At 70.8% G+C, this 56,837-nt stretch carries 48 protein-coding genes, 1 tRNA gene, 1 pseudogene and 1 riboswitch (2 of these 51 cut by a window edge); of the genes and pseudogenes, 18 read left to right on the top strand and 32 right to left on the bottom strand.

Annotation, left to right across the window (positions count from 1 at the left end):
• Window positions 1-609 carry the 5' portion of a C40 family peptidase gene (locus ABT369_RS45685; protein ID WP_350622718.1) on the bottom strand. The gene continues 390 nt to the left of window position 1, outside the view, so only the first 609 of its 999 coding nucleotides appear in the window; it begins with the start codon at window positions 607-609; its stop codon lies beyond the left edge, outside the window.
• Window positions 610-620: 11 nt separating this feature from the next.
• Window positions 621-754, bottom strand: a riboswitch (cyclic di-AMP (ydaO/yuaA leader).
• Window positions 755-862: 108 nt separating this feature from the next.
• On the bottom strand, window positions 863-1,567 hold the full coding sequence (locus ABT369_RS45680) for a LamG-like jellyroll fold domain-containing protein (protein ID WP_350622716.1): 705 nt from the start codon (window positions 1,565-1,567) through the stop codon (window positions 863-865).
• 318 nt (window positions 1,568-1,885) lie between these two features.
• On the opposite strand from ABT369_RS45680, the gene ABT369_RS45675 reads away from it, so the two are divergent.
• Window positions 1,886-2,515 carry a class I SAM-dependent methyltransferase gene (locus ABT369_RS45675; RefSeq protein WP_350622714.1) on the top strand — a complete coding sequence of 210 codons (630 nt, stop codon included), beginning with the start codon at window positions 1,886-1,888 and terminating at the stop codon, window positions 2,513-2,515.
• Between the two features lie 24 nt (window positions 2,516-2,539).
• Here the strand turns inward: ABT369_RS45675 and ABT369_RS45670 are convergent, their stop codons facing one another.
• Both ABT369_RS45670 and ABT369_RS45665 read right to left on the bottom strand, forming a co-directional pair.
• Complete coding sequence (locus ABT369_RS45670; protein WP_350622712.1) at window positions 2,540-3,589, bottom strand: hypothetical protein; 1,050 nt, start codon at window positions 3,587-3,589, stop codon at window positions 2,540-2,542.
• Window positions 3,590-3,635: 46 nt separating this feature from the next.
• Complete coding sequence (locus tag ABT369_RS45665; protein ID WP_350622710.1) at window positions 3,636-5,663, bottom strand: YVTN family beta-propeller repeat protein; 2,028 nt, start codon at window positions 5,661-5,663, stop codon at window positions 3,636-3,638.
• 171 nt (window positions 5,664-5,834) lie between these two features.
• Between ABT369_RS45665 and ABT369_RS45660 the strand changes: the two genes are divergently transcribed.
• Genes ABT369_RS45660 through ABT369_RS45650 form a run of 3 tightly spaced genes read left to right on the top strand, consistent with a single transcriptional unit; the run spans window position 5,835 to window position 8,181 of the window.
• Window positions 5,835-6,860: a pectinesterase family protein gene (locus tag ABT369_RS45660; protein ID WP_350622708.1), complete on the top strand. Its 1,026-nt coding sequence runs from the start codon at window positions 5,835-5,837 to the stop codon at window positions 6,858-6,860.
• A gap of 50 nt (window positions 6,861-6,910) precedes the next feature.
• The gene (locus ABT369_RS45655) at window positions 6,911-7,426 is read left to right on the top strand and encodes a SigE family RNA polymerase sigma factor (protein ID WP_350622706.1); all 516 of its coding nucleotides are present in this window, start codon (window positions 6,911-6,913) and stop codon (window positions 7,424-7,426) included.
• A complete protein-coding gene (locus ABT369_RS45650) occupies window positions 7,423-8,181 on the top strand; it encodes a hypothetical protein (protein WP_350622704.1) in 759 nt (252 codons plus the stop codon). The genes ABT369_RS45655 and ABT369_RS45650 overlap by 4 nt, the downstream gene beginning before the upstream one ends.
• Window positions 8,182-8,216: 35 nt before the next feature.
• Here ABT369_RS45650 and ABT369_RS45645 read toward each other — a convergent pair whose 3' ends face one another.
• From ABT369_RS45645 to ABT369_RS45635, 3 genes are read right to left on the bottom strand one after another with little or no spacing between them, the layout of a single operon-like run.
• Window positions 8,217-10,220, bottom strand: a complete 2,004-nt coding sequence (locus ABT369_RS45645; RefSeq protein WP_350622702.1) for a beta-propeller fold lactonase family protein — start codon at window positions 10,218-10,220, stop codon at window positions 8,217-8,219.
• 42 nt (window positions 10,221-10,262) lie between these two features.
• On the bottom strand, window positions 10,263-11,294 hold the full coding sequence (locus ABT369_RS45640; RefSeq protein WP_350622700.1) for a hemolysin family protein: 1,032 nt from the start codon (window positions 11,292-11,294) through the stop codon (window positions 10,263-10,265).
• Window positions 11,287-12,615 (bottom strand): hemolysin family protein, encoded by a 1,329-nt coding sequence (locus ABT369_RS45635; protein WP_350622746.1) that lies wholly within the window; start codon window positions 12,613-12,615, stop codon window positions 11,287-11,289. The genes ABT369_RS45640 and ABT369_RS45635 overlap by 8 nt, the downstream gene beginning before the upstream one ends.
• 210 nt (window positions 12,616-12,825) lie before the next feature.
• Here ABT369_RS45635 and ABT369_RS45630 point away from each other — a divergent pair, with 210 nt between their 5' ends.
• The gene (locus ABT369_RS45630) at window positions 12,826-13,059 is read left to right on the top strand and encodes a hypothetical protein (RefSeq protein ID WP_350622698.1); all 234 of its coding nucleotides are present in this window, start codon (window positions 12,826-12,828) and stop codon (window positions 13,057-13,059) included.
• A gap of 76 nt (window positions 13,060-13,135) precedes the next feature.
• Here ABT369_RS45630 and ABT369_RS45625 read toward each other — a convergent pair whose 3' ends face one another.
• A complete protein-coding gene (locus ABT369_RS45625) occupies window positions 13,136-15,268 on the bottom strand; it encodes a (Fe-S)-binding protein (protein ID WP_350622696.1) in 2,133 nt (710 codons plus the stop codon).
• A gap of 118 nt (window positions 15,269-15,386) precedes the next feature.
• Complete coding sequence (locus ABT369_RS45620; protein WP_350622694.1) at window positions 15,387-15,671, bottom strand: cell division protein CrgA; 285 nt, start codon at window positions 15,669-15,671, stop codon at window positions 15,387-15,389.
• A 130-nt stretch (window positions 15,672-15,801) separates the two neighbouring features.
• Between ABT369_RS45620 and ABT369_RS45615 the strand changes: the two genes are divergently transcribed.
• From ABT369_RS45615 to ABT369_RS45600, 4 genes are read left to right on the top strand one after another with little or no spacing between them, the layout of a single operon-like run.
• Window positions 15,802-16,611 (top strand): DUF881 domain-containing protein, encoded by an 810-nt coding sequence (locus ABT369_RS45615; protein WP_350622744.1) that lies wholly within the window; start codon window positions 15,802-15,804, stop codon window positions 16,609-16,611.
• A 4-nt stretch (window positions 16,612-16,615) separates the two neighbouring features.
• The gene (locus tag ABT369_RS45610; RefSeq protein ID WP_350622692.1) at window positions 16,616-17,617 is read left to right on the top strand and encodes a class E sortase; all 1,002 of its coding nucleotides are present in this window, start codon (window positions 16,616-16,618) and stop codon (window positions 17,615-17,617) included.
• Between the two features lie 4 nt (window positions 17,618-17,621).
• Entirely contained in the window at window positions 17,622-17,888 is a 267-nt protein-coding gene (locus ABT369_RS45605) for a hypothetical protein (RefSeq protein WP_350622690.1), read from the top strand.
• Window positions 17,889-17,895: 7 nt separating this feature from the next.
• A complete protein-coding gene (locus ABT369_RS45600) occupies window positions 17,896-18,540 on the top strand; it encodes an aminodeoxychorismate/anthranilate synthase component II (RefSeq protein WP_350622688.1) in 645 nt (214 codons plus the stop codon).
• 66 nt (window positions 18,541-18,606) lie between these two features.
• Here ABT369_RS45600 and pknB read toward each other — a convergent pair whose 3' ends face one another.
• The 7 genes from pknB to ABT369_RS45565 form a co-directional block, all read right to left on the bottom strand.
• Entirely contained in the window at window positions 18,607-20,331 is a 1,725-nt protein-coding gene (gene pknB, locus ABT369_RS45595; RefSeq protein WP_350622742.1) for a Stk1 family PASTA domain-containing Ser/Thr kinase, read from the bottom strand.
• An 86-nt stretch (window positions 20,332-20,417) separates the two neighbouring features.
• Window positions 20,418-22,118, bottom strand: a complete 1,701-nt coding sequence (locus ABT369_RS45590; RefSeq protein WP_350622740.1) for a serine/threonine-protein kinase — start codon at window positions 22,116-22,118, stop codon at window positions 20,418-20,420.
• 13 nt (window positions 22,119-22,131) lie between these two features.
• Window positions 22,132-23,652, bottom strand: coding sequence for a peptidoglycan D,D-transpeptidase FtsI family protein (locus ABT369_RS45585; RefSeq protein ID WP_350622686.1), 1,521 nt, complete (start codon window positions 23,650-23,652; stop codon window positions 22,132-22,134).
• On the bottom strand, window positions 23,649-25,121 hold the full coding sequence (locus tag ABT369_RS45580) for an FtsW/RodA/SpoVE family cell cycle protein (protein WP_350622738.1): 1,473 nt from the start codon (window positions 25,119-25,121) through the stop codon (window positions 23,649-23,651). The genes ABT369_RS45585 and ABT369_RS45580 overlap by 4 nt, the downstream gene beginning before the upstream one ends.
• A 60-nt stretch (window positions 25,122-25,181) precedes the next feature.
• Window positions 25,182-26,594 carry a protein phosphatase 2C domain-containing protein gene (locus ABT369_RS45575; RefSeq protein WP_350622684.1) on the bottom strand — a complete coding sequence of 471 codons (1,413 nt, stop codon included), beginning with the start codon at window positions 26,592-26,594 and terminating at the stop codon, window positions 25,182-25,184.
• On the bottom strand, window positions 26,591-27,070 hold the full coding sequence (locus ABT369_RS45570; RefSeq protein ID WP_350622682.1) for an FHA domain-containing protein FhaB/FipA: 480 nt from the start codon (window positions 27,068-27,070) through the stop codon (window positions 26,591-26,593). The genes ABT369_RS45575 and ABT369_RS45570 overlap by 4 nt, the downstream gene beginning before the upstream one ends.
• A 41-nt stretch (window positions 27,071-27,111) precedes the next feature.
• Complete coding sequence (locus ABT369_RS45565; protein WP_350622680.1) at window positions 27,112-27,897, bottom strand: FHA domain-containing protein; 786 nt, start codon at window positions 27,895-27,897, stop codon at window positions 27,112-27,114.
• Window positions 27,898-28,064: 167 nt separating this feature from the next.
• Here ABT369_RS45565 and ABT369_RS45560 point away from each other — a divergent pair.
• The 3 genes from ABT369_RS45560 to ABT369_RS45550 all read left to right on the top strand — a co-directional run bounded on the left by ABT369_RS45560 (window position 28,065) and on the right by ABT369_RS45550 (window position 30,285).
• Window positions 28,065-28,147 (top strand) — tRNA-Leu (locus tag ABT369_RS45560).
• A 253-nt stretch (window positions 28,148-28,400) separates the two neighbouring features.
• Entirely contained in the window at window positions 28,401-29,474 is a 1,074-nt protein-coding gene (locus tag ABT369_RS45555) for an NAD-dependent epimerase/dehydratase family protein (protein WP_350622678.1), read from the top strand.
• A 4-nt stretch (window positions 29,475-29,478) separates the two neighbouring features.
• Window positions 29,479-30,285: a WecB/TagA/CpsF family glycosyltransferase gene (locus ABT369_RS45550; protein WP_350622676.1), complete on the top strand. Its 807-nt coding sequence runs from the start codon at window positions 29,479-29,481 to the stop codon at window positions 30,283-30,285.
• 87 nt (window positions 30,286-30,372) lie between these two features.
• Here ABT369_RS45550 and ABT369_RS45545 read toward each other — a convergent pair whose 3' ends face one another.
• From ABT369_RS45545 to ABT369_RS45530, 4 genes are all read right to left on the bottom strand, one after another.
• Entirely contained in the window at window positions 30,373-30,675 is a 303-nt protein-coding gene (locus ABT369_RS45545; protein ID WP_350622674.1) for a hypothetical protein, read from the bottom strand.
• Between the two features lie 392 nt (window positions 30,676-31,067).
• A complete protein-coding gene (locus tag ABT369_RS45540; RefSeq protein ID WP_350622672.1) occupies window positions 31,068-31,577 on the bottom strand; it encodes a hypothetical protein in 510 nt (169 codons plus the stop codon).
• Window positions 31,578-31,808: 231 nt separating this feature from the next.
• Window positions 31,809-32,036, bottom strand: coding sequence for a DUF397 domain-containing protein (locus ABT369_RS45535; RefSeq protein WP_350622670.1), 228 nt, complete (start codon window positions 32,034-32,036; stop codon window positions 31,809-31,811).
• Window positions 32,036-32,836 (bottom strand): helix-turn-helix domain-containing protein, encoded by an 801-nt coding sequence (locus ABT369_RS45530; RefSeq protein ID WP_502891908.1) that lies wholly within the window; start codon window positions 32,834-32,836, stop codon window positions 32,036-32,038. The genes ABT369_RS45535 and ABT369_RS45530 overlap by 1 nt, the downstream gene beginning before the upstream one ends.
• Before the next feature lie 362 nt (window positions 32,837-33,198).
• Between ABT369_RS45530 and ABT369_RS45525 the strand changes: the two genes are divergently transcribed.
• Window positions 33,199-33,471, top strand: coding sequence for a hypothetical protein (locus ABT369_RS45525; protein ID WP_350622668.1), 273 nt, complete (start codon window positions 33,199-33,201; stop codon window positions 33,469-33,471).
• Between the two features lie 42 nt (window positions 33,472-33,513).
• Here the strand turns inward: ABT369_RS45525 and ABT369_RS45520 are convergent, their stop codons facing one another.
• A complete protein-coding gene (locus tag ABT369_RS45520; protein ID WP_350622666.1) occupies window positions 33,514-34,323 on the bottom strand; it encodes a PASTA domain-containing protein in 810 nt (269 codons plus the stop codon).
• 137 nt (window positions 34,324-34,460) lie between these two features.
• Between ABT369_RS45520 and ABT369_RS45515 the strand changes: the two genes are divergently transcribed.
• The 3 genes from ABT369_RS45515 (at window position 34,461) to ABT369_RS45505 (ending at window position 40,516) form a co-directional block, all read left to right on the top strand.
• Window positions 34,461-35,816: a hypothetical protein gene (locus ABT369_RS45515; protein WP_350622664.1), complete on the top strand. Its 1,356-nt coding sequence runs from the start codon at window positions 34,461-34,463 to the stop codon at window positions 35,814-35,816.
• A gap of 39 nt (window positions 35,817-35,855) precedes the next feature.
• Window positions 35,856-37,892, top strand: a complete 2,037-nt coding sequence (locus tag ABT369_RS45510; RefSeq protein ID WP_350622662.1) for an MMPL family transporter — start codon at window positions 35,856-35,858, stop codon at window positions 37,890-37,892.
• A 74-nt stretch (window positions 37,893-37,966) separates the two neighbouring features.
• Window positions 37,967-40,516 carry an ATP-binding protein gene (locus tag ABT369_RS45505; RefSeq protein ID WP_350622660.1) on the top strand — a complete coding sequence of 850 codons (2,550 nt, stop codon included), beginning with the start codon at window positions 37,967-37,969 and terminating at the stop codon, window positions 40,514-40,516.
• Window positions 40,517-40,658: 142 nt separating this feature from the next.
• Here ABT369_RS45505 and ABT369_RS45500 read toward each other — a convergent pair whose 3' ends face one another.
• Entirely contained in the window at window positions 40,659-41,147 is a 489-nt protein-coding gene (locus ABT369_RS45500) for a MarR family winged helix-turn-helix transcriptional regulator (RefSeq protein WP_350622658.1), read from the bottom strand.
• 97 nt (window positions 41,148-41,244) lie between these two features.
• Between ABT369_RS45500 and ABT369_RS45495 the strand changes: the two genes are divergently transcribed.
• Window positions 41,245-41,820: a YceI family protein gene (locus ABT369_RS45495; protein WP_350622656.1), complete on the top strand. Its 576-nt coding sequence runs from the start codon at window positions 41,245-41,247 to the stop codon at window positions 41,818-41,820.
• A 202-nt stretch (window positions 41,821-42,022) separates the two neighbouring features.
• Window positions 42,023-43,495, top strand: a complete 1,473-nt coding sequence (locus tag ABT369_RS45490) for a glutamate-cysteine ligase family protein (RefSeq protein WP_350622654.1) — start codon at window positions 42,023-42,025, stop codon at window positions 43,493-43,495.
• On the opposite strand, the gene ABT369_RS45485 is transcribed toward ABT369_RS45490, so the two are convergent.
• The 10 genes and pseudogenes from ABT369_RS45485 to ABT369_RS45440 all read right to left on the bottom strand — a co-directional run.
• Window positions 43,492-44,649, bottom strand: coding sequence for an acyl-CoA dehydrogenase family protein (locus ABT369_RS45485; RefSeq protein ID WP_350622652.1), 1,158 nt, complete (start codon window positions 44,647-44,649; stop codon window positions 43,492-43,494). The two genes, ABT369_RS45490 and ABT369_RS45485, sit on opposite strands and share 4 nt — an antisense overlap.
• Before the next feature lie 13 nt (window positions 44,650-44,662).
• Window positions 44,663-46,177 (bottom strand): acyl-CoA carboxylase subunit beta, encoded by a 1,515-nt coding sequence (locus tag ABT369_RS45480; RefSeq protein ID WP_350622650.1) that lies wholly within the window; start codon window positions 46,175-46,177, stop codon window positions 44,663-44,665.
• A 189-nt stretch (window positions 46,178-46,366) separates the two neighbouring features.
• Window positions 46,367-47,932 (bottom strand): chaplin family protein, encoded by a 1,566-nt coding sequence (locus ABT369_RS45475; RefSeq protein WP_350622648.1) that lies wholly within the window; start codon window positions 47,930-47,932, stop codon window positions 46,367-46,369.
• Between the two features lie 238 nt (window positions 47,933-48,170).
• Window positions 48,171-49,160, bottom strand: coding sequence for a hypothetical protein (locus ABT369_RS45470; RefSeq protein ID WP_350622646.1), 990 nt, complete (start codon window positions 49,158-49,160; stop codon window positions 48,171-48,173).
• Between the two features lie 122 nt (window positions 49,161-49,282).
• Window positions 49,283-50,170 (bottom strand): hydroxymethylglutaryl-CoA lyase, encoded by an 888-nt coding sequence (locus tag ABT369_RS45465; protein WP_350622644.1) that lies wholly within the window; start codon window positions 50,168-50,170, stop codon window positions 49,283-49,285.
• A complete protein-coding gene (locus ABT369_RS45460) occupies window positions 50,167-51,513 on the bottom strand; it encodes an acetyl-CoA carboxylase biotin carboxylase subunit (RefSeq protein ID WP_350622642.1) in 1,347 nt (448 codons plus the stop codon). The genes ABT369_RS45465 and ABT369_RS45460 overlap by 4 nt, the downstream gene beginning before the upstream one ends.
• A gap of 129 nt (window positions 51,514-51,642) precedes the next feature.
• Entirely contained in the window at window positions 51,643-52,272 is a 630-nt protein-coding gene (locus ABT369_RS45455) for a TetR/AcrR family transcriptional regulator (RefSeq protein ID WP_350622640.1), read from the bottom strand.
• A gap of 524 nt (window positions 52,273-52,796) precedes the next feature.
• Window positions 52,797-53,653, bottom strand: a pseudogene (locus ABT369_RS45450) (transposase family protein).
• Window positions 53,654-53,754: 101 nt separating this feature from the next.
• On the bottom strand, window positions 53,755-56,538 hold the full coding sequence (locus ABT369_RS45445) for a tetratricopeptide repeat protein (RefSeq protein ID WP_350622638.1): 2,784 nt from the start codon (window positions 56,536-56,538) through the stop codon (window positions 53,755-53,757).
• Window positions 56,528-56,837 carry the 3' end of an HSP90 family protein gene (locus ABT369_RS45440; protein ID WP_350622636.1) on the bottom strand. Its footprint extends 1,466 nt past the window's final position, so only the last 310 of its 1,776 coding nucleotides appear in the window; the start codon falls outside the window, past its right edge — the gene reads right to left on this strand; the stop codon is at window positions 56,528-56,530. Before ABT369_RS45440 ends, ABT369_RS45445 begins: the two co-directional genes overlap by 11 nt.

Raw genomic sequence — 56,837 nt, 5'->3', positions numbered from 1 at the left:
CCCGGTGCCGTTGCCGCTGCCGTAGGCCTGGAGGCGCATGTCCTGCAGGTTCTTGATGTCGGCGTTGATCTGGGTCTCCTGCTGATTGAGCGCGGCCTCCTGCTCGGCCTGCTTCGCGATCAGCTCGTCGAGGGGACCCTTCTGGGCGTCGTACTGCTGCTTGGCGACGAGAACGTCCTTGATCCGGTCCTGCTCGTCCTTGGCCACCATGTTGAGCATCGTCATCTGGTCGATGAACGTGTCCGGCGACCCCGTGGTGAGCATCGCGTCGAGCTTCGAGACGCGCCCGTTCTTGTACTGCATCACGGCGAACGCGCTCACCTTGTCAAAGGCGGCGTCGACCTGTGCCTTCAGCGGGGCGATCTGGTCCTCGAGCTGCTTCTGCTTGGTCTTGTTGGCGGCGAGCTCGAGCTTGAGCTGGTTGTGCTGCTCGATGACGGGCTCGATCGTGTTCCACTTCGCGTCGATCTGCTTCTCGATCTCGCCGGGCGTGGGGTCCGCGTGCGCGAGGCCGGTGACGCCGAGGGCGAGGGACAGACCGCCGAGGGTGGCGACGAGGAGCCGTGCCAGTCGGTTGGGCCGCCGCGTCCACCTCAGATGGGTCTCCACCGAGGAGATACTCCTTCTTCCATGGCCGCCTACCGGGTTAGCTGACGGGTTCGGGCGGGAAGGTCGCCCTACCGCAATCTCGCGGATTCACCCCGGTGGAACACGTGGGTCCCCGGCTCGAAAATCGACTCGGCGGTGCCGCCTGGCGCGCCCGTGGTGGGCGCGGACATCCAGTCGACGCGAATTCACGTTAAGCGCGCCGGGTTCCCATCGACAAGTGAGTGCGCGATTGTTGTCCGATTTGTCCAGAAGGTCAGGCAATTCGAGTGACGAACACATCATCGATTGCCCCCACGAACTGATCGTTGTTCGCGCTGGTCCCCTTGCCACCAATACAGAGCGGATCGTCGTTCACTATCGACAGTGACGACGGAATGGTGGCCCGCCCCGCTTCGGCCCCGTCGACAGACACCGTGAGCAGGGAGTTACTGCGCGAACACGCGATCCGGTGCCACCGCCCGTCGGCAACGGACCGTGCCGCGAGCGCCACGAAAATACTCGACGAACGAGTGCCGACAATCACACAACTGGGCCGCCCGGCCTCGCCGTCGACCTGCAGCTTGAACTGACTGTCACCGACCGAGAACCCCTTTTGGACAACATTGGCGCCCTTAGAAGTCTCATCCGGCTGAACCAGCACACTGGCACCATACGTAATGGGTCCGCGACCGGGATTGAGAAACCCGGCCGGACCACTCTGCAGGATCACCCGTGCACAACTCTCCGCACCGTAATGCTCACACCGAGGCGGAAAACGCACCGCAAGTCCGCCGTCGTGGGCCACGGTGGCGAGCTGCCCGCCCTCGGCCCGCCGCGACCGCAGCGCCAGCCGCCCGGAGGCGTCCGCGACCGGTTCGGCCAGGCCGTTGTCGAACGTGTACCGCACCGTGACGTCCCCGTGCGCCGACGCGCTGGCCGGCACGCTGGACGGCGCCGCCGCGCCCGGCGCGCTGCCCATGCCCGGCGCCTTCGCGGACGGCCCGACCAGCGGCTCGGCCGCACTCCGCCCCGCCGGCGCCGACGCCCACCGCACCGCAAGGCCGGCAACCACGACAAGACACGCAAGCAGGGCACACAGCAACAACCGACGGCGGCGGCGCATAACCGGACATGATGCCCCGAATCGCCACGCCGGCGCGGCCGTTTCGAGCGCCGTTCCCTCCGATGCGTTACAAGATTCATTGCTCCGGTCCGTCGGGGGCACGACCGTTGCTCCCGTCAGACACCGTTCGGCCCTGGCGGGCCTCTCTGCCACGTCCGCGTAGCGTCTTCGCCCATGCCCGACGACGAATGGCGCGAGGAGACCCGAGCTTCCTACAACACCGTCGCCAAGAGCTACGCCGAGTTCGTGACCGGCGCCTTGACCAGCGACCCGTACCTGGCCGCCACCCTGAACCTGTTCGCGGACCTGCTGCCGCCGGGCGCCCGGGTGGCCGACGTCGGCTGCGGCCCCGGCCACGTGACCGCCCACCTGGCGGAGTTGGGCGCGGACGCCTTCGGCATCGACCTGTCCCCGGCCATGATCGACCTGGCCCGCGAGACCTACCCCCAGCTCACATTCGAGGTAGGCGACATGACGAAGCTGACCCTGCCCCCGGTCGCCGGCATCCTGTCCTTCTGGTCGCTGATCCACATCCCCGACGAGTCGATCCCGCCAACCCTGGCCGGCTTCCACCGAGCCCTGAACCCGGGCGGCGTCCTGCTGCTCGGCTTCCACGCGGGCGACGGCACCCGCCTGAAGACCGAGGGCTACGGCGGCCACCCGATGCGAGTTCACGTCCACCGCCGCCAACCGGCCCGGATGACCGAGTGGCTGACGGAGGCCGGCTTCGCGGTGGAGACAACGCTGCTGCTGGACCAGCACACCAAGTCCCCGGGCGCGGCCATCTTCGCCCGCAAACCCTGAACGAGCGTGTCAACAAGAACCGCCCTAGGCCCGGCGCGGGAAGCCCATGGTGACGCGCTCCGGGCCACCCAGTCCGGCCGAGAGAGCGTCGGCGAGCGGCCAGGCCCCCGTGTTCCGCTGGGTCGCCACCTGCGCCAGGTCGTCCATGACGGTGATCCAGCGCCGGCCGTTCATCGCGACCGCCACCTGGTCCGCCGACCGCGAGCCGCTCGTGTCGCGCACCGCGGACTCGATCGGCCCGTGCGGCGGCTCGTACCCGTTGACGCGCTCCACGGCCGGCCCGAGCACCGCCAGGATCTCGCGCCACGTTTCGGCGGGCAGGGTGACCTGGTAGGTGTGGTACTCGTCGAGCCGCAGGTCCGCCCGCGCGACGGTGAACTCGCACCACCGCGACCAGCCAGCGGCCGCGACCTGCGGAGGCGTGGCGCGAACCCGCCAGCGGTACGACACACCGTGCTCGAGCGGCGCGACCCGCTCGAGTGGCAGCGCCGTGGTGTGCTCCGGCCAGTTGCCGTCGCCGCCGAGCTGCTCGCCCTCCTGCGGGATGGGGCCGTCGAGGCCCTGGAGCTGGAACGCGGTGTCGACATGCGGCACGCCGGGCGCGGCCGGAAGCGTCGCGGACAGCACCGGATAGACGGTCGGCACGACGGGCCGGTTCGCTCCGGTCGTACCGCCGCGGTCGTCGGACTGCAGTCCGACGGCGAGCACCACGCCGGCGTACACGGGGTCCTTCGGGTCCGCCGCCGGCGCGGCCGCCGCGCGATCGCGCTCCTCCTGCGGGTAGTCGCAGGTCTCCTTACCAGTGAGGACGTTGGCGATCCGGGCCTGACACTCGGCGAGCGTGATCCCGGCGGGCCGCCACGCCGCCTCGGCCGGGGACCCGTCGGTGGGCCGGACCGCGATGGCGGTACCGAGCGCCAGGACCAGGACGCCCGCCGCGCCGATGGCCATCCGGGTCAGCGTTCGTGACGCCTCGGACTCGATCGGCGCGGACGGGAGCACAGGGGTCGCGGCCGGCTGGGCGGGCACGTGTGCCCAGCCGGCGTAGTCGGGCGGCAGGTCCGGAACCGTCACGGCCCCGTCCATCGGCGCCGGCGCCACGAACCTGAGTACCGCGGCGTCAGAACATCAACCAGAACTGCTCCCAATCGCCCATCGCTGTGCGGTTGGCGATCAGCGGCTGGTTGCCGCCCGCCTCCGCGGTGACGTACTTGCCGTTGGCGCCCGCGAGCAGCGACTCCGAGGCCACGTTGTACCAAAACGGCAGGCGGTCGAGTTTGAAGCGCTCCCAGTCGCCGACGACGGTGCGGTTGGCGATCAGCGGCTGGTTGCCGCCCGCCTCCGCCGCGACGAAGCGGAAGTTGGCGTGCGAGAACAGCGCCAGCCAGCCATCGCCGGCGTCGATGACGTCGAAGGTCTCCCAGGAGCCGATCGCGTTGCGGTTGGCGATGAGCGGCTGAGGGCCGTGCGGGTCCGTCGTGACGTAGCGGTTGTTGACCGCGGCGCGCAGGACGGTGTTCGCGCTGTTCTGGTAGTTCGCCAGCTGGTAGAAGCGTTCCCAGGGGCCGAGCGCGGCGCGGTCGGCGGTGAGCGGGGCGGCGCCGTCGTTGCTGCTGAGGTACTTGCCGGTTCGCCGGGACCGCAGCGCGAAGGCGCCGTGGTCGATGGTCACCAGCTCGAACGCGTCGGCGACGGTGCCGTTGGCCGTCAGCCGTCCGGTGCCCGGGTCGACCGTCACGAACTTGCCGTTGGCGAGCGAGCGCAGGCCCACGTCGCCGCCGACGTCGACCAGGTCGAACCGCTCCCAGGTGCCGCCCACGCCGGGGCGGTTGGCGACGAGCGGCTGGTTGCCGCCGTTTTCCGCCGTGACGTACCGCATGTTGCTCGCCAGCAGCGAGATCGGCTTGATCTTCGGGAAGGCCGAGACCTGCCGGCTGGTGGTGCTGGTCGCCCCGTAGTTGTCGGTGATGGTGAGCGTCACGGTGTAGGTGCCGCCACGCTGGTACGAGTGGCCGCTGTTCGGCCCGTAGACGGTCTCGACGATGCCGTCGCCGAAGTCCCAGGTGTACTTGCCGAAGCCCCCGGTGCCGGGCAGCGAGGCCGACGTGTCGCTGTTGAAGCCGCCGAGTTCGACGACCGGCTTGACGGTGAAGCTCGCGACGGGCGCGACCGGCTCCACGGTGCCGACCGCGAGGCCGATCCCGAAGCCGCCTCCCCAGCCGACGAACGAGGACGCCACGGTGTCGGTGGCCGTGTCGATCTTTGCCACCGTCCCGTCGGTACCGGAGACATAGGCGCGCTTGCCGTCCGGCGTGACGACGACCGCGACCGGAGCGAAGCCGAGCGGAATGGTCGCGGCGACCGCGTTGGTGGTCGTGTCGATCACCGAGACGGTGCGGTCGGTCGCGTTGGTGACGTAGGCCCGCGCGCCGTCCGGGGTGGTGGCCACGTACAGCGGACCGCGACCCGCGGCGACGGTGGCGACCGCGTTCGTCGCGGTGTTGATGACCGAAACCGTGTTGCCGCCACGGTTGGCGACGTAGGCGTACCTGCCGTCCGGCGTGATGGCCACGCCGGCCGGGTTCTGGCCGGCGGTGACGACCCTGGTGAGCGTGTTGGTCGCGGCGTCCAGCACGTCCACTCCGTCGGCCGTCGTGACGTACAGGCGCCGGCCGTCCGGGGTCACGGCTACGTCCTCCGGGCCGCGGCCGACAAGGGCGGTGGCCACCACGGTGAGGGTCGTGAGGTCGATGACGGAGAGCGTGTTGGCGCCGTGGTTGGTGACGTAGGCGTGCCGGCGGTCCGCGGCGATCGCGACGCCGCGCGGGGCCGTGCCGACGGGGATCCGGCGCTGGATGGTGCCCCGGTTCGGGCTGAGGACGACTACCTCGTTGTGGTCGGAGTCGACGATGAGGGCGAGCCCGGCGTCGGGTGCGACGGCGACCTCGCCGGACGCGCTACCGGCCTCGGCCTCGTTGACGCGCTTACCGAGAGCCGGGTCGACGACGAATGTGGTGGGGCCGTTGGAGGCCGCGATGTAGAGGAGTTCGAGGGGGGTGGCCGCGACGGCGGGGTGAACGCCGGACAGCAGAACGAGGCCGGCGGCCACGAACGTTGTCGTCAGGCCGGCCACGATTCGAGTGCGCACGGCGCGCATTATGCGCGACAGATCGATCTTGCGCAGCCCCGCGAACTCCCCGGGACCGAAAGTTTCATCGCCGGGAGGCTGCCACTCGGTGCAACCCAGGAAAGCGCTTGCCCGACCGGCGGCCGAGGGCCAAAGATTGACAGCTCTAGATTCGATGCCCTGGGAGGACAGATGCGTACAGGGAGAATCATGCTCGTCGCCGCCGGTGTCGTGGCGGCGAGCGGGACGCCGGCGTTCGCGGCCACGACCGTCACCGTGGCCGCCGACGGCTCCGGCAACTACCGCACGGTCCAGGCCGCGATCGACGCCGCCCCCGCCAACAGCAGCAGCACCTACACGGTGAACATCAAGCCCGGCACGTACCGCGGCACGGTGAGCATCCCGTCCAACAAGCCGAACATCAGCCTGGTCGGCACCGGGTCCGCCGCCACCGCCGTGGTCATCGTCGAGGGGCACGCGGCCGGGCTCACCAAGGCGGACGGCAGCACCTACGGCACGGCCGGCAGCGCCACCGTCACCATCGCGGCCGCCAACACCACCGTGTCGAACCTGACCATGTCCAACGACTTCGACGAGGCCGCACACAACCTCAGCGCCGAGCAGGCGGTGGCGGTCAACACCTACGGCGACCGCGTGCAGTTCAGCAACGTGCGGATCCTCGGCAACCAGGACACGCTGCTCGTCAACACCTCAGGAACAGCAGTGCGCCGGCTGTACGTGCGCAACTCCTACGTCGAGGGCGACGTCGACTTCATCTTCGGCGCCGGCACGATGGTCTTCCAGAACGGCGAGGTCCGCTCGCTGACCCGCGGCTCGTCGTCGAACAACGGCTACATCACCGCCGCCGCGACGAACGTCAACAACAAGTACGGCTACCTGTTCTGGGGCACCCACCTGACCAGCAACGCGCCGGCCAAGACGGTCTACCTGGGCCGGCCCTGGCACCCGGGCGGCGACGTGAACGCGATCGCGCAGGTGCTGTACCGCGGCGTCATCATGGACGCCCACATCCGCGACGACCCGTGGACGGACATGTCCGGCTTCTCGTGGCGCAACGCGCGCTTCACGGAGTACAGCAGCACCGGAGCCGGCGCCGTGGTCAACAGCAACCGCCCGCAGATGAGCGCCTCGACCGCGGCCCAGTACACCCCGACCGCGTACCTCGCCGGATCCGACGGCTGGAATCCGATCCACTAGCAACGCCGAACCGCTGTCAACCCCGGGCAGGATGGTGGCGTGTCAGCAGTATGAACGACGTCAGGGCCGGTGAGGCCGGGTACGTCGCCTTCGTGGAGGCGGCCTGGCCCCGGTATCTCAGGGTCGCCCGCCTGCTCACCGGGGACCCGCACCGCGCCGAAGAGCTGCTGCAGGACTGCCTCGTCAAGCTGTACCCGCGCTGGCGGCGCGTAGCGCGAAAAGGCGACCCGCACGCGTACCTCCGCCGCATGCTCGTCAACGGAAACGTGAGCCTGTGGCGGCGCGCGCGGCGGGAGCGCCTGGTCGCCGAGCCGCCCGACGGCGCCGATCCGCGCGCCGCGCAAGGGGATCCCGATCGCGCCCTGCAGCGGGCCCTCGCCGTGTTGCCCAGGCAGCAGCGGGCCGTGGTCGTGCTGCGCTACTACGCCGACCTGTCCGAGAAGGACGTCGCCGCGGCGCTCGGGTGCGCGGTCGGGACCGTCAAGATCCACAATGCTCGAGCCATGGCCCGGCTGCGGGAACTGCTGCCGCAGGCGGAGTACCGGAGTGAAGGGGTGCGGCGATGACCATCGACACCGACGAACTGTCCGCCTCGCTGGCGCGGCTCGCCGATCGGGGACCGGTGGGGGAAGCGCCGGTCGGCGTGGTGCTGCGGCGGGCGCATCGGGCTCGCCGGAAGAACGCCGCCGCCGGGGTGCTCGCCGTGCTGGTTCTGGCCGGAGGGATCGCCTGGGCGGGCCAGGACCGGGGCCGACCGGACCTGAGCCTGGCCGCGGCCGTGAGCGCAACGACCGAGACCAGCTACAGGTTCACGATGACGGTCAAGATCGACGGCGGCCCCGAATCGACCTCGGACGGCGCCTTCGACCCGGCCGGCCCCACCGGCTACCTGCACGGAGCCGTCGGCACGCTCTACATGGACCAGCGCGTCGTCGACGGCGTCTGGTACACCGGCACCAAGCCCGAGGGCCAGGCGATGTTCTGGGTCAAGGAGACGCCCGGGTTCACCGGCTTCGCGCTGCACCAGGGCGCCGAGCTGACAAGCGACCCGGGCGCGCTGCTCAAGTCGTTCAGCACCCTCGGCACGGTCACCCACAGCGGGCGCGGCGGCTCCGTGGACACGCACTCGTTCGAGTTCCGGCAGCCGGGAGACATCGAGCCGACGACCGGAACGATCGAGGTCGGCGTGCGGTCCGGCAAGGTCGAGAAGGTCACCTGGCGGACGCGGGGGGACGACTCGCCCAACTACAAGCCCTGGTACACCGTCACCGTCGTCTTCTCCGACTACGGCACCAGGGTCAAGGTCGACCGGCCGATGTGAGCAGGGGCGCCCGCGGTGCGGGCGCCCCGTTCCGTTCACAGTCCGCTGAACTGCTCCCAGCTCGCGGGCTGGGTGCGGTTGGCGATCAGCGCGGACTTGCCGCCGCTCTCCGCCGTCACAAAGCGGTTGTTCGCGTAGGCCCGCACTGTGATGGTGCTGTTCCAGCCGTACTCCACGTAGAACTTCTCCCACGGGCCGACCGCGGTGCGGTTGGCGACCAGCGGGGCGTTGCCACCGTTCTCCGCGACGACGAAGCGCTGGTTGGCGTGGGAGAACAGGGCGATGTACCCGTCCCCGGCCTCGATCTCGTCGAAGGTCTCCCACAGGCCGGGCGCGTCGCGGTTGGCGATCAGCGGAGACTTCCCGCCGTTCTCCGCCGTCACGTACTTGTAGTTGGTCATCGAGATGAACTGCCGATCCGTCGACCTCGTCGCGTAGAACTGCTCCCATGGGCCGATGGCGGCGCGGTCCGCGGTAAGCGGGCCGGAGCCGTTGTTGCCGCTGACGTACCGGTTGTTGGACACCGACAGCAGGCTGAACTTCCCGTCCCCGCCCGTGATGACCTTGAACCGGGACGCGTCGGCGATCGCCGCGGCGTTCGCGGTCAGCTTGCCGGCCGCGTCGACGGTGAGGTACTTGCCGTTGACCGTGGCCCGGAACACCACCGCGCCGCCGCCCACGTCGACCTGCGCGAGCGCCTCCCACGGACCGGCCGTCGTCCGGTTGCCGACCAGCGGCTGCGCGCCGGCGCCCTCGGCCGAGACGTACCGCAGGTTGCTGGCCGACAGCATCGCGAACCAGCGGGTCACGGGCTGCAGCGTGATCTGCTGGCTCGTGGTCGCCTTCATCCCCAGCTCGTCGGTCACCGTCAGGGTCACGGTGTAGGTCCCGCCGTGCGCGTACTCGTGGAAGTTCGGCGCGTTGATGCCGGTGTTGCCGTCGCCCCAGTCGATGCTCTGGCCGATGTAGATGCCGAAGCCGTGCTTCGAACCCGAGGTGTCCCAGAAGACGCGGTTCGACTCCGGCTGCGTCGTGAGCACGAGGCTCGCGGTCGGCGGGGCCGGGTGGACGGTCGCGATCGCGAGGCCGACCGGGTTGAAGCCGAGGTCGTCCTCGGTCGCCTTGGCGGTGTTGGTGGCCGTGTCGATCACGACCAGGTTGTGGTCGTTGCCGGTGACGATGGCGCGGGTCCCGTCGGGCGTGATGGCAACCGATTTCGGGGCGCCGAACCCGGTGACCGTCTCGGTGACCGTGTTCGTCGCCGTCGAGATCACCCGCACGGTCCGGTCGCCGGGCACATACGCCCGGGTGCCGTCCGGCGTGATGGCGATGTCGCGGGCGCCGTCGTTCGTCGGGATGGTCGCGGTCACCGTGTTCGTCTCGGTGTCGATCGCCGACACCGAGCCGGTGCCGGCCGAGTTGGCCACGTAGACCCGGCGGCCGTCGGGCGTCACCGCGATGTGCTGCGGCTGCCCGGGAACGGAGACGGTCGCGGTGACCGTGTTCGACGCGGTGTCGACGACCTTCAGCGAGGCGCCGGATTCGTCGGCGACGTAGGCCCGGCGGCCGTCCGGGGAGACGGCCACGTCGGACGGTTGGGAGCCGACCTGGACAGTCGCGACGACCGCGTTGGTGCGCGCGTCGATCACCGACAGTTTCGTGGTGCTGGTGACATAGACGCGGGCGCCGTCCGGTGAGACCGCGATGCTCATCGGCCCCGGGCCGACCTCGACGTTGGCGGTGGTCGTGCTGGTCGCGGTGTCCACCACGGCGACGGTGCTGCCGCTGAAGCCGGCGATGTAGGCCCGCGCACCGTCGGGGCTGACGGTCACGCCGGTCGGCTTCGCGCCGACGCCGTCGAGGTAGGTGAGGAACTCGTAGGTGTTCGCGTCGAGGGCGACCAGGTAGCCGTCGTCCGGGTCTGTTGCGTAGATGACCTGCCGGGTCGCCGCCGCCGCGGCGGCCGGGCTCGCGATGGCGATGAGGGTGGTCGCACCGACCGCAAGCGCGGTGATCCCGGCTAAGAGAGGTTTGTGCACGGACGGATTATGGCCGCGCGTTCCGTTCGGCGCTGCCCCGTTTCAGGCGGGCTGGGGCTCGCTCACGACCGGCTCGCCGACCACGGCCGTGAGCACGTCGTCGAGCGTCACCACGCCGAGCGGGGTCCGGCCGTCGCTGACCAGGACGATGTGCTGGCGCTCGCGGCGCATGGCCAGCAGGAGCTCGGCCAGCGTCCGGGTCGGCGGGACGATCCCCAGCGGGCGGATCAGGTCGGCGGGGATCGGCGCGCGGCGCTGCGGGCCGACGAAGCCCAGCACGTCCTTCACGTGGACGAAGCCCAGCACGCGGCGGCTGGCCCGCTCGACCACGGGGAAGCGCGAGCGGTTGGTGCGGGTGGCCAGGACCTCCAGCGAGGCCGGGGAGACGTCCTCGGCGATCGTGGTGATCTCGGACCAGGGGCGCAGGGCGTCGCGGGCCGTGCGCCGGGACAGGGCCAGGGCGCCGGTGATGCGGGCGTGTTCCTCGGGGGCCAGCAGGCCCTCCGTGGTCGCTTGGGCGGCCAGGCCGGCCAGCTCCTCGGCCGTGAACACCGTCTTCACCGAGCCCGTGGCCTCGATGCGCCACAGCGACAGGATCGTGCGCGACGCCCACTTCATGGCGACGAGGACGGGCTTGGTGGCCATGCAGAAGGCGTACATCGGCGGGCCGAGCCACAGCACCGCGCGCTCGGGCGAGGCCAGGGTCAGGTTCTTCGGCACCATCTCGCCGACCACGGTGTGCGCGAACACCACGGCCGCGAGGGCGATCGCGAAGGCGACCGGGTGCACCAGCTTCTCGGGCAGGTGGATGGCCTCGAACGGGCCCTGCAGGCCGTGGGCCAGCGCGGGCTCGGCCAGGGCGCCGAGACCCAGGGTGCAGATCGTGACGCCGAGCTGGGCGCCGGCGATCATCAGCGGGATCTCGTTCATGGCGCGCATGGCCGTGCGGGCGCGGCGCGACGTGGCCGCCATCGGCTCGATGACGGTGCGGCGGGAGGCGATGAGCGAGAACTCGCCGGCGACGAAGAAGCCGTTGCCGAGCAGCAGCAGGACGGTGACGACCAGCTCAATCATCTTCGGCCACCTCCGGACGCACCACGCGGACCTGCTCGATGCGGCGGCGGTCGACCTCGACCACGGTGAACTCCCAGCCGTCCTCGTTCCAGGTCTCGCCGACGGCCGGGATGTGGCCCAGCCGCGCCATCAGGAAGCCCGCAAGCGTCTCGTACGGCCCCGGCGGCACGTGGAACCCGGTGAGCTCGGCCAGCTCGTCCTCGCGGAGCACCCCGTCGACGAGGACGGTGCGCTCGGCGCCGGGGGCGGTCAGGTCGGGCATGCCGTGCACGGTGGCCGGCTCCTCCTGGACGTCGTGCTCGTCGGCGATCTCCCCGACCAGCTCCTCGACGAGGTCCTCGACGGTCACGACGCCGTCGGTCCCGCCGTACTCATCCACGACGATCGCCACATCGGAGTTGCCCTTGCGCAGCGCCGCGAGGACGCCGTCGAGATCGAGGCTCTCCGGCACGAACAGCGGCTCCCGGGCGACCGCGCTGACCCGGGTGGTGGGGCGGCGCACGGGCGGCACGCCGAGCGCGTCGGTGACCGTGACGACCCCGGTGACCTGGTCGAGGGTCTGCTCGTAGATCGGGAAGCGGCTGTAGCCGGTCTGCACCGAGGTGGCCAGCAGGTCGGCGACGGTGGCGTCGGCGCGCAGCGAGACCACGTCGACCCGCGGGGTCATCGCCTCCGCGGCGCGCTTGTCGCCGAAGCGGATCGTGCGCTGCAGCAGCACCGCGGTCTCCTTCGGCAGCGCGCCGGCCTGGGCGGAGATCGCGGCGAGCAGGCCGAGCTCCTCCGGTGAGCGGGCGCTGGCCAGCTCCTCCTGGGGCTCGACGCCGAAGCGGCGCACGACCCAGTTGGCGGTGCCGTTGAGCAGGGTGATCAGCCACGAGAAGAACTTGGAGAAGCCGCGCTGCGGCCCGGCCGTCGCCAGCGCCAGCGGCATGGGCTTGGCCAGGGCGGCGTTCTTGGGGACGAGCTCGCCGAAGAGCATGGAGAGCAGGGTGGCGACGATCAGGCCGCAGACGTGCGCGGCGGTGTCGGTCACCGAGCCGAAGATCGGGTGGAGCACGGGCTCGAACAGATGGGAGATCGCGGGCTCGGCGAGGTAGCCGGTGAGCAGACCCGCGAGAGTGATCCCGAGCTGTGCGCCGGAGAGCTGGAACGACAGCTCGCGCAGGGCCAGGCGGACGGTGCGGGCCTTGCGATCGCCCGCGTTGGCCCGCTGCTCGATCTCCGCGCGGTCCACGGTGACGAGCGAGAACTCGGCGGCGACGAAGCCCGCGTTCGCGGCAGTGAGCAGCGCGAACGCCAGCAGAGGCAACAGTGTGGTCAACACGCTCGCGCGACGATCCCTTCAGGAGTGCCCCGATTGTTCCACGTGAACCCAAGCACTGCCGAGGGCGCCCACGGGTCCGTGTCAAACGAGCCACTTGAAGATCGAGATACGTAGATCACCTTCCCTCTTTCGAGGGCTTTGCCACGCGCTGAACAGCACCGATGCTGATGCCAGCGGGGGTCTGGGCAAGCATCGAGGGGGACTTTGATGAGTGCGGCGTTGATCGGCGCCTGTGTTGCGCTCGCGGCCGGCATCGCGGTGGGCAACGCGGCCGCGAAGACGAAGCGGGCACGGCTGGACTACGTGCGGACGAAGGCGCTCGTTCCCGGGGCCCGCAAGGCGGCGCTCGCCGAGGGGCTCAAGGGACTGCGCGTCGTGGCCACGGCGGCCGCGGTGCTCATCGCGCTGGGTCTGGCCATGAACGTGATCGGCCAGCGCTGATGCGGTCTTGCCACCACGGACGCCGGGATTCCTGACGGGAGCAACGGTCGTGCCCCCGACGGACCGGAGCCATGGCTTATTGCTTTTGAACCGCCTTGAGCAGCACGGACGCCACGTCGACGACCTCGATCTCCTCCGGCGCGGCCCCGGCGGCCTTCTTGCCGGTGACGCCGTCGCCGAGCATGGTCAGGCAGAACGGGCAGGCCACCGCGACGGTCTTGGCGCCGGTCGACAGCGCCTCCTCGACCCGCTCCACGTTGATCCGCTTGCCGATCCGCTCCTCCATCCACATGCGCGCGCCGCCGGCGCCGCAACAGAACGAGCGCTCGGCGAACCGGTCCATCTCGACCAGGCCCTTGTTGTCGTCCGCCGGGCCGGCGACGGCGCCGAGCACCTCGCGCGGCGGGGCGAAGACGCGGTTGTGCCGGCCGAGGTAGCACGGGTCGTGGTAGGTGACCGCGCCGTCCAGCGGCTGCACCGGCGTGAGCTTGCCGGCCGCGACGAGCTGGGCGAGCAGCTGCGTGTGGTGGATGACCTCGTAGTCGCCGCCGAGCTGGCCGTATTCGTTGGACAGCGTGTTGAAGCAGTGCGGGCAGGTCGCCACGATCTTCTTCACGCCGGCCTCGTTGAGGGTCTCGACGTTCTGCTGGGCGAGCATCTGGAAGACGAACTCGTTGCCGATGCGGCGGGCCGGGTCGCCGGTGCAGGTCTCGCCCTGGCCGAGGATGGCGAACTTGACGCCGGCCTCGTGCAGCAGGGTGGCCACGGCCCGCGTGGTCTTCTTGGCCCGGTCCTCGAAGGCGCCCGCGCAGCCGACCCAGAACAGGTACTCGTAGTCGCCCTCGTTCAGCTCGGCGACGTTGGGGACCTCGAAGCCCAGCCCCTTCGTCCAGTCGTCGCGGGTGGACTGGGCCGCGCCCCAGGGGTTGCCCTTGTTCTCGAGGTTGCGCAGCATGACGCCGGCCTCGGTCGGGAAGTTCGACTCGATGAGCACCTGGTAGCGGCGCATGTCGACGATGTGGTCCACGTGCTCGATGTCCACCGGGCACTGCTCGACGCACGCGCCGCACGTGGTGCACGACCACAGCACGTCCGGGTCGATGATGCCGTTCTCCTCGGCGGTGCCGATCAGCGGGCGCGCCTGCTCCGCCAGCGCGAGCGCGTTGACCTGGGAGTGGTCGTCGCCGGCGAGCAGGTAGGGCGCCTTGGCGTACGCGTGGTCGCGCAGGTTGAGGATCAGCAGCTTCGGCGAGAGCGGCTTGCCGGTGTTCCAGGCCGGGCACTGCGACTGGCACCGCCCGCACTCGGTGCAGGTGGTGAAGTCGAGCATGCCCTTCCAGCTGAACTGCTCGACGGTCGCGACGCCGAACTGGTCCTTCTCCGGGTCGGCCTCCTCGAAGTCCAGCGGCTTGCCCTCGCTGGTCATCGGGCGCAGCGCGCCGAGGCCGGAGCCCTTCCGGCCCGGGGCGCGCTTGAAGAAGATGTTGAAGAAGGCGAGGAAGCGGTGCCAGGCCACGCCCATGGTCACGTTGCTGGCGATGACGATGACCCAGGCCATCGAGATGATGATCTTCACCATGGCGATCAGGCTCACCGCGGCCGGCCAGGCGGGCAGGACCGATCCGAGCGCGTGGCTGACGGGCGCGGCCCAGGTCGGCCACTCGAGCTCGTCGTTGGCGGCCTTGAAGCCGCGGATGAAGAAGCCGCAGAGCAGAACGCCGAGGATCGTGTACTCGACGTAGTACGCCTGCCACATGGTCGAGCCGGTGAAGCGGGACCGCCGGTTGGGGTTGCCCGGCAGGTTGCGCAGCCGGATGCCCATCAGCACCAGAATGCCGATGAACCCGAAGACGCCGATCCACTCGGTGACCAGGCCGTAGATGTTCCAGGCGCCGATCAGCGGCAGGCCCAGGCCGGGCTTGACGACCTCGAAGTAGGCCTCGATCACCAGCAGCGAGAGCGCGATGAACGCGATCATCACGAACCAGTGCGCGGCGCCGACGACGGTCCAGCGCAGCATGCGCGTGTGGCCGAGCGTCTCGGCGAGCATGTTGCGCAGCCGCAGGCCCTTGTCGCCGCTGCGGGTCGGGTCAGGCTGACCGAGCCGGATGACGGCGAGCATGCGCCGGACGGTCCGCACGACAAGGATCGCCGCGACGATGGTGATCGCCGCGGCGACACAGGTCGTCACGATCTGCACTGCACCCATGCCGAAGCCTCCCACGATCCGGGCCGAAGATCTTCAAGAAGGACCTTAGCCCCTCGTGTTACCAATCGGTAACGTGAAGTTTGTCGCAGCGGCCCGGAAACGCGAGAAGATCAGCAGGTCAACGCCACTTTGAGAAGACCGCGAGCGACGCGACGAGGAAGCCGAAACCGATGGCCAGGTTCCAGTACTTCAGATCGGCGAGCGTCGACAGCCAGTTGACGTCGAAGAACCCTTGCGTCAGGTAGTAGGACACCAGCCAGGCGATGCCGATCACCACGAACGCGACGGCGAGCGCGGGCACCCACACCGGGCTCGGACGGCGCTTGGCGGCCACAGTCTCCTGCGGTCGCAGCTCCGCCGGAGCGGTGTAGACCTTCTTCTTACGAACTGTCGACTTCGGCACGGCGCTCTCCTGGAGGGGTCGTCTGGCCAACACTATCCACGTGACGCCGCCACCTCCGCCAGCGTCGGCCTGAATAATGTTCTGTGACTAGCGTAGTCAAGTCGGCACGCGCGTGCGGGGAGGGGTCGTGGTGGAGTACACATCAGGCGGCTCCTCGTGGACCCACGCACTGCGCCGGCTCGGTCGCGCTATGCTGCCACGCCGGCCGCAGAAGCGGGGTTTTGCCTGGTCAGTGCTGACGCCGGTGGTGCTCGTGGTGGCCGGGATGCTCTTCTCCCTCAGCGCCGCGACCGCCCACGGCACCGACCTTCGCGACGACCGGCGGCCGGAATTGACGAACCTCATCGCCGAGCGAAAAAAATCCATCGCCGACGCCCGGGACCGGGCCGCCCGGCTGCGCTCCGAGATCGACCGGCAGCAGCAGAGTCAGGCCGGCGCCGACGGACAGGTCGACGAGCAGCGCAAGCGCGGCGACGCCGAGCAGGCCGCCGCCGGGCTGACCGCCATGCACGGGCCCGGGCTGGTGGTCCGGCTCGACGACGCCCCGCGCCGCGCCGACGGCACCCGCCCGGCCGGCGCAACCCCCGATGACCTGGTCGTTCACCAGCAGGACGTACAGGCGGTGGTCAATGCGCTGTGGGCCGGCGGCGCCGAGGCGATGACGCTGATGGGCGTCCGAGTGATCGCAACGAGCGCGGTACGCTGCGTGGGTAACACGCTGCTGCTCGACGGACGGGTCTACTCCCCGCCCTTCGAGGTCGCCGCCATCGGCGATCAGGCCGCCATGCGACGCGCGCTCGAAGGCTCCGAGGGGGTCCGGTTGTTCAGCGAGGCTGCCGATTCCTTCGGGCTCGGCTACCAGGTCAGGGTGGAGGCGGACATCCGCACCCCGGCCTACGACGGCTCGACCGCCCTCCGCGCGGCGCAGGCCGGGTCCTGACGCGATGGAGCACTCGCCCCGTCACCGCGCGCTCGACCAGGACGACATCGCCACCACCGTGATCCCGCGGCTGCCGCCCAAGGACGACGCGACCGCGGTAATTCCGAAAGTCGCCCCGGACGCGACCGAAACTGTCTATATTCCAAAACTCAGCGAGACCGAAGCGGCCGCCCCCGCCGCCGAGGACGAGAAACTTCCACCGACTCCCACCCCCGAGGACGAGGACCAGCCCGCCGCACCCGCGGCATCCAAGGGCGCCGTGGTCGTTCCACTGCGCCCGGTCCGCACCGAGGAAGGGTACCGGAGCGTGTACTCCGAATATACGAGGACCACGTTCGGCTCGGTGGCACGCGCCATCAGCCGCGGCACGGGCGAGGTGCTGATCACCTTCGGCTTGATCGTGCTGCTGTTCGCCGGCTACGAGGTCTGGGGCAAATCCGCGATCGTCGACGCCCATCAGGACGAGCTGAACCGCCAGCTCGAGCAGCAGTGGGCCCAGCAACCCACCGTCGGGCCCAGCGCCGGCCCGTCGCCGCAGGTGGTGAAGCCGGCCAACGGCGCCGTCATCGCCTCCGTGCACATCCCGCGGCTCAACAAGAAGTGGGCGGTCGTGCAGGGCGTGACCCCGGCCGACATCCGCTACGCGCCCGGGCACTACCCGGACACGGCCCTCCCCGGGCAGGTCGGCAACTTCTCGATGGCCGGTCACCGCACGCCGGCCATCTGGTGGGACCTCGACCAGCTCAAGCCCGGCGATTCCGTGGTCATCAAGACCGCCGACACCTGGTACGTCTACAGCGTCACCGGCCACGAGATCGTGCTGCCCACCGCCGTGCAGGTGGTGGCGCCCGTGCCCGACAAGCCGGGCGAGGTGCCGACCAAGGCGATGCTGACCATGACCACCTGCAACCCGAAGTTCAACAACTACCAGCGGCTCGTGGTGCACGCCGAGCTCACCCGGTCCCAGCCCGTCACCGACGGCGATCCCGCCGAGCTGAAGGGCTGAGCGCGTGTACTCCTGGCTGTGGCGCCACATCCCGTTCAAGCAGTGGCAGCTCAAGGCGCTCGTCTCGGCCGTGCTCGCGCTCGGCGTGGGGGCCCTGCTGTGGTATCAGGTCTTCCCCGCGGTCGAGCCGATCCTGCCGTTCGACGACGTGCAGGTCGAGACCAACGACCCGGGCGCGGACATCACGATCGAAAGCCCCGCCCCGTCGCAGGCACCGTCGCCGGCGAAGGCCCCCACCAGCTCCGCCCCCCAGGTGGTCCTGCCCAGCTAGGAGAGCCGTGCGCGTCCTGGTCATCGACAACTACGACTCGTTCGTCTTCAACCTGGTCCAGTATCTCGGCCAATTGGGCGTCGAGTGCGAGGTCCGCCGCAACGACGAGCTCACCGTGGCCGAGGTGGCCGCGGCGAACCCGGCCGGCGTGCTGCTCTCCCCCGGCCCGGGCACCCCGGAGCGGGCCGGCATCTGCATGGACGTCATCACCGAGCTCGCCGGGAAGCTGCCCATCTTCGGCGTGTGCCTCGGCCACCAGGCCTTCGGCGCGGCCTTCGGGGCCACCGTGACCCGCGCGCCGGAGCTCCTGCACGGCAAGACCTCGCTCGTGGAGCACACGGGGCAGGGCGTGCTCGCGGGGCTGCCGAATCCGTTCATCGCGACGCGGTACCACTCCCTCGCCGTGCTCGAGGAGACGCTCCCGCCGGAGATCGAGGTGACCGGGCGGACCGAGTCCGGCGTGGTGATGGCGATGCGCCACCGCGAGCTGCCCATCGAGGGCGTGCAGTTCCACCCCGAGTCGGTGCTGACCCAGGGCGGGCACCAGATGCTCGCCAACTGGCTGGCGGCCTGCGGGCTGCCGGGTGCGCTGGAGCGGGCGCCGGAGCTCGTCGCGGAAGTCGAGGCGCGGCGGGTCGCGGCCTTCGCCTGAGGCGCGAGGTTGTGCACAACCCTGTGGATAACTACCGAGTTATCCACAGGGCACGGACGGTGAGGCTCAGCCCCCGGCGCTCTTGCTCGGGTTCGCCGACGCCGGGGTCGACGGGCTGTTGTCGCCCTGGCCGATCTTGAGCACGATCTTGTCGGTCTTCAGGTACGTCTTGCCGACCGTCTGCTGCACGGAGACCACGAGCCCGACCTTCGAGTCGTCGGTGACGGTGATGCTCTGCGTGGTCACGTTGGTGAAGCCGGCCGCCTGGAGCAGCCCCTGCGCCTCGCCCGGGCTCTTGTCGAGCACGTTGGGCATGATCGCCTGGTTGAACTTCGAGACGTAGACCGTGACCGTCGAGCCCGGCTTGACCTGGGTGCCGGACGCCGGGTCGGAGCTCTGGACCTCGTCCTTGGGCTCGGTGCCGTCGCGATCCTGGATCTGCGGCACCAGCTTCAGGCTCTGCAGCTGCTGGGTGGCCTCGTCCTTGCTCATCCGGGCCAGCGGCGGCACGGTGACCAGCGTCGGTGCGCCACAGATCTCGTAGTCGATCTGTGCGCCCTGCTTGACCTCGGTGCCGGGCGTCGGGTTCTGCAGGGTCACCACGCCGGGCTGGCAGTTCTCCGTCGGGCCGCCGCGCGGGTCGCCGGTCAGGCCGGACTGGCGCAGCACCTCGGCGGCCTCGCCCTGGCTGCGCCCGGTGATCTGGGGCACCCGCACCGGCGGCTCCTGGTTGGCCAGGTAGAGCCCGATCGCCAGGGCGGACACCGCGAGCAGGCCCAGCACCGTCAGCATCACCACGACGCCGGTGGAGCTCTTGCGCTTCTGCCGCTGGTTGGCCCGGGCCGGCTGGCGCGAGGCGGGCGGCGGCCGGTAGGCGGTGGTCTGCTGCTGGGCCATGACCGCGGCCATCTCGTCCTCGGTCATCACCGGGGGCGCGGAGACCGGGCGGCCGGCCGCGGCGCGCATGACGTCCGCGCGCATCTCGCCCGCCGACTGGTAGCGGTTGAGCGGGTTCTTGGCCAGGGCCTTGAGCACGACCGCGTCGATCTCGGGCGTCACGTCGCGGTTGCTCGAGCTCGGCGGCCGCGGGTCCTCCCGGACGTGCTGGTAGGCCACCGACACCGGGTTGTCCCCGACGAACGGCGGGTGGCCGCAGAGCAGCTCGAAGAGCACGCACCCGGTCGCGTAGACGTCGCTGCGGGCGTCGACCGGCTCGCCGCGGGCCTGCTCCGGGGAGAGGTACTGCGCGGTGCCGATCACCGCCGACGTCTGCGTCATCGTCGTGGCCCCGCTGGCCAGCGCCCGGGCGATGCCGAAGTCCATCACCTTGACCTGGCCGGTCTGCGTGAGCATCACGTTGCCCGGCTTGATGTCGCGGTGGATGATGCCGTGCCGGTGGCTGAACTCCAGGGCGGCGCAGATGTCCGCCGTGATCTCCAGCGCCCGCCGCGGCATGAGCCGGCCCTCGGCCGCCAGCACCTCCTTGAGGGTGCGGCCGTTGACGAACTCCATGACGATGTACGGCAGTTCCTCGCCCGCCGGACCGCGCTCCTCGCCGGTGTCGTAGACGGCGACGATCGCGGGGTGGTTGAGGGAGGCGGCGTTCTGCGCCTCCCTCCGGAACCGCAGCTGGAAGGTGGCATCGCGGGCCAGGTCGGTCCGCAGTGTCTTGATCGCGACGTCGCGGCCGAGCCGCAGGTCGCGACCCCGATGGACCTCGGCCATTCCGCCATAGCCGAGCAGCTCCCCGACCTGGTAACGGCCGCCGAGGAGGCGTGGCTGGGCGGTCATGTCGTGTCGTCCTTCGGTCATCGACTATCTACCTTGCCACGTCATGCGACGGGGACACATTCCAGCTGGTACGCGTGTTGCCCGGGTCATCCCCCGACGCACTTGCCATCGATGATGATGCCCGGCGGGTTGCAGGTGGCGCTGGTCTTCGGGCCCGGCCCGTTGGACGGTCCGTTGCCCGGGTCGGCGGTGGTACCGGTCGGCTCGGGGTTGTCGTCGATCGCGCCCTGGTTGACCGTCAGCGTGATCGTCGTGCCCTGCGGAATGGCCGGGCCGCACGGGTCGACCTTGGTGACCGCGTTCGGGAACGCGCCCTTCTTCGGCTCGGCCACGATGTTGACCGTCATACCCTGCCGCTCGAGCTCGCGCTTGACGATGTCCCCGGTGCCGACCGGCTGGCAGCGCACGTTGACCGCCTTGCCGGTGGCCTTGGGCGGGGCAGACGACTGGACAGGCGCCGCCGACGTGGGGTTGCCGCCGACCGGGTTCGTCGGCTCGTCGTCGCTCTTGTTGGCCAGGTAGAGGCCGCCGACGCCGACCAGCACCAGCAGCACGACCGCGGCCACGCCGATCAGGACCATGTTGTTGTTGCGCTTGCCACCGGACGAGGTCCGCGGACCGGGCGGCGGGCCCGGCTGGTAGCCGCCGGTCGAGCCTAGGAAGGTCGCGGTGTCGTTGGACGGCGGCGGGGCCACGCCGGCGGCACCGCGCGCGTTGTGGGCGCCGAGGCCCGCGGCGGCACCGGCGGCCGCGCCCGGCACAGCGCCGGGCATGATCCGGGTGCCGGCCGCGCCCGAGGTGGGCGGGCCCGACATCGGCGAGCCGGACATCGGGTGGTTGCCGTAGCCGGGCGAGACGGGCGACGCGGAGACCGGGCCGCCGGAGACCGGGCCGTGGCCCATCGGCGAGCCGGGCGGGCCCATCGGGGCGCCCATCGGCGGGACCACGGGGCCGGCGGCCGTGCCACCGGAGAGCTGGCCGGAGACGCGGCGGGCGGCCTGGGCGAGTGCCGCGGCGCTCGGCCAGCGGGCGGCCGGGTCCTTGGCCATGGCCCGCTCGACGAGCTGGGCGACCGGCGGCGGGATGTCCGCGGGCAGCGGCGGCGGCATGTCGCGGACGTGCCGCATCGCGATCTCGAGCGGGTTCTCCCCCTCGAACGGTCGCGCACCGGAGAGGCACTGGTAGGCCACGACGCCGAGCGCGTAGACGTCGGAGAGCGGGGTGGCCTGGGCACCCGAGGCCTGCTCGGGCGAGATGTAGGAGGCGGTGCCGAGCACCGAGCCGGCCGCGGTGAGCTGGGCGACGGCGGCCGACCGGGCGATGCCGAAGTCGGTGAGCACAAGCGTGCCGTTGGGGCGCACGAGCAGGTTGCCGGGCTTGACGTCGCGGTGGACGATGCCCTTCTCGTGGGCGGCGTGCAGCGCGTCGGCGGCCTGGGCGATGAGCGCCATGGCGCGAGCCGGGGTCAGCCGGCCGACCCGGGAGAGGGTGCGGGAGAGCGCGTCGCCCTCCACGTACTCCATGATCAGGAAGGCGGTGCCGTTCTCGCTGCCGTAGTCGTAGATGTCCACGACGCCCGGGTGGTTGATGGTCGCCATGGTGCGGGCCTCGCCGCGGAAGCGCTCGGCGAATCCCGGCTCCTCCATCAGGGCGGAGAGCAGCACCTTGATGGCCACCGTCCGGCCGAGCACCTCGTCGGTGCCCCGCCACACGTCGCCCATTCCGCCGCCGGCGATGCGTTCGTCCAGGCGGTATCGGCCGCCGAGGGTGGTGCCGGCGCTCAACATGTCGCGCACCTCATTATCGAATGCCCTTTTCGTCCGCGTATGCCTTCATGATCAGGCCGGCAATCCGAGCCGCCTCGCCGCTGCCACCTTTGCCAGCGTTCTCGAGGAAGACCGCGACCGAGACGATCGGCTTGCCGTCCTTGAGCGCGAAGCCGATGAACCAGCCGTGGTCCTCCGACTCCTCGCCGTTCTCCGCCGTACCGGTCTTACCACCCACGTCCAAGCCCGAGATGCGCGCGCTGCGGCCGGTGCCGTCGTTCGACGTCACGACGCTGAACATCATGTCCTGCAGTTCTTTGGCCACACCGTCGTTGATCGGCGTGCGCAGCAGCTTGGGCTCGGTGTGGTCGGCGATCGACAGGTCGGAGTTCTGCAGACGGTCGACAATGTAGGGGCGCATCTGCTTTCCACCGTTGGCAACCGTCGCCGCAATCATGGCGCCTTGCAGCGGAGACATCTTCACCTCGCGCTGTCCGATGCTCGACTGAGCAACGGCGGGCGGGTCGACGCGGTTGTCGGTGCCGGCGGTCATGGGGCCGGTGTGGCTGGCCACGATGCCGCAGTAGTTGCGGTCCTGGTCCTCGATGAGGCGGGGCTCCTGCTCGAACCCGAAGGCCTGGGCCATCGACTTGAGCTTGTCGGCACCCACCCGCTCGACACCGATGCGGGCGAAGACCGTGTTGCAGGAGACGGTCAGCGCCTGCTTCATCGTGATGCTGTCGGGGCAGATGCCTTCGTGGGAGTTCTTGATGCGGAACGTGGAGGTCTCCGGCGGCTGGTAGAACTCGCCACCCTGCACGGTCGAGTCGGGCGTGAGGGAGGAGTCGGCGCTCATCGCCGCCGCCGAAGTGATGACCTTGAAGGTCGAGCCGGGCGGGTAGACCTCCGAGGTCGCCCGGTTGAGCAGCGGCTTGTTCGGGTCGTTGTTGAGCGTCTTGTAGTTCGCCGAGGCCGCGTTGATGTCGTGGGTGCTGAGCAGGTTGGGGTCGTAGCTGGGCAGCGAGACCTCGGCCAGGATGGCGCCGGTGGTCGGGTCGAGCGCGATGGCCGCGCCCTTCTTGATGCCGAGCTTGTTGGTCCCCAGCGCCTGGTACGCCGTGTCCTGCGTGGCCTTGGACAGGGTCAGCAGGACGTTGCCGCCGGCCGGCTCCTTGCCGGTGAACATCCCGGCGATCCGGTCGCCCACCTGCTTGTCCGAGGTGCCGATCAGGAAGTCGTTGTTGAGCTTCTCGAGCTTGGTCGAGCCCAGGTTGACCGGCTTGTAGCCGAGGACGGAGGCGTACTCCTCCTTGAGCGGGTACGTCCGCAGGAACTTCAGCGAGTCCCCGGTCGCCAGCGAGTCGGCCAGCACGTTGCCCTTGGCGTCGACGATCTTGCCGCGGGGCCGCTCGTACTCGGTCGCCTGCACGCGCGCGTTGCGCGGGTTGGTGCGGTAGTCGTCGGCCTTGACCACCTGGCGGTAGTTCAGGTTCAGGAACAGCATGGCGAACAGCACCATGACCACGACCCCGACCCGGCGCAGCGGGGCGTTCATCGCACGACCTCCGTGGGCATCTCTTTGATCTGAACCGGCGCGCCGCCGCCACCGCCGGGCGCCGTGCCGCCGAGCCCGGCCGAGGGGGCACCCCCGGCGGGCCGGCGCGACGCGTCGGAGATGCGCAGCAGCAGGCCGACCAGCAGCCAGTTGGCCACCAGCGACGAGCCACCCGCCGAGAGGAACGGCGTGGTCTGCCCGGTCAGCGGGATGAGCTGGCTGATGCCACCCACGATGACGAACACCTGCAACCCCAGCGTGAACGCGAGGCCGCCGGCGAACAGCTTGCCGAAGGAGTCGCGGACGTTGATCGCCGCGCGCAGGCCCCGCTCGACCAGCAGCAGGTAGGTCACCAGCAGCGCGGTCAGCCCGAAGAGCCCGATCTCCTCGCCGAGGCCGGAGAAGATGAAGTCCGTCCAGACCTCGGGCACCTTGGTCGGCTGCCCGGCGCCGGGGCCGGTGCCGGTGAGCCCGCCGGTGCCCAGCCCGAGCAGCGACTGGACCAGCTGGTAGCCCTTGTTGTCCGCGTCCGCGAACGGGTCGAGCCAGGTGGTCGCGCGCTCGGAGAAGTTCAGGAAGGGGCCGCCGACGGTCTTGCCGAGGAAGTACGCCAGGAACGCGCCGCCGAGGAAGAGCCCGAGGCCGATGATCAGCCAGGACACCCGCTCGGTGGCGACGTAGAGCGTCACGACGAAGAGGCCGAAGTACATGAGCGAGGTGCCGAGGTCCTTCTCGAAGACGAGGACCATCAGCGACATCAGCCACACGAGCACGACCGGCCCGAGGTCGCGGCCGCGGGGGAAGTCGATTCCGAGGAACCGCTTGCTCGCCAGGGAGAGCACCTCGCGCTTGCGCACCAGGTAGTAGGCGAAGAAGACCAGCAGCGCGATCTTGGCGAACTCGCCCGGCTGGATCGTGAAGCCGGGCAGCTTGATCCAGAGCTTGGCGCCGTGGATCGCCGAGTACCTCGCGGGCAGCACCGCCGGGATGAGCACGAGCACGATGCCGGCGAGGCCGAGCGTGTAGGCGTACCGCGACAGCGAGCGGTGGTCGCGCACGATCGCCAGGAGCGCGACCGCACCCACCACGGCCGCGGCCGTCCAGCCGAGCTGGCGGAAGCCGTCGCCGCCGAAGACGTTGAGCTCCGGCCGGTCGACCGCCTTGGTGGTGGCCAAGTCGAGCCGGCGCAGGAAGGCGACGCCGATGCCGTTGATGAGCGCCACTGCGGGCAGGATCGTCGGATCGGCATACGGCGCCAGGAACCGCACCGCCATGTGCGCGGCGAAGAAGATCGCCGCGATGATCGCGGTCTGGACCCAGAAGTCGCCCGTGACCTTGCCGATCGCGTTGCCCTCGACGACCGCCGCATAGATCGTGAGGATGGCGATCACGAAGAGCAGCAGTCCCAGCTCGACGTTGCGCCGGGTCGCGGGGCGGGAGGGCGCCGAGACGCCCGCTCCGCCGCCCATGGGCGGCGGAGCCGGGATGGCGGTGGCGGTCACGACTTTCTTCCTTTTCGCCTCAGCACGTCAGCAACTGGCGCCGGGGGTCGTTGTCGGCGTGGCGGACGGGTCGCCGGTCGGCGACGGCGGGACGGCGGGATCCCCGGCGGGAGCGCTGACACCGCCGCTCGCGGTCGAGGTGGCCGACACGGAAAGAGACGCCGAGGTGGAGTCGGAAGGTTGCGCCGTCGGGCAGGCCTGCTTGCGGTTGGGGTTGGCCGGGTCCTCGAGCTGGGCCAGCTTGTCCTGGGCCTGCGCGAGAGTGTCGACCGTGATGCCCTGCTTGACGGTGCCCTGGGCGGCCGGCGTGAGGTCGTCGAGGGTGAGCGTCGGGCTCTCCATGTAGACCTCGGAGAGGTCGAGCCAGGCGACCTTGCCGGGCACGCCCTTGAAGATCGCGATCCGGCCGGCATCCGTGGCACCGACGTAGTAGCGCGACTGGGTCACGCTCCAGCCGTACCAGAGCCCTCCGCCGAGCAGGCCCAGCAGCACCACGAGGAGGATCGCGGTGCGCACCGGGTGCCGGCGGGAGCGCTGCTCCCCGTCCTCGCGGACGTTGGCCACGGCGTTGGCGCGCTGGTCGGCCTCGTCGTCCGGCACCGGCGGGCGGGGCGCGGCGAGCGCGGCCCCCCGAGCCGAGGACATGGACTGGTCGGCCGAGGTCGCCATGCCCCGGTCCTGAGCCGCCGCGCCGCCCACGATCGGCCGCGCCTCGACGATGTCCTCGTCGGTGACGTCGGCGACGATCACGGTGATGTTGTCGGGCCCGCCGCCGCGCAGGGCCAGCTCGATGAGCCGGCCGGCGCACTGGTTGGGATCGACGTACTCGCGCAGCGTGGACTCGATGGTCTCCGCGCTCACCACGCCCGACAGGCCGTCGCTGCAAAGCAGGTAACGGTCGCCGGGCTTGACCTGGCGGACCGAGTACTCGGGGTCCGCGTCGCGGCCGTCGAGCGCTCGGGTCAGAAGCGAACGCTGGGGATGGCTGTTGGCCTCCTCCAGGCTGATGCGGCCCTCGTCGACGAGCATCTGGACGTAGGTGTCGTCCTTGGTGACCTGGGCGAACTCGCCGTCGCGCACGAGATATGCGCGCGAGTCGCCGATGTGCACCATGCCCATCTTGGAGCCGGAGAACAGCATGGCGGTCAGGGTCGTCCCCATGCCCTCCATGGCCGGGTTCTCCTCGACCGCGTCTCGGATCTGCTGGTTCGCCAGGTCGACGGCGCCCCGAAGGGTGTCGATCATGGCGTTGCCGGGCACATCCTCGTCGAGTGGCGCCATGGTGGCGATGACAATGTTGCTGGCGACGTCACCGGCGGCCATGCCGCCCATGCCGTCGGCCACGGCAAGCAGCCGCGGTCCGGCGTAAACGGAATCCTGGTTCCCGCTCCGGATCAGACCGCGGTCGCTGCGAGCCGCATAGCGCAAGGTGAGGGTCATGGCCGTAACTCGAGTGAAGTGCGGCCGATGCGAATCGGCACGCCGAGGGGGACGGGGGTAGGCGCGCTGACCTTGGTCTTGTCGAGGTAGGTCCCGTTGGTGGAGCCCAGATCCTCGAGATACCACTGGCCGGCGCGTGGTACGAGACGGGCGTGCTTGGACGAGGCGTAGTCGTCGGTGATCACCAGCGTCGAGTCCTCGGCGCGCCCGATCGTGATCGGAGCCTCACCAAGGGTGATGCGGGTGCCTGCCAGCGCGCCTGCGGTGACGAAGAGCTGGTTGGCGGTCTTGCCCCGCCTCACCTTCGCCGGACGGCCGGGAGCCGCCACCGCGCCAACCCCCCGGGGCGCGGCAACGATCCGGCTCGAACGCGAGCCCGCGAACAGGTCCCGGCGGATCACTCCCACGACCGTGAATACGAAGATCCACAGCAGCACGAGCAGCCCGTACCGGGCGACAGTGATGACGAATTCCATCTACGACGCGCTCATTCAGATCCGCCTACGTGAAAGTACGGTCATCCATCCACGCGGTAGGTCAGCGTGGTCGTGCCGAGCTGGATCATGTCACCCGGGTTCAACGCGACAGCCGAGACGCGTTGACCGTTGACCATCGTGCCGTTGGTGGAGCCGAGATCGGTCAGCACGACCTGTGCCCCGTCGAAGTCGAGCCGCGCGTGGCGACGCGAGATGCCGACGTCGGGGAGCCGCATGTTGGCCTGGTCGCCCCGGCCGATCACGGTCGAACCAATCGACAGAGGGTAGCTTCGCCCGTCGCCGGACACCAGTCGAACGTTGCGCGCCGGGCCGCCGGGTCCGCCGGGCGGAGGCCCGTAGCCGCCGCCGGCCTGCTGCTGGTTGTAGCCACCATACGGGTCCGGGGTCGGCGGGGGCGCGACGTCGGCACCGGTGTAGACCTCGGCGGTCACGCGGAACATGCCGGTGTCGAGCCCATCGCCGCGCTCGATCTCGACGATGACGTCGCCGTAGACCGTCCAGCCCTGCTCGCCGATGAACTCGGCCTGCGACTGGGCGAGCTCCTGCGCGAGCGCGGCGGCATACGGCGCCAGCCGGCTGTGGTCGTAGGGGGACAGGTCGATCACGTAGCGATTCGGCACGAGCGTGCGCCCGCCAGCCAGAATCGCCTTGTGGGCTTCCGCCTCCCGTTGCATGGCGTTGAGGATCTCCACGGGGTGGACAACCCCCTTGAAGACCTTGGCGAAGGCCCCCTCGACCAGGCCCTCTAGGCGCTTCTCGAAGCGCTGCAGCACACTCACCGGTTCCTCCTCGGGTTCCGAGGTCATGATGGTATCCGGACGTCGCACGCCCGTATGCAAGCTGACCGGCTGGCCCGTGCTACTCTTCCGTGGCGCCCAGGGAAGCCTAGTGCCTACCCGGTGATTCTGCCGAGTGGGACTTGAGTTATGCTCTGACGCGCCGGACCAACCGAAGCTTGCTTCAGATGGTCCAAGGGGAAGTGGCGGAATGGCAGACGCGCACGGTTCAGGTCCGTGTGCCCGAAAGGGCGTGGGGGTTCAACTCCCCCCTTCCCCACCGCTGAGGCAGCTCCTGCTCATGCAGCGGAGCTGCCTTTCGCCGTTTCAGCGGCGGAATCTTCGCGCTCCCTTCGGTCGCTCCCCATTGGGGGGCTCCCGCCCACCCAAACCCCCGGTCGCTGGTTGCGGTCCGTCTGCTGGTTGCGGTCCCCCCTCGGCCTTCGGCCCTCGGGCTTGCTTCGTCGGGTTCGTGACTTCCGTCGTCCGCGGCTGCGGGGGGCTGGCCCTTGCCACGGGTATGCTGCCGTCTCGTGAGCGTTGCACTAGTCACCGGATCGGCCGGACTCATCGGATCTGAAGCCGTGCGCCACTTCGCCTCCCTGGGGCTGGACGTTGTCGGCATCGACAACGACATGCGCAAGCGCTTCTTCGGCGCCGAGGCCTCCACCGCCTGGAACGTGGTCCGCCTTACGAGTGACCTCGGCGAGGCGTACACCCACCACGACGTGGACATCCGGGATCGCGACGCGCTCGCGGCGATCTTCAAGAGGTACGCGAAGGACATCGAGGTCGTCATCCACACCGCGGCCCAGCCGTCGCACGACTGGGCGGTCCGCGACCCCTTCACGGACTTCGACGTCAACGCCGGGGGCACCCTCAACCTGCTGCAGAACGTGCGCGAGCACTGCATCGAGGCGCCGTTCATCCACTGCTCGACCAACAAGGTCTACGGCGACCGCCCCAACTCCCTGCCGCTGCGCGAGCTCGAGACCCGGTGGGAGATCGAGCCCGGGCACGAGTACGAGGGCGGCATCAAGGAGGACATGTCGATCGACGCCTGCCTGCACTCCGTCTTCGGCGCCTCCAAGGTCGCCGCGGACGTGATGGTGCAGGAGTACGGCCGCTACTTCGACATGAAGACCGCCTGCTTCCGCGGTGGCACCCTGACCGGCCCGGCGCACTCCGCGACCGAGCTGCACGGCTTCCTCGGCTACGTCATGCGCTGCAACATGGAGCGCCGGACGTACAAGATCTTCGGCTACAAGGGCAAGATGGTCCGCGACGCGATCCACTCGCACGACGTCGTCGCCGCCTTCGAGGCCTTCTTCCGCAACCCGCGCTCGGCCGCGGTCTACAACCTCGGCGGCGGCCGGCACTCGAACACCTCGCATCTGGAGGTCTTCGCGCTGGCCGAGCGGATCACCGGCAACGAGATGATCACCGAATACCACGAGGCCAACCGCGTCGGCGATCACCAGTGGTGGATCGGGTCCAACGAGCGCTTCCAGATGGACTACCCGGACTGGAAGCAGGTCTACGACGTGCCCATGATCTGCCAGGAGATCTACGAGGCCAACGTCGGCAAGTGGACGCCGGAAGCCTGACGCCGTGATCGATCAGGGCAAGCACAACGTCCTCGGGGTCGAGGTCAGCGCCGTCGACTACGACAGCGCCGTGGACAAGGTGATGAGCGCGGCCCGTGACGGGCGCTCGCTGGCCGTCACCGCCCTCGCCGTGCACGGGGTCATGACCGGCGTGCAGGACAAGGCGCACGGGGCCCGGCTGAACTCCTTCGACCTCGTGACGCCCGACGGCCAGCCCGTGCGGTGGGCCCTCAACCTGCTCCACCACGCCCAGCTCGCCGACCGGGTGTACGGGCCGGACCTGACCCTCAAGGTGCTCTCCGCGAGCGCCGAGGAGGGCCTGCCGGTGTACTTCTACGGCTCGACCCAGGAGACGCTGGACCGGCTCGCCGGCAAGCTGCACGAGCGCTTCCCGGCCCTGAAGATCGCCGGGATGGAGCCCTCGAAGTTCCGCCCGGCCGCCGAGGGCGAGCCGGAGCAGATCGCGGCCCGGATCAAGGCCTCGGGCGCGCGGGTCGTCATGGTCGGCCTCGGATGCCCGCGCCAGGAGGTGTTCGTCTACGCGATGAAGCACCTGGTCGACGCGCCGATGCTGGCCGTCGGCGCGGCGTTCGACTACCACGCCGGGGGCCTGAAGAACCCGCCCGCCTGGATGCAGCGCTACGCGCTGGAGTGGCTGTGGCGGCTCGGGCTCGAGCCGAAGCGGCTCTGGCGGCGGTACATCCTGCTCAACCCGAACTACCTGGCCCGCCTCGGCGCCCAGAAGACCCGCCTCTGGCGCGCGGCGCCGCCGGCCCCCGCGACCGAGCCGCTCAAGACGTTCGCGGTCTGAACATGCTGATGGGCGCCGCAATGGCGCCCATTCCGCATTTTTTGGGATTTGTCACATCAAGCGGACAATTCCCGCATGGTGAGAAGGTCAGCGGCCGGTGATGGCGTCGACCTTCGCGGTGCGGCGCTTGAAGGTCCCCCGCTTGTCGAAGGCACGCTCGGCCGGCCACAGCATCAGGGCGAGCGGGGCCGCGATGTACCAGCGGTCCAGCATCACGTACGCGACGATGTTCGCGACGACGCCGAGGGCGTAGAGACCGATCAGCCAGTCGATTCGCCGATCGCCGAGGCCGCGCTTGTGGTAGGCGTCCAGCACGCCGAAAGCGCCGACACTCAGCGCCAGCAGGCCGAACCCGCTGACACAGGCGAAGATCAGATCCGAATCGGTCACGTCAGTTCCTCCTTGCACCGCTGCCCGTTACACCGGCAAACTTCGACCCAAGCTAAGCGGACATTTCAAGATCGACCATCAACTTTGCGACACGGCACTCGACCGAAGGTGGCGCGACCAATCGGACATTCGGCCGATACCACTGATCTTGCCCACCATGCTGATGAATCGGCCGCGTCCCCGCGGTCTTGAGGCGTCTTCGCCTTCATGTGGGCGCCGGCCGCGCCCAGGGATCGAGCCAGGAGGATGCTCGAGCACCGGTGCTCATGACGGGCCCCGGCCACGCTGACGGCGCACCCGGAGCCCGTCCGACCTCCCCAGGTCGAGTCCTCCCTGCTTTGTACAGGGTGCGGATCGACCTGTCGATAGACAGGCAGGGGCGCACGCTCGCCCTACTTCAGCTGCCGGGACTCCTGGGAGTAGATGAGCTCCAGGATGCTGCGGGCCGCCTCGAACCAGCGGTCCAGCCACTCCTGCTGCGGCATGGTGCCCTTCGGCGGAAGCTCCATGAGCAGGCCGCGCAGCAGCGGGTGGTCGGCCATCGACCCGGTCGGCGTGTCCAGCCAGGAGTCGCGGCCGAACATCGGCTCGGTCAGCGGGGAGGCGGAGCTCAGCGAGCTACTGCCCAGCGAGCTACTGCTCAGCGAGCTGCCGCTCAGCGAGCCCCCGGTGAGCGGGCCGAGGTCCGCGACGAGCGACGACTCGGGAAGCTTGGGCGGCGTCATGTCCAGCGGCATGGTCGCCCGGTCCAGCGGCGAGCCGTTGCGCGGGGACAGGTCGTCGAGCGGCCCGTCGCCGATGCCGTCCCGGCGACCGCCCGGACGGTAGCTACCCAGTTGCCCGGAGAAACGGTCGTCGGTCTTCGACGATCCGTTGCCGAAGTTTTCGGGGCCAATGTTCACGGTAGGAAGCCTTATCTCACTCGGGGGGAAGTGTCGGAATCGGGCGATTCGCGGCACTCACTCCTACAACGACGTTGCTGGTGCAACGGCCACGCTCCGGGGCAAACACCGGGCGAAAAACCCCCGCCCGCACCGGCGCGTCGCGCTCCAGCGCCCCAAAAAAGCGACCGGCCCGTACCGCAGGCGAGTCGCCACGGAAACGGGCCGGCCGGATTGGCGCGGGGCGTGATGTCACGCCAGGTCGAACTCCCCGTCTTTGGTGCCGCCGACGAAGGCGACCCACTCCTCCGGCGTGAACAGCAGAACCGGGCCGGTCTTGTCCTTCGAGTCGCGGAGCGCCACAGCCCCGCCGACGAACGCGACCTCGACGCAGTTGTCCGAGTACGGGCCGCTGCGAGTGCTTTTGCGCCACGCGGCACCGTCGAGGCTCACGCTGAAGCCCTTGGCTTCGATCTCCACTACAACTCCTTTGCCAGCTTCACGAACATCGACACTGACTCGTCCGGACGGAGTGCATTGGCGCGCAAGTAGTCAAAGATGAATCCGTAGCGCTGAAGCTCGTCGTCCTTCTCGAGAAAGAGGCCGCCGGCCGCGTTCGAGGCGAACGCGAAGTTCTGCCCGGCAGACTCGTCGTACAGCAACATCGTGAATGCCCCGTCCATCCCGGCGTGCGCACCGGCGGAGAAGGGCAGGACCTGCAAAGTCACGTTCGGCCAGCCGGCCGCCAGAGCCAGATGCTCGAGCTGGCGACGCATGACCGCCCCTCCACCCACCGGGCGGCGCAGAACGGCCTCGTCCAGCACCACCCAGAGATCGATCGGGTCATCCTGAGTGAGTAACGACTGTCGGCTTATTCGGACACGCACGCGTTTCTCGACATCCGTGGCGCCGATGTCGGGGCGGGCGGCGTGGATCATGGCCTGCGCGTATTCCTCGGTCTGCAACAGCCCGGGGACGACGAGCGCCTCGTAGGAGCGGATGTGGTCGGCGGCGGCCTCGAGCCCCACGTAGGCGCTCGTGAGCACGTCACCGTACAGCTGCCACCAGCCCTTCTGCCGCGCCTCGCGCGCGATCTTCAGCAGTTGGTCGGCGTATTCCGGGTCAACCCCGTAGATATCGAGCATGTCGCGCACGTCGCGGGGCGTGACCCCGGTCTGCCCGGTCTCGATCCGCGAGATCTTCGAGCCGGAGCACTCCAGCCGCTCGGCGACCTGGTCGATGGTGACGTGTGCGGCCTCGCGCAGCCGTCGCAGTTCCATGCCCAGCTGCCTGCGCCGGAGGGTCGGGCTGCCTCGTCGACTTGCCACGTTTTGTCGCACCTCCACGCCGCCGGATCTACGTATAGATCAGCGCAACATCGTAGAGCCGCGCAAGGCGGCTGAGCACAACATACTGTGACTCATACCTGCGGTGGAAAGTTCGACTTGCAAGTTGCATTGATCACCGTTGTGGGGCAACCTGTCCGTGTGGCTGGGGTCACGGATTGTTCACTTGACCGACCAATCCCCCTCAGGCGGACGCAGCGACCAACGATTCAGCCGATCGGCGGTTACGGACAAGCCCCCGCGAAGGACCCCGTGACCAGCCCTTTTCCCCGCAGGCCGGAAGACGGGAGTCCCACGTGTTACCGAGGACAGGTGACGTGCTGCGCGTGACGAAGACCGCGAGTGTGCAGTTCACGCAGCCCATGCTGTTCCGAGTGATCCGCGTGCACGACTGGCAGACCTACGACGGCTGGGCCTGGCTGGACGGGTATCAGCTCAACACCTCGGGCGACGCCGTGGAGCGCCGCTCGATCTTCGTCCTGCTCCAGGGCCTGCAGCCGGGCTTCGTCGCCCGCAACCAGCGCTCCGCGGCCCCGGCACGGACCGGCATTCCGGTCACCGTCGGCTGACCGGCCCTCTTCCGTCTGTCGCGGCCCGTCTCCGCCACGCCCTCAGCGGCTGGCGGAGACGCTGGGCTGCGGATTCTCCGACGGTGGCGGGGCCATGGCGACCGAGAGGGTGACCGTCTCGCCCGCCAGCACCGTCGCACCCTCCCCGGGCCGCGAGGACAGCACCTCGCCCGGCGGCAGCGAGTCGTCCACCGTGCGCTCCACCCGCACGTTGAGCCCGAGCGCCTGAAGCTTGACCGTCGCCTCGGCCAGCGAGTTGCCCCGCAGCGGCGGAATCGTCACCGGGCCGGGCGGCGCGCTGGTGGGGGCCTCCGTGGACGGCGGGGCCGAGGTCGGGGGCGGGGCACTGGACGGCGGCGGCGCGGGCGAGGCCGCGGCGGACGCGGAGTTCGACTCGACCACCCCGGGCGCGTTGCGGCCCTCGGCGGTCGCGCGGTAGATGAGGTACAGGCCGACGCTGAGCGCGGCGACCAGCACCAGCGCGACGATGCCGACGACGACCGGCATGAGCCAGGAGCGCCCCTGGTACGGGTCCTCTTCCTCCTCAGTCCACTCCGGCTGCGCGGACGGGCGGAGGGCGGGGTCGCCGGGCGCGGGCACGCCGGCGCGGGCCGACCAGCGCTCGCGCTCCGTGTCGGCGTAGGTCTCCTCCACGATCCGGGCCGTCGGCCGCACCCGGCGCATCGGCTCGGCGTCCGGGAGCCCAACCTGAGTGGCATCCGAAGCCCTGACCTGGGTGGCATCCGGATCGGGGCGCTGGATCCGCGTCGCATCTGGGTCCGCGTCGTCCTGGTCGCCCTCGAAGGGCCAGAACGGCTGCGTCGATGACTCGTCGTCGCGCTCGTTCGCCATGCCTCCAGTTCACCACCATGTCCTCCCGGTCCGTCGGATCGCCGCGATATGGCCACCCGCGCGGCTCGCCCGGAGGGTCTTGACGGACGCCCGACTTGGACTCGCCGAGGTGGACGGCTGGGCTTATGCTGCGCGGCATGGCGGCGAGAAGCTGGGCTACCTCAATATCTACGGCGATCGGCGTGGCGGCCGGCGCCGGTGCCGCGCAGCTCGGGCTCGGCTACGGACTCGGCATCATCTCCTGGCAACCGACCGGCGACAGCGCCACCGTCTGGGTCAGCAGCATCGCCTGGGTGACCTGGCTCGCCGCGTCCTCGACGGTCATCGGCGCCATCTGTGCCGACCGGCTCGCCGGCGCCGGAGCCATGGTCCCGGCCGACCCCAAGAGCGTCGGCGGCAGGGCCCACACTGTCGCCTGGCGCGTGGTCGTCGCGCTCGCCGCGGCCGTCGGCTCGCTGATCATCGTGCCGCTCGTGGCCATCCCGTCGCGGGTGCCGCGCCCGGACAACGCCGCGCCCTACTTCACCGCCGGTGGCTACGCCGTGGCCGGCCTGATCGTCGGCCTGCTCATGGCCATCGCCGCGCTGTCCGTCCGAGCCGTGGCCGCGAACATCATCGCCTCGTCGGCCTGGCTGTGGACCCTCGCCGTGGTCGCCGTCGCCGACGTCGTGCGCGCCGACGGGAACACCGCCACCGCCGCGCAGCTCGGCACCTGGCAGTTCACCGACGCCACCTGGATCAACGGCATGGTCAACCTGCCGAGCGCGCTGCTCATGATCGTGATCGCGCTGGTCATCGGCGCCCTGGCCGCCTGGCCCGCGAGCCGCCGCGGCGACAACCGCGTGGGCGTGGCCTTCGCCGGCGGCTCCGGCCCGCTGCTGGTGGCCCTGGCGTACTCGCTCTCCAAGCCGGTCCTGGGCGAGCACGACCCGCACCTGTCGGCGTTCTTCATCACGCCGTACGTGGTGCTGGCCGGCCTGGCCGGCTCGGTCATCGTCTCCTCCATCGGCCCGCGCGGCTCGCGGGCGCAGTCCCGGGCCGCCCGCCGCGCCGCCTCCGAGGACCGCGACGCCCGCTCGGCGGCCGAGTACAACGACTGGCACGCCGCGCTGGCCGAGGTGGACGCGGCCGAGAACCGCCGCCGCGACCCCGAGGACGAGGCGGCTTCCAAGGAGCCCGTCACGGTCGGGGCCGCCCCCGCGCTCGACTCGGCCACCGACCTGGAGTCGGACGCCTACGCCCCCTCGCGGGCCTACGGCAGCGGCAGCGTCGAACCCGCGGGCCGCACGTATGCCTCCGACGCCTCGAAGCGCGCCTACGCCGAGGAGACCGTCGACGACCAGCCCGCGATCGCCGCCTCGACCAGCTCGTCGACGACGTCCACCGGGCGCGCCTCGGTCGCGCCGCTCTGGCCGGAGGAGCCGAGCACGGAGGACGAGAAGAAGAAGCCCGCCCGAGGACGAGGCCGGGGTCGCGCCAAGCCGTCCGAGTAGCCGATCCGGGCCGCCCGTGCGGCGTGCTTGCATACTGCGGTGTTCGCCGCGTGGGTCGTCAGGTTGCGCTGGGTCGTCGTCGGGTTCTGGCTGGCGGTCACGATCGCCGGGGCCGTGTTCGGCGGCGGGTTGTTCGACCGCCTGAGCAGCACCGGCACCAACCGGCCGGACAGCGAGTCGGCCGTCGGACAGCGGCACATCGACGAGCTCACGCCCACCGGCTCGCAGGTGTTCGCGGTGGTGGAGGGGGCGGACCCGTACGACCCCGGCCTGGTCGCGAGCATCGGCTCGGCGGCGCAGGAGATCCGCGCGATGCCCGGGATCAAGGAGGTCAACGACCTCTACACCGGCGTCGGCGGCCGCATCGGCGCGGACAACCGCAGCGTGAGCGTGCAGGTGGAGCTCCAGCCGGGCCTGGCCGACGCGCCGCGCGAGGCCCTCGAGGACCGGGTGCGCGCCCGCCTCGAGCGCATCCAGGCGCCCAGCGTGCAGGTCGGCGGGGACAAGCTGGCCGAGCGCGCGTTCGCCGACCAGTCCGTGCACGACCTCGCGATCGGCGAGAGCATCGCCTTCGCGGCCCTGCTCGTCGCGCTGTACCTCTTCTTCGGCGGCTTCCTCGCCGCCGCGCTGCCGCTGGCCGTCACGGTCGCGAGCGTCACCGGGTCGCTGCTCGTCCTGCTCGGGCTGAGCCACGCGACGAAGGTCAGCGAGTATTCCCTCAACGTCGTGACGCTGCTCGGGATCGGGCTGGCGGTCGACTATTCCCTGCTCATCGTGGCCCGGTACCGCGAGGAACGGCTCCACCACGAGCCGGCCGAGGCGCTGCGGGTCGCCGTGCGCCGGGCCGGCCGCGCGGTCGCGATATCGGGCCTCGCGGTGACGCTGACCCTGGCCGGGCTGACCGCGTTCGCCGAGCCGCTGCTGGCCGCGGTCGCCCTGGGCGGGGCGGCGGTCGTGGCGCTGGCGACGCTGTCGGCGCTGACGCTGGTCCCCGCGCTGATCTCGCTCACCGGCGACCGGATCAAACCCGCCACCACGGTCCGCTGGGGCGGCCTGCTGGCCCGGCTGGCCGCGCGGGCGCAGCGGGATCCGTCCCGGGTGGCGTTGCTCGCGACCATCGGGCTGCTGGTGCTCGCCGCGCCCCTGCTCGGAGCCAACCTCGCCAACTCCGACGCCCGGGCGCTGCCGAGCTCGAACGAGGCGCGCCGGGCGTACGACGTGATGGAGTCGAAGTTCCTCAACGACACTCCGCCGACGGTCTCGGTGCTGTTGCAGGCCGGCCCGGAGCGCGCGGACGTGCGGGACCTGATGAACCGGATCGCCGGGCAGCTGTCGGCCGAGGTCCTGCGCCAGGACGTGCGCGCCGACGTCCCGGCCGGCTGGACGATCCTCGACCTGACCCCCAAGGGCGGCGTCGGCGACCGGCAGAGCTACGACCTGGTGCGCAACGTCCGCGCCCTGCCCACGCCCTACGCGAAGTGGGTGACCGGCCCGGCGGCCGAGGTCGTGGACTACCGCGACTCCCTCGCCGGGCGCCTGCCCGCGGCCGCGCTCGTCGTCCTGATCGTCACCGTGGTGCTGCTGTTCTGGCTGACCGGCTCGGTGGTCATCCCGCTCAAGGCCGTACTGATGAATCTGCTGACTCTGGCCGCGACGCTCGGCGTGCTGATCGTCGTGTTCCAGTGGGGCTGGGGCCAGGTGCCGCTCTTCTTCGACTCGTGGGGCGGGCTGGACCTGACCACGCCGGTCCTGCTGTTCGTTTTCATCTTCGGGCTGTCCATGGACTACGAGGTCTTCCTCCTCGCGCGGATCAAGGAGGAGTACGACCACCGCCCCGACACCGACCGGGCGGTGCTGCGCGGGATCACCCGCTCGGGCCCGGTGGTCACCGCGGCGGCGGTCTGCATCGGGATCGTGTTCCTGGGCTTCGCCGTCGGCGGGCTCGTCGCCGTGAAGGAGATCGGCGTCGGCATGGCGGTGGCGATCCTGCTCGACGTGACCGTCGTGCGCGGTCTGCTGCTGCCGGCGCTCATGGGGATGCTCGACCGCTGGAACTGGTGGCCGCGCAAGTCCTGACCGAATATTGACAATGGTCGTAGTTCCGACGGCTGGCTACTGCCCCGGGCCCCGGCTCAGTAGCCTTCGACAACATGTCTCCCGTTGCGGATCATGATCCGCGCAATGCCGGGGCAGGCTTCGCCGCGACGCTGCGAGCCAGCCGCCTGGAGCGGGGACTCACCCAGGATGAGCTGGCCGCCCGGTCCGGGCTGGGCGTGCGCACCCTTCGCGAGCTCGAGCGCGGGCGGGTCGCGCGGCCGCAGCGCAACACCCTCGCTCTGCTGGCCGACGCGCTCGACCTCACCGGCTCGGCCCGCGAGGCGTTCCTGAACTCGGCCACGAACCGCAACCTCGGCCCGCGGCACGACAGCGTGGCCCGCCGCTCCCGGCACGTGGAGAGTCCGGTCGTCGCGCCGCTGCCGGTGCCGAGCCACGCGGCCCGCACCGCGCTGCCGCTGCCCACGATGCCGCCCCTGGTCGGGCGCGACGCGGACATCGCCGAGCTGCTGGGCCTGCTCGGGCCGAGCGCGGCCGAGGTCATCGCGCTGATCGGGATGGCCGGGGTCGGCAAGACCGGGCTCGCGCACGCGGTTGCGCACCGTACGGTGGCCCGCGGCTGGACCGCGGTCTCGGTGACCGTCACGAACATCTCCCAGCCCACCGACATCTTCTCCGCCGTCGCGGCCGTCTTCGGCGTGGCCCGGGCCGAGGAGCTCATCGAGCGCTTCGGCGACCATCAGCACGGTGAACGGACGCCGGCCGCCCTGCTGGTGCTCGACGGGGTGGACCACTCGCCCCGGGCCGCGGCCGAGGCCATCGCGTGGCTGCGGGCCCGGGTGCCGGCCCTGCGCGTGCTGGTCACCAGCCGCCGCCCGCTCGCCGGGGACCTGCCGGGCGTCGTGGACTGGCAGGTGCACCCGCTCGAGGTGCCGGCCGGGCGGCGGCTCGGCCCGGCGGAGCTGCGCCGGGTGCCGGCCGTGGCGCTGTTCGTGGAGCGGCTGCGGGCGGTCCGGCGCGAGCCGGTCCGGGACGACGAGCTGGCCACGATCGCGGAGCTGGTGCGCCGGTTCGACGGGCTGCCGCTCGCCATCGAGCTCGCGGCCGCGCGCGGGCGGGTGCTGGAGCTCGGGGAGCTGCTGGCGCGGTACGGCAACCGCGTCCTCGACCTCGCCGCCACCGACCCGGCCGGCCGCCGGCTGCGCGACGCCGTCGCCGACAGCTACGCGCTGCTGGCCGAGCACGAGCAGGCGGCCCTGCGCCGGCTGTCGACATTTCGCGGGAAGTGGTCGGTGGAGCTGGCCGAGGCGCTGCTCGACGGGGTGGTCGACGACGTCGAGGCGGTGCTCGACCGGCTGGTCGGGCTGGGGCTGGTGAGCGTGCGCGGCCCTGGCGACCTGCGCTTCCGGCTCCTCGACGTGGTCTTCGACTTCGCCGCCGAGCGCTGCGCCGACGCCGGGGAGCTGCGCCCCGCCCGGCTGCGGCACGCCGAGGTCGTCACGCGCGCGGCGGTGCGGATCTCGGCCGAGCTGACCGGCCCGGGCAGCGCCGCGGCGGTGCTGCGGCTGGACTACCTCAACACCGACATTCGCACGGCGCTGCGGTACGCCTCCGTCCGTGAGCCCGAGCTCGCGCTGCGGCTCGCCGGGGCCATCCCGCGCTGGTGCCGGCTGCGGGGGCGCGACGTCGAGGGCTTCCACCTGCTGCGGCGGCTCCTCGACGACCGGCGCGCGGCGGGCTGCGATCCCGTGACCCGGGCCTGGGCGCAGGTCGGCGCGGCGATGCTCGCGACGGCGCACGGGCGCGGGGTCGGCGAGCTGTGCGCGACCGAGGCGGCCCTGGCCGTGCTCGCCGCGCGGGGCGACGTCACCGGCGAGCTCACCGCGCGGGCCGTCCTCGCCGGGATCTGGCAGGCGCTCGGCGGCAGCGACGAGGCCCGCGGGCACAACGAGGCCGCCCTCAGCCTGGCCATCCGCTCCGGGCGGGCGCGCGAGATCGCGGTCGTGCAGAACAACCTCGCCTGGCACGACGTGCTCGCCGGCGACCTGGCCGCGGCCGGGCGGCGGCTCGAGGGCGCGGGGCGGCGCGCGCTGGAGGCGGGCGACATCCGGCTGCGGGCGCTCACCGAGGCCAACCTCGCCGAGATCGCCCGGCTCGACGGCCGCTTCGATGAGGCGATCGCGCTGGCCCGGCGGGCCGCGACCGCGATCGCCGAGGTCGGCGACCCCACGCACCGGATCCGGGTGCTGGGCACCCTCGGCCAGGCGTTCGCCGAGAGCGGGCAGGCGGGCGAGGCGTCCGCGGTGCTGTCCGAGCTCGCCGCGGTGCCCGGCAGCGCGGGCATGGCGGCGCTCGTCAACGGCTATCTGGCGCTGGCGCGCGGGGCCCGGGCCGCGGCCGCGGCCGCGTTCGAGTCGGCCGCGAACCTCCTGGCCGGCCGCGACGACGTCCGCGACGTGCTCGAGGCGCTCGTCGGCCTGGCGGTGAGCGCCGAGCCGGCGGGGCGGGAGCGGGCGCTGTCGGATCTCGCGGGGGTGCGGGAGCGGGCCCGGATCCGCCTCCTGCCGCGCGAGCATCGGCTGCTCGACCGGCTTGTGGGCACGGACGAAGACCCCCTGGGTGCGTTGACACGCCGGCCCACCTAACTTCGTCCGTGCCGGAAAAACGCTAGACGAGGCACAAGCGGACGAAAGTGGCAAGTCGGACCTTCGTTCCGGACCTGCCGGTGGTTCTGCCGGTGCCCGATTTGTCGACCAGCATCGACGGGCGTAATGGTTGAGGGGTGCCTCAGGCGGCAGTGCGCATCGACGGAACGCCGGAGGTGGCGTCCGGGCGGACCGCGTCGCGGATGGTCCGCAGGCCGCCGAGCAGGGTCTCCAGCTCGGCCGAGCTCAGGCGCCCGGTGAACCACTGCTCGATCAGGGCGACGTGGCCGGGCAGCACCTCGCGCATCTTGGCCAGCCCGCGCTCGCTGATGACGGTGAAGGAGCCGCGGCGGTCGGTCGGGCAGGCCCGGCGCGCGGCCAGGCCGTCGCGCTCGAGGCGGTCGACCACGCGGGTCACGCCGCTCGTGGACAGGCCGGTCTGCGCGGCGAGGTCGGTCATGCGCAGCTCGCCGCCCGGGGAGCGGGCCAGGCGCACCAGCACCTCGAAGTCGACGTTGCCGAGGCCGTGCTCGGCGAGCTGGACGTTGAGCCGCGCGTTCACGCCGGTGAAGGCCTCCACGAACAGCCCCATGGCGGTGATTCGCGGATCTTCCAGCATTTCGTCGGTCACGGTGCGAGTCTAACAGAGAACTTGACGGACGAGAGTCTGCTGAGTGTATATTTGCGGCGACAATCTTCTTCGCAACAGCACAACCGAGGGAGTCACCATGACGGCACCCACCAACACCCGCGATTACAACGGCCTCACCATCCCGACCGCCGGCAAGTTCGAGATCGACCCGGCCCACACGCGGGTCAGCTTCGTCGCCCGGCACATGATGGTCAGCAAGGTGCGCGGCGGCTTCACCAGCGCCAGCGGCAGCATCGTCGTCGCCGAGGACCCGCTGGAGTCGACCGTCGAGGTCAGCATCGACGCGGCCAGCATCGACACCGGCGTGGCGGACCGGGACGGCCACCTGCGCAGCCCCGACTTCCTGCACGTGGAGCAGTGGCCGACCCTCACCTTCAAGAGCACGCGCGTCGTGGGCCTGTCCGGCAACGAGTTCAAGCTCGTCGGCGACCTGACCATCCGCGACGTCACGCGCGAGGTCGAGCTCGACGTGGAGTTCGAGGGCCACGCGAAGAGCCCGTGGGGCCAGGAGGTCATCGGCTTCTCCGCGACGACCGAGATCGACCGCGAGGAGTTCGGCATCACCTGGAACCAGGCCCTCGAGACCGGCGGCGTGCTCGTCGGCAAGAAGGTCAAGATCGAGATCGGCGCCGAGGCCGTCCGTCAGGGCTGACGCCGAACCGGCGATTGGCCAGGCTTTGCCGGATATAGCGGCAAGGCCGGAGTTTGACCATCGTGCAGAGGGTGGGCGAAATCTCCCACCCTCTGCAAGGTTCTGCTCACCCCCTGCTGCCATCACGTCCGTTTTGTCCCTAGCGATACCTCTGGAACTCCTCCTAACGTGAGGGGTCCAAGAGGGGGCCAGGGGGCGAGGCATGGGCCAGGACGTCACACGGGGTGCTTTCTCGCGTGAGGACCGCGCTCGATACCGGCGCAAGGTACGCCGCTGCCTCGACGTCTTCGCGCTCATGCTCAACGACTTCAGCTTCGACTCCGACCGGCCCATGACGGGCCTGGAGATCGAGGTCAACCTGATCGACCCGGACGCGCAGCCCGCCATGCGCAACGCCGAGGTGCTGGCCGACCTGGCCGACCCGTCGTTCCAGACCGAGCTGGGCCAGTTCAACCTCGAGATCAACGTCGCGCCGCGGGTCATCGAGGGCGACGGCCTGGAGGTGTACGAGCGCGAGGTCCTCGCCAGCCTCCTGCACGCCGACGAGCGGGCCCGCAAATCCGACGCGCGCCTGGTGCTGATCGGCATCCTGCCGACGCTGCGGCCCGAGCACCTGGTGCTCGCGAACATGTCGAACGACCCGCGGTACATGCTGCTCAACGACCAGATCATCAACGCGCGGGGCGAGGACATCGCGCTCGACATCCGCGGGCACGAGCGGCTCGAGGCGCAGTCGGACTCCATCGCCGGCGAGTCGGCGTGCACGAGCGTGCAGTTCCACCTCCAGGTCGCGCCGGAGGCGTTCGCGCAGGCGTGGAACGCGTCGCAGGCGATCGCGGGCATCCAGGTCGCCGTCGGGGCCAACTCGCCGTTCCTCTTCGGCCGGCGCCTGTGGGCCGAGACCCGCATCGCGCTGTTCGAGCAGGCCACCGACACGCGGCCGGAGGAGCTCAAGGCGCAGGGCGTGCGGCCGCGGGTCTGGTTCGGGGAGCGCTGGATCACCTCGATCTTCGACCTGTTCGAGGAGAACGTGCGGTACTTCCCGCCGCTGCTGCCCATCACCGAGGACGAGGACCCGGTCGCGGTGATCGAGGCCGGCGGCGTGCCCCACCTGGGCGAGTTGCGGCTGCACAACGGCACGATCTACCGCTGGAACCGGCCGGTGTACGACATCATGAACGGCCGCCCGCACCTGCGCGTCGAGAACCGGTGCCTGCCGGCCGGCCCGACCGTCGTCGACCAGCTCGCCAACGCCGCGTTCTACTTCGGGCTGGTGCGGGAGCTGTGCGAGCAGGACCGGCCGATCTGGACGCAGATGTCGTTCTCGGCGGCCGAGGAGAACTTCCACGTCGCCGCCCGCGAGGGGCTGGACGCGCGCGTCTGGTGGCCCGACCTCGGCGAGGTGCCGGTCGGCGACCTCGTGCTGCGCGAGCTGCTGCCGCTCGCCGAGGCCGGGCTGGACCGCTTCGGCGTGGCGCCCGCGACCCGCGACCGGCTCCTCGGGGTCATCGAGGGCCGGTGCCGCACCGGGGTCAACGGCGCCGCCTGGCAGACGCGCGTCGTGGCCGACCTCGAGGAGCGCGGTCTCTCGCGGTCCGACGCGCTGCGGACGATGCTGCAGCGGTACGCCGAGGGCCTGCACGAGAACGTGCCCGTGCACACCTGGCCGATCTAGAGACCCATCGAGCGCGAGATGATCATGCGCTGGACCTCGGACGTGCCCTCGCCGATCTCCAGGATCTTGGCGTCGCGGTACATGCGCCCGACCGGCGTCTCGTTCATGAAGCCGTATCCGCCGTGCACCTGCGTCGCCTCGCGCGCGTTGACCATGGCGGCGTCGCTGGACGCGAGCTTGGCGATGGCCGCCTGGCGCTTGAAGTCGCGCCCGGTGACCAGGCGGCTCGCCGCGTCGTAGTAGGCCAGCCGCGCGGTGTGCGCCCGGCTCTCCATATCCGCGATCTTGAACTGGATCGCCTGGTACTCCCCGATCGCCTTGCCGAACGCGCGCCGCTGCCGCGCATAGGCGACGGACTCGTCCACGCAGCCCTGCGCGAGGCCGACCCCGAGCGCGGCGAACGCGACCCGGCCCTCGTCCAGGATGCGCAGGAACTGGGCGTAGCCGCGGCCCCGCTCGCCGAGCAGGTTCTCGGCCGGCACGCGCACGTCGTCGAAGCTCAGCTCGTGGGTGTCCGAGGCGCACCAGCCGACCTTGGAGTAGGCGGGCTGGACGGTGAACCCGGGCGTCCCGCTCGGCACGATGATGGCCGTGAGCTCCTTGCTGCCGTCGGGGTTGACGCCGGTGACCGCGGTGACCGTGACCAGCGCGGTGATGTCGGTGCCGGAGTTGGTGATGAAGGCCTTGGAGCCGTTGATCACCCACTCGCCGGTCTCCTGGTCGAGCACCGCGCGGGTCTGGGTGCCGGAGGCGTCGCTGCCGGCCCCGGGCTCGGTCAGGCCGAACGCGGCCAGGGCCTCGCCCGAGGTGAGCTTGGGCAGCCAGCGCTCCTTCTGGGCCGGCGTGCCGTACCGATAAATGGGCATGGCGCCGAGCGAGATCCCGGCCTCCAGGGTCACCGCGATCGAGGAGTCGACGCGGGCCAGCTCCTCCAGGGCGATGCACAGGGCGAAGTAGTCGCCGCCCATGCCCCCGTACTCCTCCGGGAACGGCAGCCCGAACAGCCCCATCTTGCCCATCTGGCGGACCAGGTCGTAGGGGAAGGCGTGCCGCTCGTAGTAGTCGCCGATCACCGGCGCGACGACGTCGTGGGCGAACTCGCGAACGCTCTCGCGCAGCGCCTCGAGCTCCTCGCCGAGCATGAAGTCGACCATGACAAATGCCCTTCTAAACCGGAGTCACGCCGTGACGGCGACGGGAGAACGTGCGGTCCTTGGCCCGGGCCGCGGTGAAGCGGCGCACCAGCTCGCCGCGCAGGGCCGCCGGCTCGACGATCGTGTCGACGACGAGCTCGCTGGCCAGCCGCATGATGTCGATGTCGCGCTCGTAGTCGGCGCGCATCCGCGCCACGAACGCGGCCCGCTCGCCCTCGTCCGCGATCGCGGCGATCTTGTTCGCGTAGACCGCGTTGACCGCCGCCTCCGCGCCCATCACGGCGATCTTGGCGGTCGGCAGCGCGATGGTGGCGTCGGGCTCGAAGCCCGGGCCGGCCATCGCGTAGAGGCCGGCACCGTAGGCCTTGCGCATGACCACGCAGATCTTGGGTACCGTCGCCTCGGAGATGGCCGTGATCATCTTGGCCCCGTGGCGGATGATGCCCTGCTTCTCCACCGCCGAACCCACCATGAAGCCGGGAACGTCGGCCAGGAACAGCAGCGGCACGTTGAAGGCGTCGCAGAGCTGGACGAACCGCGTCGCCTTGTCGGCGGAGTCGACGAAGAGCACGCCGCCCTTGAACATCGAGTTGTTGGCGACCACCCCGACCACCCGCCCGTCGAGGCGGCCGAAGCCGACGGTGAGCTCGCGGGCCCACAGCGCGTGGATCTCGAAGAAGGAGCCCTCGTCGAGCAGGCCCTTGACGACCTTGCGCATGTCGAAGGCCTGGCGCTCGCTCGCCGGGATCTCGGGCAGGCCGGTCTCGGCGCGGGCCTCGGCGACCGGGGGCTCGGCGGTCCAGTTCGACGGGAGGTAGGAGAGGTAGTGCCGGATGGTCTCGATCGCGTCGTGCTCGGTCTTGCACAGGAAGTGCCCGACGCCGCTCTCGGCGCAGTGCACCCGGGCGCCGCCCATCGCCTCGAGGGTGGTCTTCTCGCCGGTGACCATCTCGACCATGCGGTCGGACCCGAGATACATCGAGGCGTTGCCCTCGACCATGGCCACGACGTCGCAGAAGGCCGGGATGTAGGCGCCGCCGGCCGCGGAGGGCCCGAAGAGCGCGCAGGCCTGCGGGATGCTGCCGCTGGCCCGGACCTGGGTGTGGAAGATCTTGCCGGCGCCGCGCCGGCCGGGGAAGAGCTCGACCTGGTCGGTGATTCGCGCGCCGGCGGAGTCCACGAGATACACCATCGGGACACCGGTGTCGTAGGCCCGCTCGATGATGCGAATGATCTTCTCGACGGTGCGGGCGCCCCAGGATCCGGCCTTGACGGTGGAGTCGTTGGCCATGAGGCAGATCGGCCGCCCGTCGACGGTCGCCGCTCCGGTGATCACGCCGTCGGCCGGGAGGCCGTCGGCCAGGGCGTTGGCGTAGAGCCCGTCCTCGACGAAGGATCCCTCGTCGACGAGCAGGGCGACGCGTTCGCGGGCGAAAAGCTTGCCGCGGGCGGCATTGGCCGCGTGGTACTTCTCCGCGCCGCCGGCCTCGACCCGCTTGCGCGTCTGACTGAGGGCATCACCCTCCATGGTGCGACCTCCGCGTCGGCTGCCTGAACGATCGTTCATGTCTAACGATCGTTCAGGTTAGCCGACGCGGAGGTGAAGTTCCAACAGCGTGGACTTCTTCGCTGCTACGACGGACCACTTCCGGACACGGGTCGGCGTGCGCCATGGGGTCCGGGTACCCCCTGCGGATCAGGGGGTACCGCTATCGCGTCAGCAGGAGTAGGCCAGCGCCCCGCCCGAGCTCTGCGCCTGCGAGAAGCCCAGGATCGAGACCGCGTTGCCGCTGATGTTGACCGGCAGCTGGATGGTGGTGTTGGCCTGGTTGCCGTTGAGCAGGCCCGCGTTGAACCCGGTGGTCCAGTCGCCGCAGCCGCCCTTCACCGCGGTGGCCCCGCCGTTGCCCATGCCGTTGCCCCGGCCGTCGTGGTGACGGTGGTGACGACGGCCGCCGTTGTCCCAGCCGCCGTTGTCGTCGCCGTTGCCGTTCCCGTTGCCGTCGTACCCGTTGTCGCCGTTCGCGGCGGCGTTGCCGTAGCCCGGGTTGCTGGCGGCGGACAGGCCCGCGCCGGTGCCGTTGTGGTGCTTCTTGCCGGTCTTGGCGTGCTCGCCCAGGTCGATCGACTTCTTCTTGCTCGCCTTGTGCGTCTTCGACGCGTTGTTGGCGGCCGCACCGGTGTCGCTGGCGTCGCCGGACGCGTTGGAGTAGGCACCGTTGCTCTGGCCGTTGTCGTCGCCGTAGCCGCCGTTGGCGTTGCCGTTGCCGCCGTAGCCGCCGTTGCCGTTCCCGTTGCCGTTGCCGTTCCCGTGGCCGTGGCCATGGCCGTGGTGGCCGCCGCCGTTGCCCTGGCCCTGGCCGTCGCCCATGCCGCCGTCACCCTTGTAGGCGACCGCGCCGCCGCCGCAGCTGGCGCTCGAGAAGCCGAGGATGGCGATCGAGTTGCCGCAGAGGTTGATCGGCAGCTGGAGCGTGGTGTCCAGCTGGTTGCCGTTGAGCAGGCCGGCGTTGTAGCCGGTGGTGTGGCTCGCCTCGGTGGTCGCGCTCTCGGTCTGGGCGCTCTCGCCCTTGACCGCCCAGGCGCCGCCCTGGCTGGAGGCGCCCGCGAAGCCCAGCAGCGCGATCGCGTTGCCGGAGATGTTGACCGGGGCCTGCAGCGTGGTGTCGAACTGGTTGCCGTTGAGCAGGCCGGCGTTGTAGCCCGTCGTCCAGTCCTCGGTCCGGTTCGCGGCGCTCTCGGTGTAGTCGCCGTTGGCGGCGGCGTTGTAGTCGCCACCGTTGCCGTTGCCGTTGCCCTGGCCGTTGCCGCCACCGTGGTGACGGTGGTGACGACGGCCGCCGTTGTCCGAGCCGTTGACGTGGCCCTTGACGGCGGTCGCGCCGCCGGCCGAGGAGGCGCTGGAGAAGCCGAGCACCGAGACGGCGTTGCCGCTCACGTTGACCGGCACCTGCAGCGTGGTGTCGAGCTGGTTGCCGTTGGCCACACCGGCGTTGTAGCCGGAGGTCCAGTCCTCGGTGGTGGCGCTCTCGGTGGCGCTGGCGCTCTCGGTCTTGACCGCGGTGGCGCCGCCGCCGCAGTTCGCGTCGGCGAAGCCGAGCACGGCGATCGAGTTGCCGCAGACGTTGACCGGCACCTGCAGCGTGGTGTCGAACTGATTGCCGTTCAGCAGACCGGCGTTGTAACCCGTCGTCCAGTCGGCGTGCGCGGCCCCGCCCGAGACGAGCAGGAAGCCCGCGGAAAGCACACCCACGTTGAGCGACTTACGAACCCACGTCTTCATGGGGATTTGAGACCCTTCGGTAGTTATTGATCCTCGGTACTGCAAGGAAGTGGGCGCGGTACGGAGTCATGAACCCGCGTGCGGGCAGGCTCTATCCGGCTCCGCCCTGTCGACGTGCGCCCTGGTTGTTTCGTGTTGCGTATTTCAGATGCCGCGATGTGCTCAATGCGGGTCCGCTTAGACCTAGGCAACGTTCCGTCGGCCCGCAACGCGTCGCGGCGGCTGGCCCGGAACGGCCTCAGTCGGGTGAGACTGTCGGCTTCTCGGCTGCTAGCAGCCGCAATTCGACGTCCTCGACCGCGTCCGGCCGGAAGGTCAGCACCTTCGTGCCGACCGGCGCGGCGGGCAGCACGGCGGCGGAGCCACTCTCGTGGTTGAGGCCCGAGCCGGAGCTCGGCAACCCCGAGGCGAGGCCGGCCGCCGGCGGCGCCGGAATGGGCGCCGGGCGGGGCAGCAGCGGCACGTGGTTCGCGCCCTGCGCAACGTTCCGGTCCACGACCGGCATGGCGTGCGCGCCGTTCAGCGCCTCGGCGGCCCGCAGGACGCGGAGGCGGTCGGCGGCACGTGCGGCGACGGCCGGGTCGACGCCGGCACGGGAGGTGCCGGTCGCCGCGGCGGCGATGTCGCTCGCGGACCCGACCCGGACCGGCACGGCCTGGACGGCCGGCTCCTGCATCCGCTTCTGGTGGGTCCTGGTGATGCCGGCCTTTGCCGGCCTCTTGGTGCTCGTGTGCTTGACACTCGACACGTCATCCGTCGTCGAGCGGGCCGCGCGGTCCACGGTTTGGACCGGCGCCTTCGTGAGTGTCACCGTCCGGTACACGGTCCCGGTCACGGCCCCGGTGACCGTACCGGTCACGGGTGCGGCGGCCTGCGCCACCGGGCTCAGCACCGTGAGCACGGTGCTGGTCAGCAGGTCACCTTGCTGGTGGTCCGGACCCGGTTGCGGCCGGGCCGGCCGGTGCTGGAGAACCTGGTGCTGGTCGCCGCTCATGCCGGTGTGCCGCGCGCCGCCGTCGCCGATGAGCAGGTTGGTCACCGGCGTGAGCAGCGTGGGCTGGTCGGAGTCGATCGAGCCGCTGGAGGCGTGCGCCGCGGAGGCCGACAGCAGCCAGGCGACACCGGCGAACCCGGCGACCACCAGACCGCGAACGGCGTATTTCGCGCAGCGGGAAACGGCCGGCAGCGAAGCCGTGCGCGGGTTGCGCTCGCTCCTCGACTGGGCCATGTCCGCCTCTCAGTACGGGCTCAATGTCGGGCATACGCCCCACATGTGACTCTTTCCGTACTGAGCAACGAACCGCCCCGGCCGGGGACACGCCACAACACCGGGCGAATCGGACACAAGCCTCACAGGGGGAGTCTCGGACCCGCTTTCAGCACTCCCGACGGCAGCTCCCGCCCCACGATCTCCTGGGCCAGGCGCGCGGCCTCGATCAGCGCTCCGAGGTCGATTCCGGTGTCGTACCCCATGTCGTGCAGCATGTGCACGACCTCCTCGGTCGCCACGTTGCCGGTGGCGCCCGGCGCGTAGGGGCACCCGCCGAGCCCGCCCACGCTCGCGTCGAACTCGGTGATCCCCAGCCGCATCGCGGTCAGGATGTTGGCCAGCGCCGTGCCCCGGGTGTTGTGGAAGTGCAGCAGCAGCGGCAGGTCCGGGTGCCGTTCACGCACCGGCCCGATGACGTCCTCGACCCGCCGCGGCGTGCCCATCCCGGTGGTGTCGCCGAACGCGACCCGGTCGGCGCCGTCGGCCACCACACGGTCGACGATCCCGGCGACCCGCTTGGGGTCGATGTCGCCCTCGAAGGGGCAGCCGAAGCTGGTCGCGATGATCACCTCGGCGCTCGCGCCGGCCGCGTGGAGCAGATCGATCAGCCCGGCGATGTCGTCCAGCGACTCGTCGGTCGAGCGGTTCACGTTGCGCCGGTTGTGCGTGTCCGACGCGGAGACGACGACCTCGATCTCGGTGAACCCCGCGGCGATCGCGCGCTCGGCACCCTTCGTGTTGGGCACGAGGGCGCTGTACCGCACGCTGGGGTTCTTCTTCGCCCGCTCCCACACCTCGCCGGCGTCGGCCATCTGCGGGATCGCCTTGGGATGGACGAACGAGACCGCCTCGATCCGCCCGACCCCGGTGCCGGAGAGCGCGTCGAGCAGCCTGACCTTGTCGGCGGCCGGGACGGGGTCCTCGTTCTGCAGCCCGTCGCGCGGGGCCACCTCACGCATCGAAATCATTGCTTCGTCCTCATGCGTCCGACGATTCCAGTGTCGTAGTCGCCGCTGGTGAACTCGGGGTTGTCCAGCAGCTCGGTGAAGAAGGGCAGGTTCACCTTCGGCCCGACGACCTTGAAGCCGGCGACGGCGGCGCGCAGCTTGTCCAGCGCGTCGGCCCGGTCGGCGCCGTGCACGATCAGCTTGGCCAGCAGCGAGTCGTAGTTCGGCGTCACGATGTTGCCGTTGGCATACCCGGAGTCGACCCGAACACCCTCGCCGGCGGGCTCGGTCCACGTAGTGATCGCGCCGGGCCCGGGCATGAAGCGCTTGGGGTCCTCGGCGTTGACCCGCACCTCGATCGCGTGCCCGGTGACCGCGAGCGCGTCCGGGTCGAAGCTCGGCGCGAGCCCGGAGGCGACCCGCAGCTGCTGCTCGACCAGGTCGACGCCGAACACCGCCTCGGTGATCGGGTGCTCGACCTGCAGCCGCGTGTTCATCTCGAGGAAGTAGAACCGGCCCGCGTCGGGGTCGAAGAGGCACTCGACGGTGCCGGCGTTGCGATACGCGACCGCCTCGCCCGCTCGCACGGCCGCCGTCAGCAGGTCCGCGCGCTGCTGCGGGGTCAGCGCGGGCGAGGGGGTCTCCTCGACGAGCTTCTGGTTGCGCCGCTGCACGGAGCACTCGCGCTCGCCCAGCGCCACGACACGCCCGTCGGCCAGACCCAGAATTTGTACCTCGATGTGCCTGACCCGCGGGAAGTAGCGCTCGATCAGCACGGAGCCGTCGCCGAACATCCGCTCCGCGAACGCGCGCACCTTGTCGTATTCGGCCCGCAGCCCGTCGGCGTCGTTCGCGACCGCCATGCCCATGCCCCCGCCGCCGGCCGCGGCCTTGACCATCACCGGGAACCCGATCGCCTCGGCCGCCCGCAGGGCCGCGTCCGCGCTCGTCGCCGGGTCGGTCGTGCCGGGCGCCACCGGTACCCCCGCCGCCGCCATCAGATTGCGAGCGTTGATCTTGTCGCCCATCGCCGCGATGGCCTCCGGCCCCGGCCCGACCCAGATCAGCCCGTTGTCCACCACGGCCTGGGCGAAGGCCGCGTTCTCCGACAGGAAGCCGTATCCGGGGTGGATGGCCTCGGCGCCGGTCGCCTTCGCCGCGGCGAGCACGGCCTCGGCGTTGCGATACGACTGGGCCGGGTTCGCGGGGCCGATCGGCACCGCCTCGTCGGCCTCCCGGACGAAGGGCAGATCGGCGTCCGCCTCCGAGTGCACCGCGATGGTCCGGATGTTGAGTCGGCGCGCGGTGCGCAGGACCCGGCGGGCGATCTCACCCCGGTTGGCGACGAGCAACGAGGTCAGCATGTTTCTCCTGTGGACAAGTCTGTGGAAAGGAATGCAGCGACCCTGTGGATAACCAGATTTTGGCTGGTCAACACGGTGACGCCTGTCGTTGTGCGTTCAGCCTCACGACGCATCCCGGTCCACCGCTCGTTACCCCTTTTCCGCCTCTGACCCCTGCAGCGCCGACAGCGTCGCGGCCCGCAGCAGCTCGGCGCGGCGGACGCGGTCGACCTCGCCGCCCAGGAACGGCGTCGAGTTCATGAGACCGAACGCGGCGTGGGCCAGCACGCGGGCTTCCCCGTCGTTGAGCTCCCCGCCACGCAGGGCGGTGAGCGTGGCGACCCACTCCTCGACGTAGAGGCGCTGGAGCCGGCGGATCTGGCGCCGCGGCTCCTCGGGCAGCCGGTCGAGCTCGTGCAGGTGCAGCGCGATGACCGCGGGGTTGGCCAGCGCGAACTCGACGTGGAAGTCGACGAGCGCGGCGAGCGCGGCCCGCGGGTCGTCGCCCGCCTCGGCGATGTGCGCCTGACCGCCGGCGAGCAGCTGCTCGCTGACGGGGATGAGCGCGGCGGCGAGCATGGCTTCCTTGCCCGCGAAGTGGTGGTAGAGCGCGGGCCCGGTCACGCCGGCGGCCGCCCCGATGTCGTCCATGGACACACCGTGATACCCGCGCGCGGCGAACAGGCCGACGGCGATCTCGAGGATCTCCTCGCGCCGGGAACGCCGCCCGGCACCGCGAGTCTGAGCGGGCGGACGTACGGCTTGCCGTTCCAGCGTCATTGGGAAAGCCTATCCTCCTGTCAAGCCTCGGACTGAACGCTCGTTAAGTCAATCACACCTCGTCACTGCCCCTGCGCCGACCCACCCTTGCGTCAACCCGCGCCCGCCGCACCCCCTGTTTCGACGCTTCCACCAAGCCGTTCCCCCTCGCACGACGTGGTCATGTCGCGGCGGAAGTCGAGCAAGAAGGCTCGGGCAGGATCTTGGGGTAGGCCGCAGGGGCCACGGCGGCGGGACTCCGTGGCCAGGTCGCAATGTCGCGGCCACAGAGCCCGCAGCCCACCGGAACCGCAGCCGCATAGCCCTCCGTCCGCCGAAACCGCGGCCGCTCAGCCCGCCGGAAACGCCATCTCTTGCACAGCCCTCCCGGGCCACGCAGCGCGCCGCTCAGTCACCCGCGCGCGACCAGACCGCGCAAACCGCACGAAAGCCCCGAAATCCCCCCACAGGACCCCGGCTAACCACTCATGTCGGATATATCCGCGGCAGGGTATAAATCCGATTAGGGAGACCGTCAATAGGTGTCAGGGCTGTCGTCGTGTTGTGGGGATGCCGGCCCATCGGTAGTGGGTGCGGGCTTCGCGGATGCGTGTGGGGAGGGTGACGATGGCGGCGGCGAGGTGGTGGTGGAAGTCGATGATGGCTGGGTGGCGGTCGGTGTGGCGGCGGGGTTTGCCGAACCCGTTGAGCCGGGTGTGGTCGGCTTCTACGACCCAGCGTCGGCCGGTTTGGATGGGTGCTGGTCGGCCGCGGCGGGCGATGCGGCCGGTCCAGGCTCGTCCGGCGAGGAGTTGCCGGGTCGGGATGGAGTTGTAGCCGGCGTCGAGGTGCACGGTCGCGGTGTCCGGCCAGCGGCCGCCGATTTGTGTGTGGGCGGCGTTGAGGGTCGGGCCGGGCAGCGGCCCGTCGTGCCGGTTCGCGCCCGGCGGCGACGATGCCGGGCGGGACTCCGCCGGCGTCGGTGACGACTGAGCGTTTCCGGCCGTCTTTGCCCCGGTCGGCCGGGGGCCGGCCCACATGCGCGCCGCCGGATACGGCTCTTGGTGATGCACCCGTCCACGGCCAGGTCGGTCAGTTGCAGCCCGATCATCCGATCGAACGCGGCCAGGACCAGCGCGTGGACCCGCTCGCCGAGGCCGGCCGCCGCCCAGGCCTTCAGCCGGCGGCGGATCGTGGCGTCCGAACAGCCCGGCCCGGCGATCCGCTCATAACCCCGGCCCGTGCACCAGGGCCTCGATGAGACGCTCGAACACCACCCGATCCGGAATGCGGCGACGGTGGCAGCCGAGCGGATGGGCCGGGTCGACGTCACCACGACGGGTAACAGCGCGGCGAACTCGATCCACAACGGTTCCAGCAGCGATGATGGAAGCACGGGCACGGGACATCCTGTCGGTCACAGAGCGTAGAGAACTCCCATGATCGATGGACCCCGTGCCCACTCCGTACATCAACGCCCCAGCGCGGCAGCAAGCCAACCAGCTACTCGGACAGATACTTGCCCCGAACCTCATCGGCCTCGTCGGACCGCCCCTGCGCCTCCAGCGACTCCGCCAGCATCCACGCCGAGTTCTGCTCCAACTGCGACCCTCGCGGCACCGCCCCCAGCACCGAACGCAGCCGAGCCTCGGCCCCCGCCGGGTCGCCCGCGCGCATCAGCGTCTCCGCGTGCAGGAAGTCGGCGTCGAGGGCGTCGCTCAGGGAGCCGATCGCGCGCAGCGCCTCCGCCGCGCTCGCCGAGCGGGTCGCGGCGTCGTCCAGGCGGCCCGCGCCGATGTGGATGCGCGCCGCGTCGGTGTCGAGCATGGCGCGCTGCCAGATCAGCCAGGGCTCGGACTCGTCCACGGTGCCGTCGAGGGAGCGGGCCAGGGCGTCGGCCTCGGACAGGGCGTCCAGCGCCGCCGGGATGTCGCCCGCCCAGCGCAGGGAGAGTGCGCGCAGGCGCCGGGTGTACATCTCGGCCTGGATGATGCCCGCCGCGCGGAACGCCTCCGCCGCGGCCGCGAACCGGTCGGCGGCCTGGGCGTCGCGGTCGGCCTCGTAGAGCAGCTGAGCCGCCTCCTGCAGCATCCGGCCGCGGGCGGGCAGGTTGTCGTAGCCGTCGAGGTTGGTCGCCAGCGTCTCGAGCAGGCCAAGCGCGAGGTCGAGCTCGCCGAGCTCGCGGTAGACGCGGGAGAGCAGGTAGCGGGTCTGGTCCGCCTGGTCCTGGGCGCCGGCCCGGTCCAGCGCGTCGAGCGCGCTCTCCGCGGCCTCGGCCGCGTCCATGGACTGGCCGGCCTGGTGGTAGGCGCTGGCGAGGTCGTAGCGCAGCAGCGCCGCGGGCACGTCCTCGCCGTGGGCCACGTGGTCGGCGACCGCCTCCACCAGGTCGTCGATCGCGCTGTCGGGGCGGTCGGCGGCAAGGCGGGAGCGGGCCCGGCCCACGAGGGCGGACAGGCGGTAGTTGCGGTCGGAGGCGAGGGCGAGCGCCTGGTCGAACCCGGCGGTCGCGTCGTCGAAGCGCTCGAGGTTGCCCAGCGCGTGGGCGCGGATCAGCGCCGGGATGCCTGCGGCGGGCGGGGTGCCGATCTCGGCGTATCCGCGCAGCGCCTCCTCCGCCGCGACCACCGACTCGTCGTAGCGCTCGAGCACGAGCAGGGCCCGGGCGCGCCGGGCCTGCAGCTCGGCCCGCAGCGTGGCCTTGGCCGGCCGCTCGTCGACGGCGGCGTCGACGGCCGCGAGCGCCTCCTCCGGCCGCTCCAGGCGCATGAACGCGCCCTCGGCCCGCAGCCGTGCCTCGGCCCGCAGGTCGGCGTCGGCGTCGGGGTGGGCGACGATCCGCTCGGTCAGCGCGGTGAGCTCGGCCAGCATCTCCTCGTCGGGCTGGCGGGCGAGCACCCCGCGGGAGTCGGCGGCCAGCGCCTGCAGGTCGTGGCCGAGCGCGCGGTGGGCCTCGGCGGTCTCGCGGAACAGGGTCTCGGCCGCCGCGCCGCCGTCGTCGCGGATGGCGGTGAGCCGGGCCCGGCCGTCGAGGCGGCGCACGGCCAGCTCGGCCGGCGGGTCGGGGTGCAGCTCGTCGAAGCGGGCGAACGCGGCCTCGACGGCGTCGATCCGATGCTCGTCGTAGAGCTGCCAGGCCCGATCCATGAGCGCCGTCGCGTCCGTGGGCAACTCCTCGACCGGCACGGACGGCACCACCACGGCCTCGGTGCGGCGCGCCACCGCGCTCAGCGGCAGGTGCCCGACCAGCGGCGCCGCGCCGAGCAGCGCCTCGATCCGCCCGGAGACCGCGTCCGAGCCGTTGCGCTCGTCGAACTTCGCGGCCCAGTCGCGGGCCCGCGCGGCCAGGTCGGCGCCGAGCTCGCCGGCGGTAGACGCGCCCAGCGGCAGGGCCGGGTCGAGCCGGCCGAGCAGCAGCGCCGACGCCGCACAGAACCACATCTCGGCCTGCGGGCTGGGCGAGCGCTCGAGCCACGGCAGGTGCCGCTGCACCATCTCCAGGCCGCGGGTCTCGTTGCCCGTCCGCGCGCAGAACTCGATGTGGTCGGCGACGCTCTGCATGTCGGCGAGGTTGCCGCGCAGCCGGCGGTAGGCCTGCCGGTGCGCGTCCGCCGCCTCGCTCAGCCGGCCGGTGCGCGCGTAGGGCACCATCAGCGAGGTCAGGATCGACTGCGGCTGCTCGACGCAGGTCAGCCGCCCGGCGAGCACCGGCGCGGCCATGGCCACCGCCTCCTCGTCGAGGCCCCGGCTGACGAGGTGGTCGACCTTCTCGCCCGGGTCGCACCCGGCGCAGTCGGAGTTGCCGTCGCGGGGCGCGGCGTTCCACTTCGCATACCAGTCGTCGGCCGACGGATCGCCCACGTGCGCGGCGACCTGGTAGCGGTAGGCGTAGACGGCGTGCAGGCTGTGCCCGCCCGCCCGGAACCGGCGCTCCATGTCGTCGAGCACGTCGTAGGTGCGCCCGAGGGGGACGGCGGGGAATTTCAGCAGGCCGTTGACCATGTACTTGAAATGCCAGAGCAGCATGTGCTCGTCCTGCTCGTCGAAGCGCTCCGGGTGCGCGTCATACTCCGCGCGGCACCACGAGAACGTCACGAACGACTTGGCCGTCTCACCGCCGTGCACGTAGGCCGTGGTCGCGAACAGCCGCGAGGCCAGCCGCAGCTCGTCGTGGCCGCCCGCGTCCGCGTGCTGCATCACCTGTTCGACCAGCGCGATCTGGGCCCCGCCGTAGGGCATCTGGTAGGCCTCGCGGAGCAGCGACCACAGCTCCTCTTCACTCTTCATGTCCGACCGCCTTGTTGAGCAGACCCAGGAAGGAGCCGTTGAGCAGCGCGGCGTCGGCCGGCCGCAGCGGATGATGGCCGAGCAGCAGGGCCTGGCCGTAGAGCCCCTCGACCGCGAGCCGGACCAGGTCCGCGTCGGGGATCTCGGTGACCCGCCGCACGAGCGGGTTGCGGTAGTTGAGCACCAGCTGGGAGCGGTCCTGCTCGTTGGTGCGGGCGAGGGCGTCGAGCACGTCGGCCCACACGTCGTCGACGCGCTCGCGGGTGGCCCGCAGCTCGGCCGCGAAGGAGGCCGAACGG

The organism is Dactylosporangium sp. NPDC000244, assembly GCF_040300725.1.
Lineage (GTDB): Bacteria > Actinomycetota > Actinomycetes > Mycobacteriales > Micromonosporaceae > Dactylosporangium.
The sequence above is the reverse complement of the archived record's forward strand: the minus strand, read 5'-3'. Positions and strand labels throughout refer to the sequence as shown.

Excerpts from the sequence above, each read along its gene's own strand:
- ABT369_RS45680 (WP_350622716.1), bottom strand. The coding sequence starts at position 1,567 with ATGGGCAGCGCGCCGGGCGCGGCGGCGCCGTCCAGCGTGCCGGCCAGC.
- ABT369_RS45675 (WP_350622714.1), top strand. The coding sequence starts at position 1,886 with ATGCCCGACGACGAATGGCGCGAGGAGACCCGAGCTTCCTACAACACC.
- ABT369_RS45660 (WP_350622708.1), top strand. The coding sequence starts at position 5,835 with ATGCGTACAGGGAGAATCATGCTCGTCGCCGCCGGTGTCGTGGCGGCG.
- ABT369_RS45655 (WP_350622706.1), top strand. The coding sequence starts at position 6,911 with ATGAACGACGTCAGGGCCGGTGAGGCCGGGTACGTCGCCTTCGTGGAG.
- ABT369_RS45650 (WP_350622704.1), top strand. The coding sequence starts at position 7,423 with ATGACCATCGACACCGACGAACTGTCCGCCTCGCTGGCGCGGCTCGCC.
- ABT369_RS45640 (WP_350622700.1), bottom strand. The coding sequence starts at position 11,294 with ATGATTGAGCTGGTCGTCACCGTCCTGCTGCTGCTCGGCAACGGCTTC.
- ABT369_RS45630 (WP_350622698.1), top strand. The coding sequence starts at position 12,826 with ATGAGTGCGGCGTTGATCGGCGCCTGTGTTGCGCTCGCGGCCGGCATC.
- ABT369_RS45625 (WP_350622696.1), bottom strand. The coding sequence starts at position 15,268 with ATGGGTGCAGTGCAGATCGTGACGACCTGTGTCGCCGCGGCGATCACC.
- ABT369_RS45610 (WP_350622692.1), top strand. The coding sequence starts at position 16,616 with ATGGAGCACTCGCCCCGTCACCGCGCGCTCGACCAGGACGACATCGCC.
- pknB (WP_350622742.1), bottom strand. The coding sequence starts at position 20,331 with ATGACCGCCCAGCCACGCCTCCTCGGCGGCCGTTACCAGGTCGGGGAG.
- ABT369_RS45590 (WP_350622740.1), bottom strand. The coding sequence starts at position 22,118 with ATGTTGAGCGCCGGCACCACCCTCGGCGGCCGATACCGCCTGGACGAA.
- ABT369_RS45585 (WP_350622686.1), bottom strand. The coding sequence starts at position 23,652 with ATGAACGCCCCGCTGCGCCGGGTCGGGGTCGTGGTCATGGTGCTGTTC.
- ABT369_RS45580 (WP_350622738.1), bottom strand. The coding sequence starts at position 25,121 with ATGGGCGGCGGAGCGGGCGTCTCGGCGCCCTCCCGCCCCGCGACCCGG.
- ABT369_RS45575 (WP_350622684.1), bottom strand. The coding sequence starts at position 26,594 with ATGACCCTCACCTTGCGCTATGCGGCTCGCAGCGACCGCGGTCTGATC.
- ABT369_RS45570 (WP_350622682.1), bottom strand. The coding sequence starts at position 27,070 with ATGGAATTCGTCATCACTGTCGCCCGGTACGGGCTGCTCGTGCTGCTG.
- ABT369_RS45565 (WP_350622680.1), bottom strand. The coding sequence starts at position 27,897 with ATGACCTCGGAACCCGAGGAGGAACCGGTGAGTGTGCTGCAGCGCTTC.
- ABT369_RS45530 (WP_502891908.1), bottom strand. The coding sequence starts at position 32,836 with ATGGAACTGCGACGGCTGCGCGAGGCCGCACACGTCACCATCGACCAG.
- ABT369_RS45520 (WP_350622666.1), bottom strand. The coding sequence starts at position 34,323 with ATGGCGAACGAGCGCGACGACGAGTCATCGACGCAGCCGTTCTGGCCC.
- ABT369_RS45515 (WP_350622664.1), top strand. The coding sequence starts at position 34,461 with ATGGCGGCGAGAAGCTGGGCTACCTCAATATCTACGGCGATCGGCGTG.
- ABT369_RS45505 (WP_350622660.1), top strand. The coding sequence starts at position 37,967 with ATGTCTCCCGTTGCGGATCATGATCCGCGCAATGCCGGGGCAGGCTTC.
- ABT369_RS45495 (WP_350622656.1), top strand. The coding sequence starts at position 41,245 with ATGACGGCACCCACCAACACCCGCGATTACAACGGCCTCACCATCCCG.
- ABT369_RS45490 (WP_350622654.1), top strand. The coding sequence starts at position 42,023 with ATGGGCCAGGACGTCACACGGGGTGCTTTCTCGCGTGAGGACCGCGCT.
- ABT369_RS45485 (WP_350622652.1), bottom strand. The coding sequence starts at position 44,649 with ATGGTCGACTTCATGCTCGGCGAGGAGCTCGAGGCGCTGCGCGAGAGC.
- ABT369_RS45480 (WP_350622650.1), bottom strand. The coding sequence starts at position 46,177 with ATGGAGGGTGATGCCCTCAGTCAGACGCGCAAGCGGGTCGAGGCCGGC.
- ABT369_RS45475 (WP_350622648.1), bottom strand. The coding sequence starts at position 47,932 with ATGAAGACGTGGGTTCGTAAGTCGCTCAACGTGGGTGTGCTTTCCGCG.
- ABT369_RS45470 (WP_350622646.1), bottom strand. The coding sequence starts at position 49,160 with ATGGCCCAGTCGAGGAGCGAGCGCAACCCGCGCACGGCTTCGCTGCCG.
- ABT369_RS45465 (WP_350622644.1), bottom strand. The coding sequence starts at position 50,170 with ATGATTTCGATGCGTGAGGTGGCCCCGCGCGACGGGCTGCAGAACGAG.
- ABT369_RS45460 (WP_350622642.1), bottom strand. The coding sequence starts at position 51,513 with ATGCTGACCTCGTTGCTCGTCGCCAACCGGGGTGAGATCGCCCGCCGG.
- ABT369_RS45455 (WP_350622640.1), bottom strand. The coding sequence starts at position 52,272 with ATGACGCTGGAACGGCAAGCCGTACGTCCGCCCGCTCAGACTCGCGGT.
- ABT369_RS45445 (WP_350622638.1), bottom strand. The coding sequence starts at position 56,538 with ATGAAGAGTGAAGAGGAGCTGTGGTCGCTGCTCCGCGAGGCCTACCAG.